The 57,671-nt window shown below is 38.0% G+C and carries 55 protein-coding genes, 8 tRNA genes, 1 other RNA gene, 1 pseudogene and 1 riboswitch (1 of these 66 running past the window's edge); of the genes and pseudogenes, 30 read left to right on the forward strand and 35 right to left on the reverse strand.

Annotated elements, in window-relative coordinates; genetic code table 11:
- Together EXE10_RS07445 and EXE10_RS07450 are read left to right on the forward strand one after the other, a co-directional pair.
- A partial coding sequence (locus tag EXE10_RS07445; protein WP_130112933.1) for an AAA family ATPase occupies positions 1-1,345 on the forward strand: 1,345 nt, incomplete at its 5' end.
- Entirely contained in the window at positions 1,345-2,277 is a 933-nt protein-coding gene (locus EXE10_RS07450; protein ID WP_130112934.1) for an HNH endonuclease, read from the forward strand. The genes EXE10_RS07445 and EXE10_RS07450, both read left to right, overlap by 1 nt.
- A gap of 27 nt (positions 2,278-2,304) precedes the next feature.
- Here the strand turns inward: EXE10_RS07450 and gatB are convergent, their stop codons facing one another.
- The 3 genes from gatB to gatC are packed head-to-tail and all read right to left on the reverse strand — an operon-like array spanning position 2,305 to position 5,631.
- Positions 2,305-3,786: an Asp-tRNA(Asn)/Glu-tRNA(Gln) amidotransferase subunit GatB gene (gatB, locus tag EXE10_RS07455; RefSeq protein ID WP_130112935.1), complete on the reverse strand. Its 1,482-nt coding sequence runs from the start codon at positions 3,784-3,786 to the stop codon at positions 2,305-2,307.
- Positions 3,786-5,264 carry an Asp-tRNA(Asn)/Glu-tRNA(Gln) amidotransferase subunit GatA gene (gene gatA / locus EXE10_RS07460; RefSeq protein WP_130112936.1) on the reverse strand — a complete coding sequence of 493 codons (1,479 nt, stop codon included), beginning with the start codon at positions 5,262-5,264 and terminating at the stop codon, positions 3,786-3,788. Before gatA ends, gatB begins: the two co-directional genes overlap by 1 nt.
- Before the next feature lie 52 nt (positions 5,265-5,316).
- Entirely contained in the window at positions 5,317-5,631 is a 315-nt protein-coding gene (gene gatC / locus EXE10_RS07465) for an Asp-tRNA(Asn)/Glu-tRNA(Gln) amidotransferase subunit GatC (protein WP_087553212.1), read from the reverse strand.
- Positions 5,632-5,766: 135 nt separating this feature from the next.
- Here gatC and EXE10_RS07470 point away from each other — a divergent pair, with 135 nt between their 5' ends.
- From EXE10_RS07470 to EXE10_RS21460, 6 genes are all read left to right on the forward strand, one after another.
- The gene (locus EXE10_RS07470; protein WP_068973438.1) at positions 5,767-6,807 is read left to right on the forward strand and encodes a rod shape-determining protein; all 1,041 of its coding nucleotides are present in this window, start codon (positions 5,767-5,769) and stop codon (positions 6,805-6,807) included.
- Positions 6,808-6,853: 46 nt separating this feature from the next.
- Entirely contained in the window at positions 6,854-7,711 is an 858-nt protein-coding gene (mreC, locus tag EXE10_RS07475) for a rod shape-determining protein MreC (protein WP_068973437.1), read from the forward strand.
- Complete coding sequence (gene mreD, locus EXE10_RS07480) at positions 7,698-8,195, forward strand: rod shape-determining protein MreD (protein WP_068973436.1); 498 nt, start codon at positions 7,698-7,700, stop codon at positions 8,193-8,195. Before mreC ends, mreD begins: the two co-directional genes overlap by 14 nt.
- The gene (locus EXE10_RS07485; RefSeq protein ID WP_130112937.1) at positions 8,183-8,749 is read left to right on the forward strand and encodes a Maf family nucleotide pyrophosphatase; all 567 of its coding nucleotides are present in this window, start codon (positions 8,183-8,185) and stop codon (positions 8,747-8,749) included. The genes mreD and EXE10_RS07485 overlap by 13 nt, the downstream gene beginning before the upstream one ends.
- A gap of 51 nt (positions 8,750-8,800) precedes the next feature.
- Positions 8,801-10,255 (forward strand): ribonuclease G, encoded by a 1,455-nt coding sequence (rng, locus tag EXE10_RS07490; protein ID WP_068973434.1) that lies wholly within the window; start codon positions 8,801-8,803, stop codon positions 10,253-10,255.
- 130 nt (positions 10,256-10,385) lie between these two features.
- Complete coding sequence (locus EXE10_RS21460; protein WP_162994905.1) at positions 10,386-10,559, forward strand: PA1571 family protein; 174 nt, start codon at positions 10,386-10,388, stop codon at positions 10,557-10,559.
- A gap of 125 nt (positions 10,560-10,684) precedes the next feature.
- Here EXE10_RS21460 and EXE10_RS07495 read toward each other — a convergent pair whose 3' ends face one another.
- Complete coding sequence (locus EXE10_RS07495; protein WP_130112938.1) at positions 10,685-12,127, reverse strand: WS/DGAT/MGAT family O-acyltransferase; 1,443 nt, start codon at positions 12,125-12,127, stop codon at positions 10,685-10,687.
- A 192-nt stretch (positions 12,128-12,319) separates the two neighbouring features.
- Positions 12,320-13,054, reverse strand: a complete 735-nt coding sequence (locus EXE10_RS07500) for a phosphoadenylyl-sulfate reductase (RefSeq protein WP_087553215.1) — start codon at positions 13,052-13,054, stop codon at positions 12,320-12,322.
- Between the two features lie 353 nt (positions 13,055-13,407).
- On the opposite strand from EXE10_RS07500, the gene thrH reads away from it, so the two are divergent.
- Positions 13,408-14,025, forward strand: a complete 618-nt coding sequence (thrH, locus tag EXE10_RS07505; RefSeq protein WP_068973431.1) for a bifunctional phosphoserine phosphatase/homoserine phosphotransferase ThrH — start codon at positions 13,408-13,410, stop codon at positions 14,023-14,025.
- Between the two features lie 391 nt (positions 14,026-14,416).
- Here the strand turns inward: thrH and EXE10_RS07510 are convergent, their stop codons facing one another.
- A complete protein-coding gene (locus EXE10_RS07510) occupies positions 14,417-15,031 on the reverse strand; it encodes a GDSL-type esterase/lipase family protein (RefSeq protein ID WP_171478494.1) in 615 nt (204 codons plus the stop codon).
- A gap of 45 nt (positions 15,032-15,076) precedes the next feature.
- On the opposite strand from EXE10_RS07510, the gene EXE10_RS07515 reads away from it, so the two are divergent.
- Positions 15,077-15,823, forward strand: coding sequence for an ABC transporter ATP-binding protein (locus EXE10_RS07515; protein WP_068973429.1), 747 nt, complete (start codon positions 15,077-15,079; stop codon positions 15,821-15,823).
- Positions 15,823-18,360 carry an ABC transporter permease gene (locus EXE10_RS07520; RefSeq protein ID WP_130112940.1) on the forward strand — a complete coding sequence of 846 codons (2,538 nt, stop codon included), beginning with the start codon at positions 15,823-15,825 and terminating at the stop codon, positions 18,358-18,360. Before EXE10_RS07515 ends, EXE10_RS07520 begins: the two co-directional genes overlap by 1 nt.
- A 71-nt stretch (positions 18,361-18,431) precedes the next feature.
- Here EXE10_RS07520 and EXE10_RS07525 read toward each other — a convergent pair whose 3' ends face one another.
- Complete coding sequence (locus EXE10_RS07525) at positions 18,432-19,007, reverse strand: DedA family protein (RefSeq protein WP_130112994.1); 576 nt, start codon at positions 19,005-19,007, stop codon at positions 18,432-18,434.
- Positions 19,008-19,165: 158 nt separating this feature from the next.
- Complete coding sequence (locus EXE10_RS07530; protein ID WP_130112941.1) at positions 19,166-20,098, reverse strand: rhodanese-related sulfurtransferase; 933 nt, start codon at positions 20,096-20,098, stop codon at positions 19,166-19,168.
- A gap of 235 nt (positions 20,099-20,333) precedes the next feature.
- Here EXE10_RS07530 and EXE10_RS07535 point away from each other — a divergent pair, with 235 nt between their 5' ends.
- Positions 20,334-20,819: a DUF1289 domain-containing protein gene (locus tag EXE10_RS07535; protein WP_130112942.1), complete on the forward strand. Its 486-nt coding sequence runs from the start codon at positions 20,334-20,336 to the stop codon at positions 20,817-20,819.
- Between the two features lie 307 nt (positions 20,820-21,126).
- Here the strand turns inward: EXE10_RS07535 and EXE10_RS07540 are convergent, their stop codons facing one another.
- Together EXE10_RS07540 and ribB are read right to left on the reverse strand one after the other, a co-directional pair.
- Positions 21,127-21,543: a hypothetical protein gene (locus EXE10_RS07540; protein WP_228256799.1), complete on the reverse strand. Its 417-nt coding sequence runs from the start codon at positions 21,541-21,543 to the stop codon at positions 21,127-21,129.
- A 247-nt stretch (positions 21,544-21,790) separates the two neighbouring features.
- The gene (gene ribB, locus EXE10_RS07545; RefSeq protein ID WP_130112943.1) at positions 21,791-22,450 is read right to left on the reverse strand and encodes a 3,4-dihydroxy-2-butanone-4-phosphate synthase; all 660 of its coding nucleotides are present in this window, start codon (positions 22,448-22,450) and stop codon (positions 21,791-21,793) included.
- Positions 22,451-22,556: 106 nt separating this feature from the next.
- Positions 22,557-22,717: riboswitch (FMN riboswitch) on the reverse strand.
- A 137-nt stretch (positions 22,718-22,854) separates the two neighbouring features.
- Here ribB and EXE10_RS07550 point away from each other — a divergent pair.
- The 3 genes from EXE10_RS07550 to EXE10_RS07560 all read left to right on the forward strand — a co-directional run bounded on the left by EXE10_RS07550 (position 22,855) and on the right by EXE10_RS07560 (position 25,731).
- The gene (locus EXE10_RS07550) at positions 22,855-24,639 is read left to right on the forward strand and encodes a DUF2157 domain-containing protein (protein WP_130112944.1); all 1,785 of its coding nucleotides are present in this window, start codon (positions 22,855-22,857) and stop codon (positions 24,637-24,639) included.
- Positions 24,636-25,193 carry a GDYXXLXY domain-containing protein gene (locus tag EXE10_RS07555; protein ID WP_130112945.1) on the forward strand — a complete coding sequence of 186 codons (558 nt, stop codon included), beginning with the start codon at positions 24,636-24,638 and terminating at the stop codon, positions 25,191-25,193. The genes EXE10_RS07550 and EXE10_RS07555 overlap by 4 nt, the downstream gene beginning before the upstream one ends.
- A gap of 109 nt (positions 25,194-25,302) precedes the next feature.
- Entirely contained in the window at positions 25,303-25,731 is a 429-nt protein-coding gene (locus EXE10_RS07560; protein ID WP_130112946.1) for a hypothetical protein, read from the forward strand.
- 85 nt (positions 25,732-25,816) lie between these two features.
- On the opposite strand, the gene panD is transcribed toward EXE10_RS07560, so the two are convergent.
- The 11 genes from panD to EXE10_RS07615 form a co-directional block, all read right to left on the reverse strand.
- On the reverse strand, positions 25,817-26,197 hold the full coding sequence (panD, locus tag EXE10_RS07565) for an aspartate 1-decarboxylase (protein ID WP_004722504.1): 381 nt from the start codon (positions 26,195-26,197) through the stop codon (positions 25,817-25,819).
- Between the two features lie 155 nt (positions 26,198-26,352).
- Positions 26,353-26,931 (reverse strand): aminoacyl-tRNA hydrolase, encoded by a 579-nt coding sequence (gene pth, locus EXE10_RS07570; RefSeq protein ID WP_068973419.1) that lies wholly within the window; start codon positions 26,929-26,931, stop codon positions 26,353-26,355.
- Positions 26,932-26,953: 22 nt separating this feature from the next.
- The gene (rplY, locus tag EXE10_RS07575; RefSeq protein WP_068973418.1) at positions 26,954-27,250 is read right to left on the reverse strand and encodes a 50S ribosomal protein L25; all 297 of its coding nucleotides are present in this window, start codon (positions 27,248-27,250) and stop codon (positions 26,954-26,956) included.
- A 99-nt stretch (positions 27,251-27,349) separates the two neighbouring features.
- Positions 27,350-28,303, reverse strand: coding sequence for a ribose-phosphate pyrophosphokinase (locus tag EXE10_RS07580; RefSeq protein ID WP_068973417.1), 954 nt, complete (start codon positions 28,301-28,303; stop codon positions 27,350-27,352).
- A gap of 36 nt (positions 28,304-28,339) precedes the next feature.
- Positions 28,340-28,414 (reverse strand) — tRNA-Gln (locus EXE10_RS07585).
- A 93-nt stretch (positions 28,415-28,507) separates the two neighbouring features.
- Positions 28,508-28,582: transfer RNA gene (locus EXE10_RS07590), tRNA-Gln, on the reverse strand.
- 30 nt (positions 28,583-28,612) lie between these two features.
- Positions 28,613-28,687 (reverse strand) — tRNA-Gln (locus EXE10_RS07595).
- A 38-nt stretch (positions 28,688-28,725) separates the two neighbouring features.
- A tRNA-Gln gene (locus tag EXE10_RS07600) sits at positions 28,726-28,800 on the reverse strand.
- A gap of 4 nt (positions 28,801-28,804) precedes the next feature.
- Complete coding sequence (ispE, locus tag EXE10_RS07605) at positions 28,805-29,632, reverse strand: 4-(cytidine 5'-diphospho)-2-C-methyl-D-erythritol kinase (protein WP_130112947.1); 828 nt, start codon at positions 29,630-29,632, stop codon at positions 28,805-28,807.
- Positions 29,633-29,662: 30 nt separating this feature from the next.
- Positions 29,663-30,286, reverse strand: a complete 624-nt coding sequence (lolB, locus tag EXE10_RS07610; protein ID WP_130112948.1) for a lipoprotein insertase outer membrane protein LolB — start codon at positions 30,284-30,286, stop codon at positions 29,663-29,665.
- Positions 30,287-30,294: 8 nt separating this feature from the next.
- Positions 30,295-32,007 (reverse strand): tetratricopeptide repeat protein, encoded by a 1,713-nt coding sequence (locus tag EXE10_RS07615; protein WP_213073846.1) that lies wholly within the window; start codon positions 32,005-32,007, stop codon positions 30,295-30,297.
- 77 nt (positions 32,008-32,084) lie between these two features.
- On the opposite strand from EXE10_RS07615, the gene hemA reads away from it, so the two are divergent.
- Complete coding sequence (hemA, locus tag EXE10_RS07620; protein ID WP_087553231.1) at positions 32,085-33,371, forward strand: glutamyl-tRNA reductase; 1,287 nt, start codon at positions 32,085-32,087, stop codon at positions 33,369-33,371.
- 6 nt (positions 33,372-33,377) lie between these two features.
- Here hemA and EXE10_RS07625 read toward each other — a convergent pair whose 3' ends face one another.
- From EXE10_RS07625 to EXE10_RS07635, 3 genes are all read right to left on the reverse strand, one after another.
- The gene (locus EXE10_RS07625; protein ID WP_130112949.1) at positions 33,378-33,797 is read right to left on the reverse strand and encodes a hypothetical protein; all 420 of its coding nucleotides are present in this window, start codon (positions 33,795-33,797) and stop codon (positions 33,378-33,380) included.
- A gap of 22 nt (positions 33,798-33,819) precedes the next feature.
- On the reverse strand, positions 33,820-35,727 hold the full coding sequence (locus tag EXE10_RS07630; RefSeq protein ID WP_130112950.1) for a DNA primase: 1,908 nt from the start codon (positions 35,725-35,727) through the stop codon (positions 33,820-33,822).
- 133 nt (positions 35,728-35,860) lie between these two features.
- A complete protein-coding gene (locus EXE10_RS07635; RefSeq protein WP_130112951.1) occupies positions 35,861-36,883 on the reverse strand; it encodes an outer membrane protein assembly factor BamD in 1,023 nt (340 codons plus the stop codon).
- A gap of 71 nt (positions 36,884-36,954) precedes the next feature.
- Here EXE10_RS07635 and rluD point away from each other — a divergent pair, with 71 nt between their 5' ends.
- The 3 genes from rluD to EXE10_RS07650 all read left to right on the forward strand — a co-directional run bounded on the left by rluD (position 36,955) and on the right by EXE10_RS07650 (position 39,465).
- On the forward strand, positions 36,955-38,007 hold the full coding sequence (gene rluD / locus EXE10_RS07640) for a 23S rRNA pseudouridine(1911/1915/1917) synthase RluD (protein ID WP_068973411.1): 1,053 nt from the start codon (positions 36,955-36,957) through the stop codon (positions 38,005-38,007).
- Positions 38,008-38,046: 39 nt separating this feature from the next.
- A complete protein-coding gene (pgeF, locus tag EXE10_RS07645; protein WP_130112952.1) occupies positions 38,047-38,799 on the forward strand; it encodes a peptidoglycan editing factor PgeF in 753 nt (250 codons plus the stop codon).
- Positions 38,800-38,916: 117 nt separating this feature from the next.
- The gene (locus EXE10_RS07650; RefSeq protein ID WP_130112953.1) at positions 38,917-39,465 is read left to right on the forward strand and encodes a flavodoxin family protein; all 549 of its coding nucleotides are present in this window, start codon (positions 38,917-38,919) and stop codon (positions 39,463-39,465) included.
- A gap of 59 nt (positions 39,466-39,524) precedes the next feature.
- Here the strand turns inward: EXE10_RS07650 and smpB are convergent, their stop codons facing one another.
- A complete protein-coding gene (gene smpB / locus EXE10_RS07655) occupies positions 39,525-40,001 on the reverse strand; it encodes an SsrA-binding protein SmpB (protein WP_068975529.1) in 477 nt (158 codons plus the stop codon).
- Positions 40,002-40,161: 160 nt separating this feature from the next.
- Here smpB and coaD point away from each other — a divergent pair, with 160 nt between their 5' ends.
- From coaD to EXE10_RS07675, 4 genes are all read left to right on the forward strand, one after another.
- Positions 40,162-40,653 carry a pantetheine-phosphate adenylyltransferase gene (gene coaD / locus EXE10_RS07660; protein ID WP_068975528.1) on the forward strand — a complete coding sequence of 164 codons (492 nt, stop codon included), beginning with the start codon at positions 40,162-40,164 and terminating at the stop codon, positions 40,651-40,653.
- A gap of 1 nt (position 40,654) precedes the next feature.
- Positions 40,655-40,918, forward strand: coding sequence for a YfhL family 4Fe-4S dicluster ferredoxin (locus tag EXE10_RS07665; protein ID WP_068975527.1), 264 nt, complete (start codon positions 40,655-40,657; stop codon positions 40,916-40,918).
- Between the two features lie 26 nt (positions 40,919-40,944).
- Positions 40,945-41,322: RNase P RNA component class A (gene rnpB, locus EXE10_RS07670), an RNA gene on the forward strand.
- A 64-nt stretch (positions 41,323-41,386) separates the two neighbouring features.
- Positions 41,387-41,463 (forward strand) — tRNA-Met (locus EXE10_RS07675).
- 77 nt (positions 41,464-41,540) lie between these two features.
- Here the strand turns inward: EXE10_RS07675 and EXE10_RS07680 are convergent.
- Positions 41,541-42,500, reverse strand: a complete 960-nt coding sequence (locus EXE10_RS07680; protein ID WP_130112954.1) for an RDD family protein — start codon at positions 42,498-42,500, stop codon at positions 41,541-41,543.
- 233 nt (positions 42,501-42,733) lie between these two features.
- Positions 42,734-42,819, reverse strand: a tRNA-Leu gene (locus EXE10_RS07685).
- A gap of 214 nt (positions 42,820-43,033) precedes the next feature.
- Here EXE10_RS07685 and EXE10_RS07690 point away from each other — a divergent pair.
- Entirely contained in the window at positions 43,034-44,797 is a 1,764-nt protein-coding gene (locus tag EXE10_RS07690; protein ID WP_130112955.1) for an alkaline phosphatase D family protein, read from the forward strand.
- A gap of 128 nt (positions 44,798-44,925) precedes the next feature.
- Here the strand turns inward: EXE10_RS07690 and EXE10_RS07695 are convergent.
- A pseudogene (locus EXE10_RS07695) lies at positions 44,926-45,792 on the reverse strand (metal-dependent hydrolase).
- Between the two features lie 105 nt (positions 45,793-45,897).
- Between EXE10_RS07695 and EXE10_RS07700 the strand changes: the two are divergent.
- Positions 45,898-46,518 (forward strand): TetR/AcrR family transcriptional regulator, encoded by a 621-nt coding sequence (locus EXE10_RS07700; protein WP_130112997.1) that lies wholly within the window; start codon positions 45,898-45,900, stop codon positions 46,516-46,518.
- A gap of 125 nt (positions 46,519-46,643) precedes the next feature.
- Here EXE10_RS07700 and EXE10_RS07705 read toward each other — a convergent pair whose 3' ends face one another.
- The 3 genes from EXE10_RS07705 to EXE10_RS07715 form a co-directional block, all read right to left on the reverse strand.
- Positions 46,644-47,375 carry a hypothetical protein gene (locus EXE10_RS07705; protein WP_130112956.1) on the reverse strand — a complete coding sequence of 244 codons (732 nt, stop codon included), beginning with the start codon at positions 47,373-47,375 and terminating at the stop codon, positions 46,644-46,646.
- A 164-nt stretch (positions 47,376-47,539) separates the two neighbouring features.
- Positions 47,540-47,625 (reverse strand) — tRNA-Leu (locus EXE10_RS07710).
- A 13-nt stretch (positions 47,626-47,638) separates the two neighbouring features.
- A tRNA-Cys gene (locus tag EXE10_RS07715) sits at positions 47,639-47,712 on the reverse strand.
- Between the two features lie 152 nt (positions 47,713-47,864).
- Between EXE10_RS07715 and folD the strand changes: the two genes are divergently transcribed.
- Together folD and EXE10_RS07725 are read left to right on the forward strand one after the other, a co-directional pair.
- Entirely contained in the window at positions 47,865-48,713 is an 849-nt protein-coding gene (gene folD, locus EXE10_RS07720) for a bifunctional methylenetetrahydrofolate dehydrogenase/methenyltetrahydrofolate cyclohydrolase FolD (RefSeq protein ID WP_130112957.1), read from the forward strand.
- Between the two features lie 156 nt (positions 48,714-48,869).
- Complete coding sequence (locus EXE10_RS07725) at positions 48,870-49,538, forward strand: class I SAM-dependent methyltransferase (protein WP_130112958.1); 669 nt, start codon at positions 48,870-48,872, stop codon at positions 49,536-49,538.
- Between the two features lie 42 nt (positions 49,539-49,580).
- Here the strand turns inward: EXE10_RS07725 and EXE10_RS07730 are convergent, their stop codons facing one another.
- Both EXE10_RS07730 and EXE10_RS07735 read right to left on the reverse strand, forming a co-directional pair.
- Positions 49,581-50,006: a hypothetical protein gene (locus EXE10_RS07730; protein ID WP_087553244.1), complete on the reverse strand. Its 426-nt coding sequence runs from the start codon at positions 50,004-50,006 to the stop codon at positions 49,581-49,583.
- A 234-nt stretch (positions 50,007-50,240) separates the two neighbouring features.
- Positions 50,241-51,560, reverse strand: coding sequence for an MFS transporter (locus tag EXE10_RS07735; RefSeq protein ID WP_068975455.1), 1,320 nt, complete (start codon positions 51,558-51,560; stop codon positions 50,241-50,243).
- Positions 51,561-52,014: 454 nt separating this feature from the next.
- On the opposite strand from EXE10_RS07735, the gene EXE10_RS07740 reads away from it, so the two are divergent.
- Both EXE10_RS07740 and glpD read left to right on the forward strand, forming a co-directional pair.
- On the forward strand, positions 52,015-52,770 hold the full coding sequence (locus EXE10_RS07740; RefSeq protein ID WP_130112959.1) for a DeoR/GlpR family DNA-binding transcription regulator: 756 nt from the start codon (positions 52,015-52,017) through the stop codon (positions 52,768-52,770).
- A 176-nt stretch (positions 52,771-52,946) separates the two neighbouring features.
- The gene (glpD, locus tag EXE10_RS07745; RefSeq protein WP_130112960.1) at positions 52,947-54,476 is read left to right on the forward strand and encodes a glycerol-3-phosphate dehydrogenase; all 1,530 of its coding nucleotides are present in this window, start codon (positions 52,947-52,949) and stop codon (positions 54,474-54,476) included.
- A 57-nt stretch (positions 54,477-54,533) separates the two neighbouring features.
- Here the strand turns inward: glpD and EXE10_RS07750 are convergent, their stop codons facing one another.
- Both EXE10_RS07750 and EXE10_RS07755 read right to left on the reverse strand, forming a co-directional pair.
- Entirely contained in the window at positions 54,534-55,268 is a 735-nt protein-coding gene (locus EXE10_RS07750; protein ID WP_130112961.1) for a hypothetical protein, read from the reverse strand.
- Positions 55,269-55,354: 86 nt separating this feature from the next.
- Positions 55,355-57,187, reverse strand: coding sequence for a phosphoenolpyruvate carboxykinase (GTP) (locus tag EXE10_RS07755; protein WP_130112962.1), 1,833 nt, complete (start codon positions 57,185-57,187; stop codon positions 55,355-55,357).
- A 409-nt stretch (positions 57,188-57,596) separates the two neighbouring features.
- Here EXE10_RS07755 and EXE10_RS07760 point away from each other — a divergent pair, with 409 nt between their 5' ends.
- Positions 57,597-57,671, forward strand: partial view of a diacylglycerol/lipid kinase family protein gene (locus EXE10_RS07760; RefSeq protein WP_068975450.1) — the 5' end (the start) only. The gene runs 864 nt beyond the window's last position; only the first 75 of its 939 coding nucleotides appear in the window; the start codon lies at positions 57,597-57,599; its stop codon lies off the right edge, out of view.

Consider the following 57,671-nt stretch of genomic DNA (forward strand, 5'->3'; position numbering starts at 1 on the left):
GTATTTTTATAAAAAACTACAAGAATTTTTTACGAAAGAACAAATGCAGTCAATATTAAACTCTTTAAATGATGTTGCTTGTGATTTAAGTTTGTTTGATGAGATTAAAAAGAAGGATTTAGGGGTATTTAGGACTTCTTTAATAAGAGACTATAAAGAAGAAGAAATAAGAAGTAAATTTCATAGAGTCGCAAATGGTGGAGTTGAATTAACATCGTATAACTTTTATTTTGATTATTTTTTGAATAGCAATAAGTCTAAAAAGTTAGATTTTGAAGTAAAGCCAAACTCATTACCACCAACAAATATTCATGTTGTGATTGGTGGTAATGGTGTTGGGAAAACGACATTTTTAAATACTATTTTGAAAAAATATTTTGAAAATCAGATGGCTTATGAGATTTTTTATCGCTCAGATCTAAGCGTTATATTAAATTTAGTTGTTGTATCATACAGCCCATTTGATAGGCTTTTTAAAGATATTGAATTGGATAGTATAGTTAATAAAAAATATTCATATATAGGATTGCGTGAAGATCCAACAGTTCATAAGACTGAAAATTATAAAAATATATCATCTACTAATAGAGACTTTATTCTTTCATTATTTAGATGTAAGTATTCTGAAGTCTTAAAAGAAAAATGGTTGGGTTTGGTAGCAATTCTTGAAATTGATGGATATTTTAAGAATCGTAATTTATCAAAATTAATAGAAGATGTTGATATTTCGATTGCTAAGAATATTTATTTTGATGTTAATAACTTATCAGAAAGTGATATGGTTATTATTTTAGAAAAAAATAACCACTTAATTGTTAGATTTAATGATTATAGTAGCGGTCATAAAATTATTTTGTTGAGTTTAACAAAATTAGTAGTTGAAGTAATTGAGAAATCTTTAGTAATTTATGATGAACCAGAAACATATTTACACCCTCCCTTAATATCTGCTTATATTCGAGCTTTATCTTGGTTAATGATTGATAGAAATGCTGTTGCGGTTATTGCTACACATTCACCTGTGATTTTACAGGAAGTTCCTAGAAGATCTGTATGGGTTATTTCTAGAGAAGGTGATGAGTTTGGAGCTGATCGTCCTCCGATTGAAACATTTGGTGAAAGTGTTAGTACTCTAACTAAAGAGGTTTTTAATTTAAAAAGTAAGAAAAGTGGTTTCTATACGTTACTCGAAGATACCACAAAAAAAGTCTTTAATGAGTATTCAAGCTTAAGTTTAAATGAGCTTTATGATGTAGTGGTAGAAAAATTTAATGGTGAAGTGGGCGATGAGGCTCAAAGTATAATCATTTCACTTATTAATAAAATGAAAAAAGAGAGAGTTTAATGTTCCGGAAGCCATTACCTAATTTTACTATTCAAGATACTTATCCTGTATGTATCAGCTATATTAGTAATGCAGGTATTAAGCAATACATGGTTGATATGCAAGAGCATGTTTATACTCAAAGTGAAAAATATTTAAAATTAATTAGTCAATCTAAATTGCAAGAATTAGATATACCAACAATTTTTAATATACCTGTTGATACTAATGGTAGAAAAAGTCAAACGCATGAAAATAATTGGTTTGTAAAACTGTATAAGTATTATTTAAGTAAAAATGAACAAAAATATAGTGATGCTAATAAATTTTACAACCGTATAAAGCTTGATGGTGTTATTAATAATAACAGTAAAAGGTGTTGTTATTGTAATAATCATAAAATTGAAGTGGTAGATCATTTTTTACCAGAAAGTAAATATATCTTTTTGGCAGTAAATCCAATTAATTTAGTTCCTGCATGCGAAGAGTGTAATGATAATAAACACGCTTATAGTCCTAGTGCTACGGAGCCAGTATTAGTACATCCATATTTTGATTTTATTGATCATATCAATTGGCTTGATGTGAGACTTGTTGAAAGGGTGGAAGCTAAGGATGAAAATAAATATATCTATTCCTTTGAATATTTTGTTAAGGAGATAAGTGAAAGTTCTGTAAGTATTGATAGAATAAAGAAAACTTTTGAAGAGTTGAAGATTAATAATAATATTACTTTTGATGCACAAAATTTTTTTAATACAGAGCTAATTTATGATCTAAGAGATCCTGAAGAGCTCGGTGGGTTACTCGATACAGACTTGGCATTACATTTCAAGAGAAAATCTGAAAAATTAGTTACACAAGGATATGGTTTAAATCATTGGAAAGTTGCTTTATATCAAATGTTATCAAGTTATTCAGATTTATCATTTTTTAAAGAAAACCCGTCCTAAGACGGGTTTTCCCAAAATCAATCAGCCTTAACCAATCAATTTCTTCATCAATTCATTCACTTGAGCAGGGTTAGCTTTACCCTTAGATGCTTTCATCACTTGACCTACAAGACCATTGAAAGCTTTGTCTTTACCAGATTTATACTCTTCAACCATCTTCTCATTCGCCGCAAGTACTTCTTTAATAATCGCTTCAATCGCACCTGTATCAGTTTCCTGTTTCAAGCCTTTTTCAGCAATAATTACGTCTGCAGTTTTGCCTTCATCCCACATAAAGCCGAATACTTGTTTCGCGATCTTACCGCTAATTGTGTTATCAACAATACGTGCAATCATGCCACCCAGTTTTTCCGCAGAAACAGGAGAGTCAGCAAGTTCTAAGCTGGCTTTGTTTAAAGCACCAGAGAATTCACCCATCACCCAGTTTGCAGAAACTTTACCTTGAGCAGCACCGCCAGCAGCAGTCACTACAGCTTCATAAAAGTCTGCCATTTCACGAGAAAGCGTAAGTACATGCGCATCATATTCAGTCACAGCAAAGTCAGCGATAAAACGTGCACGACGTGCTTTAGGTAACTCTGGAAGATTGGCTTTCGCTTCCTCAATTTGCACATCAGGAATGATCACAGGAAGTAAGTCAGGATCAGGGAAGTAGCGGTAATCGTTCGCTTCTTCTTTTGAACGCATCGAACGCGTTTCCATCTTCACCGTATCAAACAAACGCGTTTCTTGGTCGATTTTACCGCCATCTTCCAAGATTTCCATTTGACGTTGAATTTCAACATTGATCGCTTGTTCGATGAAACGGAAAGAGTTGATGTTTTTCAATTCACAACGCGTACCAAACTCATCACCTGGTTGGCGTAAAGATACGTTACAGTCACAACGGAACGAACCTTCCGCCATGTTACCGTCAGAAATACCCAACCAACGTACCAAAGTATGAATTGCTTTGATATAAGCCAAAGCTTCTTCAACAGAACGCATGTCAGGTTCAGATACGATTTCAAGCAAAGGCGTACCTGCGCGGTTTAAATCAATGCCTGACATACCTTCAAACTGATCGTGAATCGATTTACCCGCATCTTCTTCCAAATGCGCACGTGTCACGCCTATACGCTTCACAGTGCCATCTTCAAGCTGAATATCGATATGACCTAGCCCAACGATTGGATTGTCCATTTGGCTGATTTGGTAGCCTTTTGGAGAGTCTGGGTAAAAATAGTTCTTACGTGCAAATACAGATGCTTGGTCGATATAGGCATCAATCCCCAAACCAAAACGAATCGCAAGATCAACCACTTCCTTGTTTAAAACAGGAAGTACACCTGGCATTGCCAAATCAACAAGGCTAGCCTGAGTATTTGGGTCTTGACCAAACGTGGTTGAAGAACCTGAGAAAATTTTAGAATTGGTCGCAAGTTGCGTATGGATTTCGATACCAATAACGACTTCCCAACCATCTATCAAGTTTGACTTAGGTTTTACTGCTTTTTGAGCTTGAGCCATTATGCATTCTCCTCCGCAATTGCCGCACGTTTGGTATGCCAATCTGTATTCTGTTGATATTGATGCACAATCGACAATAATTGAGATTCTGACCAATAATTACCAATCAACTGTAAACCTACAGGTAAGCTGTTTGCATCGAAACCAACAGGGGCGTTGATTGCAGGCAGACCTGCCAAGTTCACAGCAAGCGTGTAAATGTCACCTAAATACATTTCAGTCGGGCTAAGATTCGCACCGATTTTATAAGCTGTAGTTGGTGCAGATGGAGCAGCAATCACATCGACATTTTCAAAGGCTTTTAAGAAGTCTTGTTGGATTAAACGACGTACTTTTTGCGCTTTCACATAATACGCATCGTAATAACCCGCAGAAAGCGCGTATGTACCAATCAAGATACGACGCTGAACTTCTGCACCAAAACCTTCAGAACGTGAGCGTTTATAAAGATCTAAAATGTCAGTTGGGTTTTCACAACGGTAGCCGTAGCGAACGCCATCAAAACGTGACAAGTTAGAAGAAGCTTCAGCAGGCGCAATCAAATAATAAGTTGGTACATAAGCTTCACTCATGGTGAGATCAATCTCAACCAAGGTCGCGCCCATGTCTTCCAATTTTTTCAATGATTCTTCAACACGTGCTTTAACGTCAGCATCTAAACCTTGAACATTGAAGTATTGTTTAGGAATACCAATACGTAAGCCTTTAACGGCAGTGCCATTCAAGTTTGCAACGTAGTCATCAACTTCTTTATTGATCGACGTTGAGTCTTTTTCATCATGACCCGCCATGACATTCATCAAATAAGCACAGTCTTCCGCAGAACGTGCCATTGGACCACCTTGGTCCATAGATGATGCATAAGCAATCATACCGAAACGTGAAACACGACCATACGTTGGTTTAAGACCTGTTAGACCACAGAATGATGCAGGTTGACGAATTGAACCGCCTGTATCAGTTCCTGTTGCAAAAGGTGCAAGGTCAGCAGCGACAACGGCAGCAGAACCACCTGAAGACCCCCCAGGTACATGTTCTAAATTCCATGGGTTTTTAGTCGCACCAAAAAACGGATTTTCAGAAGTTGATCCCATGGCAAATTCGTCCATGTTCACTTTACCGAGTGTCACAAGTCCAGCTGTTTTACCTTTCGCGACGACTGTTGCATCGTAAGGAGAGACAAAGTTATTCAGCATTTTTGAACCCGCTGTGGTTTTGATACCGTGGGTACAGAAAATATCTTTATGGGCAATCGGTACACCAGTCAATGCAGTCGCATTACCAGTTTTAAGTACAGCATCAGCAGCATCAGCTTGTGCCAATGCTTGCTCAGCAGTTACCGTAATATATGAATTGACACGATCATCAATTTTAGCAATACGGTTTAAATAATGTTGAGTCAATTCGCGTGATGAAAACTGAGCGCTTTTTAAGCCTTCTGCCATTTCACGAATCGATAAACGGTGTAAATCAGTCATGAGTACAATTCTTTACGATTAATTTTTAAAAATAAGTTTAACTGATCAAATATTATTCAATCACACGTGGAACGAGGTACAAACCGTCCTGAATAGCAGGGGCAACGGCTTGATATTCTTCACGATGGTTCTCTTCAGTCACCACATCAGGGCGAAGAGGTTGAGGGTTGTCAAAAGGGCTCTTTAGCGGCTCAACACCATCAGTATTGATCGCTTTTAAGCTCTCCATCATCCCTAAGATTTTATTTAAACTTTGAGCATATTCAGCAGATTGCGTATCATTAAGCGACAATCGAGCAAGATTGGCGATTTGCGATACAGTTTGTGCATTTAATTCTGCAGAATGCTGAGCATCTGAACTTGACATGATGTCTCACCTAATCAGTTTTAAAAAAATTCAAAATATCGTGCGTTATAATAAGCGATTGACTTGTTCAAATCATCACATTTAGTTAAAGTTGCCATCTTGCGTCCATACTAAAGTTTAAACTGAGAACGACCCGTGATTCTAAAACGACTAATTGGCTTGTTTTCGCCAGATCTAGCCATTGATTTAGGTACTGCAAACACACTAATTTATGCACCAGGAAGGGGCATTATATTAAACGAACCGACAGTTGTGGCGATTCGTCACAGTGGTTCGCAGAAAATTGTTGCAGCTGTAGGATTAGATGCTAAGCAAATGCTTGGTCGTACACCTGCAAACATTTCAGCAATTCGTCCGATGAAAGATGGCGTAATTGCAGATTTTGAAGTCACTGAAACCATGTTAAATCAATTTATTGGTAAAGTGCATGAAAAACGTTTATTTCCACCTGCGCCGCGTGTAGTCGTTTGTGTTCCATGTAAATCTACATTGGTCGAACGTCGCGCGATTCGTGAAGCAGTATTCAATGCAGGTGCACGTGATGTACGCTTAATTGAAGAACCTATGGCTGCTGCGATTGGTGCGGGCATGCCTGTAGAACAAGCCTGTGGTTCGATGGTTGTGGACGTTGGCGGTGGTACGACTGAAATCGCGATTATCTCACTACAAGGTTGTGTGTACGCAGATTCTTTACGTATCGGTGGTGATGTATTTGATGAGCAAATCATTAACTACGTACGTAAAGCACATGGTTGCGTGATCGGTGAAACCACTGCTGAAACCATTAAAAAAGAAGTGGGTATGGCAGTTGCAGATGGCACAACTTTAGAAATCGAAGTTCGTGGTCGTAATCTTGCTGAAGGTGTACCACGTGCGATTACTGTGACTTCGGATGAAATCACACAAGCGATTGCAGACCCATTACAAAGTATTGTTTCTGCTGTGAAATCTGCACTTGAACAAACACCGCCTGAATTATCATCAGATATTGCAGAGCGTGGTATTGTGTTGACAGGTGGTGGTGCATTGCTCCGTAATCTGGATAAATTACTTGCACAAGAAACAGGTTTACCTGTTGTTGTTGCTGAAGATCCTTTAACTTGTGTGACTCGTGGTGGCGGTAAAGTCTTAGAATTCTTTGACAATCCAAATCATGATATGCTTTTTGTAGGCTAAACTTTAGTAGATTACGATTTTAGTAGATTAAGTTAAGGACGAGGCGGTGCAACCGAATCTCTTTTCAAGACAACCGCCATCTTTTCGCTCGTTCATCATTGCGGTGATCACTTGTTTTGTTGTGCTGTTTTTTAACTGGCGCATGCCACAAGTGGTTCAACCCGCAAGAGATGTCTTGTATGCGGCATATAATCCGATTTATGCCTTAGCAAGTTATCCTGTATTGTCGAAAGAATGGCTGAATCAACAAACCAAATCTGAAGCTCAATTGCGTCGTGAAAATACCTCGATGCAAGCTGAACTGCTTCAAGCGCAAGTGCGTCTGCAAAAACTCTCAGAACTCTCAGCTGAAAATACCCGACTTCGTGGATTACTCGATACGCCACTGATTATTGACGGACGTATGGAGATTGCTGAAGTCATAGGGACAGATGCCGATCCTTTACGTCATATCATTATCATCAACCGTGGTGCAGCGAGTCAGCTAAAAGTGGGTCAAACTGTTTTAGATGATAAAGGGATCATGGGGCAAGTCATTAATGTATATCCGCACAGTAGTCGTGTGATGTTATTGTCAGATAAAGAACATTCTTTATCTGTACGCTTAGAAAGCTCTGGTATGCGCGCGATTGTGACAGGTACAGGTGATTTGGGGCATTTGAAAATGGAATATGTTCCAACCAGTGCCAATATTAAAGTAGGGGATAAGGTGTATAGTTCTGGTTTAGGACAGCATTTCCCTGCTGGGTACTTAGTCGGTTCGGTTTCAAAAGTGATGCGTCATAATACGGGTGAATTTGCTCAAATTGATGTTGTTCCTGCTGCACAGTTGGCAGGTGGTCATCATGTCGTTGTACTGTTTTCTGATTCACTAGCGATGGAGCAGCCAAATGTTGATCGCTAAGAAATTACCTTCAGAAAAGCAACGCAAAGATCCAATTTTCCTGATTGTGATTTCAGTGATTATTTGTTCTATTCTAGTGGTCTACCCAATGTCCTATGCTTTTGCGGGCTGGCGACCACTGTATATGCTGATGATCATGCTATTTTGGGTGCTCTGCCAACCGACGTGGTGTGGGGTTTGGTTTGCGTTTACCATGGGCTTATTTACGGATTTATTGCTTGATGCCCCATTGGGTATGAATGCATTAAGTTATGTATTGATTGCTTTTTTAACACGGTATTTCATTCGCGAGCGCCGTGTACTGACATTTAGTAATCTATGGATTATTAGTATGTTCGCAATACTGGCGCATTTAGTATTTACTTTTATGGCGCAAGTGATGATCGGTGTACATTTTTCTCTTGCACGACATTGGCAACCTTTGGTTTCTAGTATTTTCTGTTGGCCAATTCTTTACTATTTATTAAAAAGATGGCGCATTTAATTCTTGCTTCGAGTTCGCCTCGGCGTAAAGAACTGTTACAACAAGTTGGGTTGGAGTTTACAGTTCATAGCCCTGATATTGACGAGTCTGTACTTGAAAATGAGCAGATCGAACAATATGTTCAGCGTTTAGCAGAAACTAAAGCGCAAGCAGTGTTAACATTAAAACCACAGGGTACAGTGATTGCTGCAGATACCAGCTTGGTTTTTGCTGATCAGATTATTGGTAAACCTGAATCGAAACAACATGCTTTTGAAATTTGGGCATTATTGTCAGGTCAGACGCATGAAGTACTCACAGGTGTTTGCATTGCAAATGCTCAGCAGTTATTGAGTACTGTGGTTCGTACCGAAGTTGAGTTTCAAATACTCAGTCCTAATGATATGGAAGAATATTGGGCAACGGGCGAACCGATAGGTAAAGCGGGTGCGTATGCAATACAAGGTATTGCAGCAAAATTTGTGACCCGTATGAATGGTAGTTATAGTAATGTGGTAGGGCTACCATTACATGAAACAATACAGTTACTTGATCGTCTAGATCAGCGCAGTTGAGGCACTAAATTAACTGCTGAAAAGAATTTTTATAATGTTTTGAGTTTAGTTATGTCTGACGAGTTATTGATTAATGTCACACCTATGGAGTGTCGTGTGGCGTTAATTCAAAATGGGACGGTCAATGAGTTATTTGTTGAACGGACTGTTAAACGTGGGTTAGTCGGAAATATTTACAAAGGCAAAGTAGTGCGTGTACTTCCTGGTATGCAAGCAGCTTTTGTGGATATTGGTTTGTCTCGTACCGCATTTTTGCATATCAATGATATGGTTTGGCCACGTCACCAACCTACACCGAATGTATTTGAATTATTACAACCGGGTCAAATTCTCACTGTGCAAGTGATGAAAGATATGCTGGGAACCAAAGGTGCTCGCTTAAGTACCGATCTTTCAATTCCATCTCGTTATCTTGTTTTGATGCCGTATGGCAATCATATCGGTGTATCACAACGCATTGAGTCTGAAGAAGAACGTGATCGTTTACGTTCTATGATTGAGCGTATTCAAACTGAGCATAAATTACCAGGTTCAGTGATTGTCCGTACTGCGGCAGATGGTATAGATGAAGCATCGATTGCTCAAGATATGGCGTACCTTGCCAAGCTTTGGGAATATATTCAGAAAAAACAAAAAATTATTGCAGTGCCTTCTTTAATCTTTGAAGAACTTCCATTACCACAACGTGTGATTCGTGATTTGGCAAATGAAGAAACCGCCAATATCTATGTTGATTCACGCGAAATACACGGCAAGCTACAAGAGTTTGTATGTGAATTTGTCCCAAGCATGCAAAGCCGTTTGCAACATTATCCTGGTGAACGCCCGTTATTTGACTTATACAATGTTGAAGAAGATATTCAAAAGGCATTGCAGACTCGCGTAGCGCTTAAGTCAGGTGGTTATTTGATGATTGATCAAACCGAAGCCATGACCACAATTGATGTCAATACGGGTTCATACGTCGGCGGACGTAGCCTAGAAGATACTGTGTTCAAAACCAATATGGAAGCAACACAGGTCATTGCTCGTCAGTTACGTCTACGTAATTTGGGGGGCATTATCATCATTGACTTTATCGATATGCAGGAAGCTGTGCATCGTGAAGAAGTGATGAAACAGTTTGAGAAAAATCTCGAACGTGATCATGCGAAAACCAAGATTACTCAAGTCTCTGAACTTGGTTTGGTTGAAATGACACGTAAACGTACTCGCGAATCACTCGAACATTTATTGTGTGAGTCATGCCCGACATGTCAGGGACGTGGATATGTCAAAACAGCAGAGACAGTATGTTACGAAATCTTTCGTGAAATACTAAGATATACCCGTGCTTATGAATCTCAGAGTGGCTTTACTGTTATTGCACATCCATCTGTGATTGATCGGCTTTTAACGGCAGAAGCCCCAGCTGTGGCGGATTTAGAGCATTTCATTCATCGTGTGATTAAATTCCAAGTGGAAAATTTATATACTCAAGAGCAATACGATATCATTTTAAGCTAAAATTGTAACAGGATGTCGTTAAACAGTTGTTACATCTGAAATTTTACTTTCAGCGTTGATTTGACAATACTAAGACTAAAGGTAGCCAAAGACTTTCTCCCTTTAACAGTCTTAGCAAGTGAGGTCAATAATGAGCGTAAGTGAACAATTAATAACTCGTGGTATCAAACATGTATTGGAAAACCAACCTAAAAATACATGTGTAATGTTGGATGACAATGGTCAAGAAATTAAAATCACCAAAGATATGGTGGTGAATGTTTGTCATCAATTACTGAATAAATGTCGTAATGTTAAAAATTAAGAGGCTAAAATAAGCCTCTTATTTTTTTGTAGAATGTTTTATTTCAAAAGATCAAAAAAAATATAAAAATCTATAAAATAATATGCTCAATATTTAAAATTTAGTAAAATAAAAAACAAAAGCCCTTATGAGGGCTTTTGCGTTTGGATAGATTCTTCAATTACATTGTTGGTTTTCAATGGAATTTCAACTGGAGTTTGTTCAGATACCTGTGTTTTTTGAGGAATTAACTGCTCAAACTTTTGAATTTCATTTTCTAAATGCGTCAATAAATTTTGCAATTTAGGCAATGATTTACGGCAACCCGTCAATCCTACTTCCAATTTATCCAAATAACTGGTCATGGTGATGTTCAGTGCCTGTCCATCCAAAACAATAGATGCAGGGTAGAGTGCATCTAGTTTCGCACCATTCCAGTACAAAGGTTCACGAGGACCTGGTACATTGGAAATGATGACATTGAAAGCTTGGTGTTTTGGTAATAGCCCCGATGCAATATTGACTCCAGCAGCACCATATACAAAAGCACTGTAGTTTAAAATTTGATTTGAGGTCATGCGCTTAAAGCGATTTTTAGAGTTTTGCACACTACGTTGAATGATCTCTAAACGTTCAAGAGGTTGCTCTTTATGAGTTCCTAAATTTGCCAAAATCATGGTGATACGGTTACTCATGTCTGAGTCGTCATCACGTAAGGATGCTGGAACCATTGCAATGAGTGGTTTCTTTGGCAAGGCATTTTGAGTAATTAGATAATCACGGAGTGCACCAGAACAAACAGCCAAAACAACATCGTTAATCGTCACACCCAGCGCTTTAGAAATATCTCTGAAACGATCTAGTTCAAAGGATTGAGCGGCAAAGCGGCGTGAAGAACTGACACGTTGGTTAAACAGACTGCTTGGTGCTTGAAAGGTTGAAACATAGTCTGGATTTTTGCCCATTTCTTTGAAAATGGTCTGACACAATTCCTGAGTCACTTTTGGAGCTGCTTCAACTTGTCCTTTGAGACCTTCAAAAATTTTCTTGATTTTTCCTAATTTGGTTTCTTTTAAACGCTTGGCACGTTTACCTTCTACACACCACGGTGGAATGATGGTTTTAGAATTTGAATCTTTAGAGAATGACTTTTCGAGTAAGCGCATACCCGCAACACCATCAATCATGGCATGATGGATTTTGAAATACATGGCAAAACGATTGCCTTCAATCCCTTCGATGATATGACAAGTCCAAAGTGGTTTCGCACGATCAATCAAAGCACTGTGTTCTTGCGAAATATAGACCAATAATTCACGAATACGCCCTGGGTGTGGTAGGGCAATATGACGGAAGTGGTGGTCAATATCGAACTCTTCATCTTCATCCCAAAAAAAACCATTTAAGCGATTATTAAAAGGTGGAACAGGGATAGATTTCGAATTACGAATATCAGCCACTAGGTCTTGAATAAATGTAGATGGGGCATGGTCTGGAATTTGGAATAAGAATAATCCCCCCACGTGCATTGGCTGTTGGCGTTTTTCTAAATTTAAGAAAATAAAATCGATCGGGTGTAATGGGCGCATAATTTTTGATGCCTCACTGCAAAAACTACAACAACTCATTCTTGAGTGTTGGATTGTTAGAATTATAAAACCTAATTGTAGTATAGATCTTTTTTATAGAGAAAATCCAAGCATTTTGATGAATGAATAGTACAAAAAAAGTCACTAAATTGAGTGACTTTTTTTTACCAAAAAAAAATTTTTATCGGGCTGTTATTTTTTTAGGTTACCTGCATGTAAACCACACTCTTTGTGCGTTGCTTCTTCCCACCACCAGCGACCTTCACGTTCATGTTGGTTAGGTAGAACAGGGCGTGTACATGGTTCACAGCCAATAGAAATATAACCTTTCTCATGCAGTGGGTTATACGGAATTTCCATCATACGAATATAGTTCCAAACATCCGCACTTGACCAATTTGCCAATGGATTATATTTAATCAATTGTTTGCCTTCACCTGAAAAACCAGCATCAGCTTGAACCACTGGAATTTCAGTACGTGTGCCTGGACTTTGATCTTTACGTTGACCCGTAATCCAACCATCTAAAGTGGCTAACTTTTTACGTAAGGGCTGAACTTTACGAATACCACAACATTCTTTATGGTCGTCTTGATAAAAGCTAAACAAGCCTTTTTCATTCACTAACTTTTGTACGGCATCGGGTTCTGGAAAACAGATCTCAATCTGAATACCATAATGTTTACGTACAGTTTCAAGAAACTGATAAGTTTCTGCATGCAAACGCCCTGTATCCAAACTGAATACTCGAAAGGGTTTACCGAGATTGTGTGCCATATCGATCAGCACCACATCTTCTGCACCAGAAAATGAAATCGCAATTTCACCTTGTTGAGAAAGTGCTAGCTCTAAAATTTCAGAAGGGGATTTATCAGCATATTCTGCTGCAAGTGCATCTACTTGATCAATTGTAGGAATAACAGTCATTTGTTGCCTCTGGCTATAGCTTGAAGCTAGGTTTACTTAAAAGTAGTCAACACTTTAAAAAGTATTTAAAAAATTAGTTCTCAAAAGATCTGTAAATTTAAGCATTTTGGCGAAAAATAAGCCAATACGACTTTGTATGTATAAATGCTTTTGAATGTCATGCTATTTTAAAGTAAATAAAATATGCTTCTTAGCAGATTTATGAAAATACTTATGAATTAAAAAGATTTAAGCAGAATCGAAATCTGCATTGATAAGTTTTCATTTGCTGAAGTATCAAAATCTTTCAGCATTTTTTTTAAACTTTAATGCTATGATACGCCAAAATTTACAACTAACATTTGGGAGAACCCATGGAAATCGTATGTCTTGATCTTGAGGGTGTTTTGGTTCCGGAAATCTGGATCAATTTTGCTAAAAAAACAGGGATCAAAGAATTAGAAGCAACAACTCGTGATATTCCAGACTACGATGTGTTGATGACTCAACGTTTAAATATCCTAAAACAACATGGTTTAGGTTTAAACGATATTCAAGCTGTGATTGCAGACATGGGACCTTTTGAAGGTGCAAAAGAGTTTGTGGAATGGGTACGTACGCATTTCCAATTAATCATTCTTTCTGACACTTTCTATGAATTTGCTCATCCTTTGATGCAACAACTGGGTTGGCCAACCATTTTCTGCCATAAATTAGAAACTGATGAAAATGGCATGATTACTGCGTATAAATTGCGTCAGCCTGATCAAAAGCGTGAAGCTGTGAAAGCACTTCATGGTTTGAATTATCGTGTGATTGCAGCGGGTGATTCGTATAACGATACCACGATGCTAGGTGAAGCTGACAAAGGTTTCTTGTTTGATGCGCCTGAAAATGTGATTCGTGAATTTCCACAATTCCCACCGATTCATGGTTATGCAGCGTTGAAAGAGGCGATTCGTAATGCTTCTGTACGTGACATTCCAGCTTAAGCTTGGATGGTGAGAAAAGGCGCTGAGGCGTCTTTTTTTATGCTGTTAATATTTCTGAAACAGTAAATATATTTTAAATTGGCACAACCCCATCTGCCTTTTAAAATTTAGATTCATTTGTGTAGGCGATGCCTCCCTTTTGAGGGATCAAAAGGGACAAAAATCCTTTGTTGGGTAATGAGAAGCAAGGCTTCGCATGTGACCTGAACCCCGACCCAACGGCGACATCCATGTCGCCTGACGCGATAGCACCGCTGGTTTTAAAATTCCTATCAGTAATAGTTTCTTGACAGTTATTCAGCTAGATTTAAAGAATTGACACTTTTGGGCGAAAGAGTATCTGAATTTATTATGTGAAGCCTTGAATGATGAAAATTAGTGAATAATTCTCTTACAACGCTCCTTTAATCAACGGATAAGCATTATTCAATAAAATTTTCTGTGCAGTTGCATTAGGATGAATTAAATCCTTTTGCATCAAATTCGGATGTCCTGCGATGCCATTCATAAAAAATGGATGCATTTTTACTTTATATTGCTGACTTAAAACTTTGTAATTATTTTCAAACGCTGTGCTATAGGCAGTGCCATAATTGGGTGGAATTTTCATTCCCAATAAAATCACAGTGGCTTTACTTTTTTGACTTTGCTGAATCATTAGCGCCAAATTTTTTTGAATCATTTGTGGTGGCTGACCACGTAAGCCATCATTGCCACCAAGTTCGATGACCACTACATTTGGCTTATGGGTCTGCAATAATTTAGGTAAACGTGCCAAAGCACCACTGGTGGTTTCTCCACTCACACTGGAATTCACGACTTTATGTTGTTTGGGAAAGTCTTGATTTAGACGTAATTGTAATAAATTCACCCAACCCTGTTGCGGTGTGATGCCATAACCTGCACTTAAACTATCGCCCACGATCATGATGGTTTTTGCAAAACTACTAATCGGCAATAGACAGATCGTGCTAAAGAATAAACAATGAGGGAGTTTTTTCATCATTTTAAAATTTAACGATTTTTTGATTTGCATATAGGGTACTTTATGATGTCTAAGGTTCAGAATGATTCGGTTTCTCCCATCATGCCACAAGTGATAATTTCTGCACAGCAACTGACACAAAAGATTGAACTCCCACATCAAACACTTACAATTTTTGAAAATCTAAATTTAGAAATTCAGGCAGGGGAACAGGTTGCGATTACAGGACGTTCAGGCTCAGGAAAATCAACATTATTAGGCATTCTCGCGACTTTGGATCAAGCCAGTGCAGGGCAATTAACTGTGTGTGGTGAGTCTGTTGAACATTTAAATGAAGAGCAAAGAGCGTTGGTTCGGTTAAAACATATTGGTTTTGTATTCCAGTCTTTTCAATTATTGACGCATTTATCTGCACTTGAAAATGTCATGCTGCCTCTGCGCTTACAAAAAGATTTTAACTACGCAGCCGCTGAACAAAAAGCATTGGCTCTGCTCGCTAAAGTAGGTCTAGAGCGCCAAAGTCAGCAGACCCCGAAAGTATTATCAGGGGGTGAACAACAACGTGTTGCGATTGCGCGTGCATTGATTTCTGAGCCAAAAATTATTTTTGCTGATGAACCCACAGGGAATTTAGACAGTCATACCGCACATGAAATTGAACAGCTTTTGTTTAGCTTAAATCAAGAAATGGGCACAACACTTGTACTTGTGACACATGATCCTGCTTTGGCAGCACAATGCCAACGCCATTATGAGTTAAAAGAAGGGCAACTCATTGAACATTTACATCAAACTCAGCCAGAGGGTGTGTAATGTTCAATTTATTTAAGCCATTATTGAGGCAAAGTTTTGCCAATTCAGGGATTTATTTACTGATCATTGCAATGTGTTTAGCGATCAGTGCTACGACTGCATTGAAATTTAGCAATGACCACGTGCAGCAAGCAGTGACCTTGCAAGCTGCCAAGATGCAAGCTGCTGATTTAGTTCTGAGTGATACCAATCCTATTGATTCAAAATGGATTCAATCTGCGAATGAATTAAAGCTCAAACAGTCCCATGTCACCATGTTTGGTTCAATGGCATCAACGCATGATCAATTTGTCATGGTGAATGTCAAAGCGATTGATACATCATTTCCACTGCGCGGTGATTTAAAAATTCAGCCTGCACAAAAATTGCAAAGTGGTGGAATTTGGTTAAGCAAACGTGCGCAAGAATTACTCAAATTAAATGTCGGTGACGATGTACAACTGGTTGATGGTCAATTCAAAGTCACTGGAATTATCGAACATGATTCCAATCAAGAATTAGGTTTTTCGGCATTTTCTCCAACCGTCATTATTTCGCAAGCGGATGTGGCTAAAACCAATGCAATTCAAGTGGGAAGTCGTATTGATTACCGCCTGCTTTTGGCGGGAGAGCCTCAATCTATTGAAAAATTTCAGCAAATTTATAAGACAGAGATTGAAACTGAAAAGCAAAAATATGCCAAAGCAAATGACCAAAAATCTGATCAGGATTCAGCTACAGATCAATCTGCTCAAGCCATGTCGAATGAAGAGCAAAGCTTCGATCAACAAAGCAATTTAAAGCTACGCAGTGCCGATGAGGGCAATTCGCGTTTAATTAAACCGATAGAAAATTTAGATACTTTTCTGCAACTCGCCAATATTTTGACGATTTTATTGTGTGGTTTAGCGATAGCCTTGACCAGTCAGCGTTATGTGCAACAAAACCAAGATCATATTGCTTTGATGCGTTGTATGGGGGCAAGTAAGTCTCAGATTCTGCAAACCTATTTAGCACTATTAGCTGTCGTGAGCGTGATTGCGATTGTGATCGGTAGTGGTCTAGGCATGATATTGGGCTATGCGCTTTTGCAACTGATGTTACAGATGATCCCGAATCTAGAACTGCAATTCTCAATGTTTGAAATGTTGCTTGGCCCTTTACCAATTGCCATTTTTACCAGTGCCATTGTTTTGATCGGTTTTATTCTGCCGAGTTTGTGGCAATTGTTAAATACGCCTCCAATTCGTGTGATTCGTCAACAACAGAAATCTGCCCGTTCAATGGTGTGGATGATGTCTTTTGGCATATTAAGTCTGATCATTTTTAGTTTGGTATTGACTGAAAATATTGTACTGACTGGATTGGTCATGGGTGCGGTCATTGTCCTCACGGCAGTGCTTTATGCACTGGTTTGGTTGATTTTGAAATTGCTTAAATCGCTACGTAATCAATTATCTAGTTATGTACGCTCGCCTTCACAAACAGCATTGCAAATTACTGCATTGGCATTGGGTTTAAGTTTGATTACGGTTTTAGCCGTGTTACGTACTGATTTGCTGGAGCGTTGGCAACAGCAATTGCCTGAGGGAACACCAAATCAATTTATTTATGGTTTACCTCCATTTGAGTTAGAAGCTTTTAAGCAACAGTTGGCACAACGACATTGGAAAAGTACGCCTTTATATCCAAATATCAAAGGGCGTTTAATTGCGAAAAATGATCAGCCTTTTTCAGCGCAATTGTTGAAAGAAAATAATTCTTTGCGTCGTGAATTAAATCTCACCCAAACAGATCAATATCCACAAGATAATGTGATTGTATCGGGTCAAGCTAAACTGACTAAAGTTGGACAAGTTTCAGTTGAAGCAAAACTTGCAGATGAATTAGGTATCAAAATTGGTGATCAACTGACGTTTAGTTTGCCAGAGGGACAATTAAAAGCTGAAGTTGTTAATTTACGTACTGTTGAATGGCAAAGTTTTAGTCCGAATTTTTTCTTTATTTTTACCCCAAAGACTTTGGATGAAAATGCAGGGAGTTATCTCGGTAGTTTTTATGTGCCAGCGACTGAAAAAACCAAAATGGTCAGTTTGATTCAGCAATTTTCCAATACTGTATTTATTGATGTGTCTTTGATTTTTGATGAGATTAAACGTCTTGTGAGTGTTCTCGTACAAATTATTACGGTGCTTGCTGTATTAGTGAGTTTGTCTGGTTTTCTTGTGTTGATTGCATGTATCAATTTACTGATGGATGAACGGAAACGTGAAGTGGCGTTATTACGTTCTTTTGGCAGTTCGAAGCGTCAACTCAAAAATATGATGATGCTTGAAATCGGTTTTATTGGATTATTGGCAGGGATTGTGTCATGTATTTTTGCTGAGGTGATTAGTGCGGTTGCGAGTTATCGGATGGATATGTTGGTGCAATTGCATTGGGAGATTTGGTTGATTTTACCACTGGCAATGGCGGTGTTGTGTGCATTGATCGGGCGTTATCGCCTAAGTTATTTATCTGATATTCCACCGTTGCAAAGTTTGAGGGAATTGAGTTAACGAACTGAAATTGATCGTCATACCAGCATACTGATCATCTAAAATTTAAGGTGATCAGTATTCATAATGCTTTAGCTATTTTTTCTTTTTTTAAACCAAAGATAAACTACGAACAAGGCAACAATAGCCACAATCATATAGCCAACATTGCTAAAAATTTGCTGCATTAGTGCAGTATTGTTCCCAAAGTAATACCCGACGGTTGCTAAAAAAGTCGTCCAAATTACTGTGCCGAGCGCACTATAAGTCATGAATTTCCAAAAAGGCATATGACTCATCCCCGCAGGAATACTAATCAATGATCGAACGGCGGGAATCATCCGTCCAAAGAAAACCACACGATGCCCATATTTTTCAAACCAATCTAGGGCTTTTTTAACATCATCTGTTTTGATAAAGAGATATTTTCCGTACTGATTAACCCAATGGAACAAGGCATCATGAGATATTTTACGCCCGATCCAATACAGTGTAGCTGCTGCAATCAAAGAACCAAGACTACCTGCAACGATGACACCGATTAGACTGAGTTGTCCTTGTGCTGCGGTAAAACCAGCAGAGGGCATGATCACTTCTGAGGGAATAGGCGGAAAAACATTATCAAGAAACATGAGTAAGGCAATACCGAGGTACCCCAATTGCTCCATGATGTTAATAATCCATTCACTCATTGCTGTGTCGATATAATTGAAAGAATAAATATTATTTTTTATAGACTTAAAAAGATAGTAGCAATTTGTAGAGTTAAAAAAACCGCAGATTTATTCTACGGTTTTTATGAATATTGAAGATTCAGCGAAACGAATTATAAACGTTTACGTTTTGCAGCCGTAATCTGTGACTGACGCATACGGAAACCTTCTTTTTGTTTTTCAGAAGTTTTATCGATGCAGTACTTACAAGACACGCCATGCTCATAGCTTGGTAAAGCCACTTCTTCAGGAATTAAAGGCCAGCCACATGCGTGACATTTGGTATTTTCACCTTCTTCCATCCCATGAGTCACCGCAGTACGACCATCAAAGACGAAACATTCACCTTCCCACATGCTTTCATCAGCAGGAGTTTCTTCGAGGTATTTTAAAATACCGCCTTTCAAGTGATAAACCTCATTGAAACCTTCTTGAAGAAGTAATGAAGTTGATTTTTCACAACGAATACCACCAGTACAGAACATCGCAATTTTTTTATCTTTATGCTGTTCTAACTCTTTTTTCACATAATCTGGAAATTCACGGAAAGTTTCAGTTTTAGGGTCAATTGCGCCCTTAAACGTACCCGCTTTATATTCATAATCATTACGTGTATCGATCAAGATCACATCATCACGTGCAATCAAGTCATTCCATTCTTTAGGATCAAGATAGTGTCCAACCAAGTCACGTGGTTTAACTTCAACACCTAAAGTGACGATTTCTTTTTTATGTTTAATCTTCATTTTACGGAAAGGTTTCTCTTCACTGTGCGATTCTTTATATTCCATCGCTGTGAAACCTTCATCTAAAAGGAATTGATGAATCACATCAATCGCTTTACGATCACCTGCAACTGTTCCATTAATACCTTCATCTGCAACAATTAGAGTACCACATAGGTTGATGGTTTTTACCAAGTCTAAAAGACGTTGTTGAAGATCGGCAGAATCTTGAACTTCTTTGAATTGATAAAGCGCGGCAACAACCCAACCAGAGGTCGCTTGCTGTTCTACAGGTGCAAGCTGTTCTACAGTAGCGTTCATGGAGTACTCCAAATGTGTAAATATAGGATAAAATTTAAGGCGCATATTTTAACGTGATTTAGTTGAATAAGCGAGAAATCCATACGCCGTGTAGTGTTTTTTTATTCCATGTGAAAATTATGGATTTTTATACTAAATATAGTGCTTTTAAATATCATACATACAATATATAGTGTGATACACACATCACGATGCCATAGAAAATGGTAAAATTTGTTTATTTAAGGAGTTTATTTTGAGCAACGAACGTCGAATACCTACGTTAACACCATGCGCTGGTCGTTGTTCAACGGTATTTGGTGATGCTGTATGTCGTGGTTGTCGTCGTTTTAACCATGAAGTGATTCAATGGAATACCTATAATGCGGAGCAGCGACTAGCTGTTTGGAAGCGTTTGGATGCACAACTTGATCAAATCTTAGTGCCATTATTACCATTTGCAGATTTAAAACATATCGAAGGTTTTATTCAAGGTAAACGTGTTCGTGTTTTAGATACAGCCTCGAAAGGACGTAAGTTGTATCATGCTTTAAAAATTTGTGAAAAGAATAAAAATTTAGCAGATGAAAGTGGTTTAGGCATTCAGTCGAAGCAAGTTAAACCCTTGTGGGATGAGTTTGAACGTCGTGTATTAGCGCTTGCCAAAGCGAGCTATGATTTTGCTTGGTTACGTGCCGATGGTATTCGCCAAAGTATTTTACATTTGGAAGATGTTGAATAGGGGATTATTCCTATTCATCTCACTCAAGGCTTCGAATAATAAATGCACGTTGTTGGGATGCAATGTCTGGGTTAAATCTCTCAACCAAGAATCGGCTGATTAATCCTTCAATAAGGGTGTAAATCATTTCACCCAAGATCGGTTTTTGTGTGATTGAAAGTGTATATTGAAGAATAAAATTGCGTAGCCAAATTTTATGTTCAATCGTGAATTTTGGTAAGGATGTTTAGCCGCTTAGTGAATTTATAAAGCTAACTTTGTGTAGGCAATAAAAAACTGTCTTTTGGCTGTATTCCTAAATTTGAGATTAATTACATTTATTTTCAGGATTATCTATTTTTTCATTTAAATGTTTTAAATTGTCTAGCCACTCATCTTTACTAGCATCAATGAAAAAGGGTTTCCCTTTACTCGCTTCATACGCTTTAAAATTCTTAACAATATGTAAATCAAAATTTCTTTCAGCTATCCATGTTAAACAATCTCTTGAAGCTTGAATTTTAATTTTATCTTCAACCTTAGTAACTGTACTTCCATCAGGATACTTATAAATATCATGACTATTGGTTTGAGCTTCAATAAATTTAGTTTGCAGTCTATAGTATTCATCTTCAAATGACTGAGTTGAACTTGCAAAACAGTTGGTAATAAATAAAAATCCTAAAAAAGCAATTATTAATTTCAATTTGAGTTTCATCCATTTTTTTAAAATATTTAGTATCATTATACTTAAAACCCATGCTCTCAAATACCTTTTTCATTCGTATCTCTAAATTGCTTCAGCTTGTAAATAATTTTAAATCTACGCAAAAATGGCCGAGTTATGGTTTGGCTCTTTTTAAGAGTAAGTATTGAAGGTTGTATTGGATTAAAAATTTCCCTCATCCTAACCTTCTCCCAAAGGGAGAAGGGACTTCCGAGATGTAAACTAAGTTGTAACGATTCAAAACATTGATTTTAAAATTATGATTTTAAACATTATGTTTTAAACGGTACTGAACCAGTTCTTCAATGGTAATTAGAGTCAAATTATGAGTTTGTGCATAAGAAAGGACTTGAATACCTGAAGCCATTGTACCATCTGGATTTGTTACTTCACACAACACACCAGCGGGTTTTAAACCTGCTAAACGTGCAAGATCAATCGAACCTTCAGTATGACCACGGCGAGTGAGCACACCGCCACGACGACCAAGTAAAGGGAACACATGTCCTGGACGATTTAGATCACTAGCAACAGCGCCATCTTTGATTGCAGCATGAATCGTTGTAGTACGGTCTTTGGCTGAAACACCAGTGGTTACACCTTCAGCTGCTTCAATGGTGATGGTAAATGCGGTTTTAAATTGACTTGAGTTATCTTGAACCATCGGAGGTAATTCAAGGTGATCAGCAAGCTCGTCAGTCAGTGTTAAACACACAATCCCAGAACCGTCACGGATCATACGTGCCATGGTTTCGACATTGAGGGTTTCTGCTGCAACGATCAAATCTGCTTCATTTTCACGATCAAAATCGTCCATGACCAAGACAGGTTTGCCTTGGCGCATATCTTCTAAAGCTTGTTGAATACGTTGTTCAGCAGGGGAAAGTGCGGAAAAGAAAATTTCTGGTTGAATTAAACTAGACATTGAAACGCTCTCGTAAAAATTAAATACGGTTGAACATTTCAGGACATGTGAAATAGTGGCGTTACAAAACATGTTCCAATACATAGCATTGGAATTTTTACTGTGACGTCGTCTTCTTTCATCCGGACTATACCGTCGGCTTTGGAATCTCACCAAATCTGCGAATCACTGTAGCAGTGATAGGCTCGTGGGCTATTGAAAGACCAAGGTTGAATGATCATTTCAAATTACCACCGGTGGGGAATTGCACCCCGCCCTGAAGCGATGTAGGATCATTATAGACACATTTTTTAAAAATAATGCATTTTTATTTAGAATGATCAGTACTATAGATAGAACAATCTATGCTAAAGCGCAGTGTATAAAAATGTTGAATAATCAAGAATAAAGGTGAGGTATTTGTATTGATCAGGATTCAACAAGAAGTATTCTCATGGCAGGATCAAAAATTTGTTCAGCATTTACAAATCTTTGGTTTTAGTTTAATTGCAATTAGCATTTTATATCTGGTTGCTGCAAATTGGTTTATGTTACCGCAGTCCATGCAGTTGGCGACTCCGCAACTTTTATTACTATTGAGCGCGCTATCAAGTGTTTTTCTAGTCAAAAATAATTCATTAATCCAGTGCTTACATGCGATTTGTGGCTTGATGATCGGGCTAAGTTTGGCGGTGATTGGACAAATTTATCAAACAGGTGCAGACAGTTATTTATTGTTCTTGATTTGGTCGGTCTTACTGCTGCCTTGGTTGTATCGCGCCAATATTGGCATCTTTTTGATGCTGTGTATTGTGAGTCAGATTGCTTTATTTTTGTTTTTTAAACAAACCTTTTGGGGAGATGAATATCCTACAGTCTTTTTGTTGTGTATTCACTTCTATGCCTTATTACAGTTTTTATTCTGTATTCGATATTATCCAAAATTAAAATATTTATTTATCACGTATTTTGCCGTACTTTCCGTGTGGAGCATGCTGACGTTCTTATATATGGATAAAGGCTGGGTCTACTTTATTTGCTCATTGAGCTTACTCAGTATCGCATTCGTTTATTTTTATAAGAAAAATGATCAATTGTGCAGTGTGTTATCCGCTGTTTCTTTGGGGATTACATTCACCTTAATCATTGTGAAATGGCTCGATGCGTTGTTTAGACAATCTGAAATTATGGGCTTGTTGATCATTGCTGTGATTATTTTTGCTTGGTTTGCATTGATCACATTTTTACTGATTAAGTTTATTCCGAACAGCCGATTCAATAATATTCCTTTGGCTGTTGGTGCGTGGATTTCTGGGCTTGTACTGTCTTCATTGATGCTGACATTTTGGGGTAATTTCTCCTTAATTATGGGTATTGTTTTTGTTGCTTTTGCTGCCTATATATTGAAAATAAAGCAAAATCTCTTTTTAAGACAACTGGCTTACTGTCTATTTGTTGCAGGGCAGGTCGCGATCCTGTTTCATACTTATGATTTAATAGAAGAAGTCTATCCACTGTTATTGATTCAAATTATTGCTTTAGTTTTGGCATATTGGGTCAGAACTCACTGGTTCTTTGTTTTTGTTCAGTTATTGGCACTCTATGCTTTAGGTGCTGCGATGATCTGGCAAGACAACGCAGTACATTTCTGGGTGGGAAATGTTGAAAATTTTGCTTATCTGACGCTGCTGACGTATGTTTTTTATATGGCACTGTTGTGGATCCAAAAGATTCAACCGCAACAATATCAAAGAAGTTTAATGCTTTCGAATTTGGCAATGACCATTTTCGTTGTCGGTTTTTATGCTTTTTTAGGGAAAAGTGAATTAGGTGATATTCATCCCATTCCTGTATTCACGTATGGTCTGCCGATTGTATGGTGTGTCTGCTTTATATTTCTACATATTCACAATCAATTTAATCTTTTAGCGCAAGGCGTTCTGGCAGTTTTCGGTGCTGTACTGATTTATTATGGTTATTTTGAAATATTTATCGTGTTAGCCGTACTTTCATGGGCTTTGATGAAAAAGGATAAAGTGACTTATGCTTTTGCTTTATTGGCATTCATCATCATTTTGTGGTGTTTATATTATTCATTAGACCTTACATTCCTCGTTAAAAGCCTAAGTATTTTTATTTCGGGTACAAGCTTACTGTTGCTGAGTCTGTGTTTAATGCGTTTTAAAAATAAAGTGGGGATAGCACAATGAAAAAAAATATCCCTATCGTACTCGCTGTGTTGAGTGTGGTATTTTTTATTGGATTGATCCTGAAAAATGAGCAACATTTAAGACACAGTGACAGTATTTTTATTCGACTTGCACCTGTAGATCCACGTTCTCTGATTCAAGGGGATTATATGGTACTCAATTACGATTTAAGTTTTGCTGGGCTTCCTGTGCAAAATAGTCAGATTGATATTCCCACGAGCGTTACAGTGATTCAAAATAAGCCTAAGTTGATGGCTTATGTAGTATTGGATGATCAGCGACGTGTGGTGAAAACTGGCTTTGATCCACGTTTATTGGACATGTATCCCAAGTTTAGTCATCGTATCGTGCTAAAAAATCCGGATAATCGTTTAAATGCTTTGTATCCTGCATCGAATAGCTTTTTATTCGCCGAGGGATTGGCTGAGTGCTATCAAGCTGCGCAATATGCAGAATTTAAAGTTGATGAAAAGGGCAATCCTTTACTTGCTTCATTGCGGGGTGAAGATTTAAAAGATCTAGCCTGTGAAGATCGCAAAAAATGGTGGCGTTGAGTTTTAATTTTTTAAATGAGCCCCTATTATTTAAAAAATGATATAAATTTTTTAACCCCGTAATTCAAAGCAGTATTGCACAGTTATTCTTTTATAAAAATGAGCCTACATGAGAAAAAATATTAAATATTTTATTTTTACATTGCTTTTAGTTGGGGTGGGGGCAAGTGCTCATCCTGTTCTTGCTGCGACAGACTCCGATCTTAATGGTTTATGGGAGGAAACAGTACTTGATCATGAGTATGATGAGGATACAAAAGATATTTTTTATATTTCAAAATTTAGAGATAAATTGTTGATTAATGCCGTGAATTACCCTGATTTTGCTGTTGGACAAGTAAAACGAAATGACAGTAAATTAACTTTTACAATGGCAAATTTTACTGATCGAAATGAAACTTATGTGCTGAATTATGAGTGTCAAGAAATTGTGCGGGGAAAACAGTTAAAATGTAAGTTCACTAATCAAAATCAAGAGGTTGAACCAGAAATTATTTGGAAAAAACAGAATATTGATCGTGAAATTCAAATGAAGTAAACATGAGAGATATCAGTTTTAGAGCGAATTTAAATAAAAAACCCGCATGAAGCGGGTTTTTTTAGAATCTTTGCGTACTGTATTATTAAGCCACTTGAACAGGAATACAGTTTGCAGTGTGATTCACAGTATTGTCTGGATTTGCATACACAAGACGCGGTTTATGTGCATCTGCTTCAGCATTGGTAAAGTCACCAAATGTTGCAATAATCATGAGATCACCAACATCCGCTTGAAGTGCAGCGCCACCATTGACAGAAATGATACCTGAACCTTCTTCACCACGAATCGCATAAGTTGTGAAACGCTTGCCATTGGTCACATTCCACATGTGAATTTCTTCGTATTCGCGGATACCTGCTAAATCTAAAAGGATACCGTCGATTGCACAAGAACCTTCATAATGGAGTTCTGCTTGTGTAACCACACAACGGTGGATTTTTGCTTTTAATAAACGAGATAGCATGATTTGCGTCTCCAGAAATAGCCCTTACGATTGTTATCTTGTGATGAATCAACAATTTTCAATAGGCGGGATACATTTGAAAGCGCATTTTGCTCTTAAAAATGAATCATGGCAAGAAAAATTGTTTAACAAGGAATATAAATTATTATTGGAAATTATGGTTTATAAGCATTGATTTGATTCATCGCTTGTTGAATCTCACCATTAACCAATAATTTAGTTCGCCCTAAAGCATGATGAATTGCATCATCCATCAAAGTCTGTTCACTGCTTGGCGCTTTGCCCAAAACATGTCCAGAAACTTTTTCTTTAGAACCAGGATGACCAATACCAATGCGTAAACGATGAAAATTAGCGCCGATATGTGGAACAATGTCGCGTAGACCGTTGTGACCACCATGACCACCGCCTGTTTTTAAACGAATGACGCCAGGATCCATATCCAGTTCATCATGAGCAATCAGAATTTCTTCAGGCTTAATTTGATAGAATTTTGCGAAAGGAACAACACTTTGACCAGAAAGGTTCATAAAGGTTGTCGGTAATAAAAGACGAACGTCTTGACCTTCGATATTACCACGACCACTAATTCCTTTGTATTTAGAATCAGTTTTTAAATGGATGCCATATTGTTCTGCAAGGCGTTCAACGAACCAGAAGCCTGCATTATGGCGGGTTTGGGCATATTCAGAACCTGGATTACCCAAACCTACAATCAGTGAAAGTTTACTCACACTCATTTACACCATTGAACACTTATGCGCGTTTGAAGTCAGCGTGCATAGGTGTGTTTTTAGAAGGGTGACGTTGTAAAGCTTGGATTTTAACGCTTTCAACTTTGCCTTCGATGTTGATTTCAACAACTTCTTCAAAGAAAGCATTGCTTTCTAAAGCTTTAACAAGCTCACGAAGTTCTAAAGTTACAGCAACAGGAGCAGCTTCGCCACCGTAGATGATCGCTGGTACTTTGTTTTGAAGACGAAGGCGGCGGCTCGAACCTTTCCCTTGAACTGCTTCTTCACGTGCTACTGCATTTAATACGAAGTTTGCCATGATAGACATTCCTAATTTAAGTTTAATTGACTAGACCTTCGACCAGTCTAGTGATAGAAAGCCCCACCAAAAGGCAGGGCTTTGAAATTCAGCGCTATATTATAGATAAGAATCGAACATTGCGCTAATAGATTCTTCGTTGTTAATACGACGAATTGTTTCAGCAACCATACTTGCTACTGAAACTTGGCGAATCTTACCAAGTTTTAATGCTTCATCTGAAAGTGGAATGGTGTCAGTAACAACCAATTCATCAATCACAGAGTTGCTTAAATTCTCTAGTGCTTTACCTGAAAGTACAGGGTGTGTTGCATAAGCGACTACTTTACGCGCACCGAATTTTTTCAATGCATCAGCAGCTTTACACAATGTACCAGCTGTATCAACCATATCATCGACGATGACACAATCACGATCTTTCACATCACCAATCAAATGCATCACTTGTGATTCATTCGCTTTTTGACGACGTTTATCAATGATTGCAAGGTCAATATCACCCATTTGTTTAGCAACAGCACGTGCACGAACTACACCACCAACGTCAGGTGAAACCACCATTAAGTTGTCATGTGATTGTTGACGTAAGTCAGCAAGTAATGCAGGAGTACCGTAGATGTTGTCTACAGGGATATCGAAGAAACCTTGGATTTGGTCAGCGTGCAAGTCGATCATCACAACACGGTCAATCCCTACAGTTGTTAGCATATCTGCAACAACTTTAGCAGTAATTGGAACACGAGTTGAACGAGGACGACGGTCTTGACGTGCATAACCGAAGTAAGGAATCACAGCAGTAATACGACCAGCACTTGCACGACGCAAAGCGTCAGCCATTACTAAGATTTCCATGAGGTTATCATTGGTAGGGGCACAAGTAGGTTGTACGATAAATACGTCTTTACCACGTACGTTTTCAGTAATTTCAACAGTGATTTCACCGTCAGAAAATTTACCTACAGCGGCAGCACCCAGAGGGATATGCAAATGGCTAACGACTTTTTGGGCGAATTGTGGATGCGCAGTTCCACTAAAAACGACAAGATTGGGCATGAAGCACCCTTGGCGGTTGGCAGATTTAAAAATAGATGGCAGGGGCGGCTGGATTCGAACCAACGGATGCCGAGATCAAAACCCGGTGCCTTACCACTTGGCGACGCCCCTAATGCGGCAGAATTTTAGTATTTTTACATGTTTATGTCAAGGTAAATTGACTGAAAATGTAAATTACCATGTTCTGTCTTTTTTGAAAATAGATGGCAGGGGCGGCTGGATTCGAACCAACGGATGCCGAGATCAAAACCCGGTGCCTTACCACTTGGCGACGCCCCTAAAACGATGTGTTGTTCGATGTATAAGTAATGGCAGGGGCGGCTGGATTCGAACCAACGGATGCCGAGATCAAAACCCGGTGCCTTACCACTTGGCGACGCTCCTATTACTTAGATGAACAAACATCTTACAGATGAAAATGATGGCAGGGGCGGCTGGATTCGAACCAACGGATGCCGAGATCAAAACCCGGTGCCTTACCACTTGGCGACGCCCCTATCATTACACTTTAAAATGAACTAAAGGTGATTCATTTAAACTGTTCACAATGTAAGCTTTACACGGTGAATGTTTTAAAATTTCATCTACATTCATTTGTTCAGTGATTTCAACAAAAACACAAGCACCTGTACCTGTAAGCTTTGCTGTACCGAACTGATCTAAATACTGCATGGCTTCATCGACTTCAGGATATAGACTTCTTGCCAAAGGCTCAAAGTTATTTCCAAAATCAGATGGCTTTAGCTGATAGGCGCAAAATTTAGTAGGCTTCGTATCTCTTGTCAATGTTTTTTGTGAAAATAGTAGCTGAGTGCTGATAAAACAGTCAGGTTTTAACACAATGTATTGTTTTTGATCTAAGTCTATGAATGTTAAGTGTTCGCCAATGCCTTCCGCCCAAGCATTTCGTCCATGCACAAAGATTGGTACATCTGCACCTAATTGAACACCGAGTTCTGCCAATTGATCAATTGTTAAACCACACTGCCAAAGTTGATTGACCACGATCAGCGTGGTCGCAGCATTGGATGAGCCACCGCCTAAACCTGCACCCATTGGAATGGTTTTTTCGATTCTAATTTTTAAGCCCGTTATTGCTTTGGCAAAAGGTTTTAAAATTTGTGTGGCTTTATAGATTAAGTTTTGTTCAATATCGACACTATTCAATCCATCAATTGAAAACTGATGATCTTCTGTTTGCGTAAACTCCAACCAATCATACAAATCGATCAGTTGGAAAATGCTTTGCAACTCGTGATAACCATTGTCACGACGACCAGTAATGTGCAAAAACAGATTAAGTTTTGCAGGCGAGGGTACACGAATCATAGCTTTCATTGTCTAAATTGAATTCAATACTTAACGATTTTGAATCACCATTGTAATACGATTTTCTTGATCATTTTCCAGTGTTTGTTTCAAAATCAATTTATTGGGGAGTGTTGCCTTATCGTTATAGCTGAAATCTACCACCCAACCGTCTTCAACCAATTGTGCAATCCGTTGAGAAGTATCACGTTGAATTTGAGCATTTTCAGTTGCAGGAAATGCCTGTACCCAATTGATAATATGAGTAATAGGTGCAACCCAACCAGTGGCTTTTTTAAGCAATTCTTCCGGATTTTCAGCGCTAATTAAACCTGTTTTGGTGCTATTTAGCGTGACCTCACCAGATTTCCCTTCGATGATGGTTTTTCCAATTCCGAGGATACCGTTCAGTTGAATATTGAAATTCTCTTGGTCTTGAGACCATGTATAGAATGCGCTGCCCGATTGTTTGGGGGTTTTCACTCCAATTTTACCTTGTAAATCAAATTGATTACTTGGCTTTTGAAGTGATGGTGTGCTTTCTGTTGAGGTTGCTTCTGTTGGTACTTCAACAGTCGTTGTCGTTTGAGTAGGTTTAACAACTTGTTGGCAGCCTGCGAAACTCAGTGTTGCTGTCGCTGTCAGGGTGAAAATAAGCTTTTGAATATGACGCATACCCGTAATTAACTCTTTTTAATCTGTGGCGGTAATATTAATGAATCTAATTGATTTAATTGCGGATCATTTGGATGATTTTGTTTGAGTTGTTGTAACACTTCATTAAATTCTGGCAATGCACCTTGCATATACAGTGCTTTTGCATAGCGCACGCCAATATTAACGCTGTGACTCAAGCTGTAAGCTTTACTCAGAATATTTGATGCTGCATCAAAGTCATTTTGTAAGAAGGTAATATAACCAAGCGTATCTAAGATCGAAGCTTGGTCTGGTGCGTACTCTAAAGCATGTTCTGCATAGCTTCGTGCCTCACCTAAACGTCTGTTTTGTAACGCCAATGTATAGGCGTAGGCATTGAGGTAAGCAGGATTGTTTGGCTCAATATTTAATAGCTGTTTCAATGCTTTATCGAGTTGATCACGATCTTCAAAAGGATCAAGTAATAATACTTCTGAGTAAAGTAGTTCTGGATCATCGGGAAGATTTTTAACCGCTTCTTTGAGTAGACGCAATGCTGCTTTTTTATTGCCCATGCGCTTTAAAATTTCAGCCTGAGCTTGGTATAAAAAACTCGCATGTTGCGGATAATTCACACGTTCTTGAGTGAGAAAACGCAAAGCATCATTCATTTTGTTTTGGCGATCATAAATTGAAATTAGGTTACGCCTAGAAACTGTATATAAGTTTCCATCGACCAAACGATAATAAGCTTTGGCTGTTTCATCATTTTGCTTACGTTCAGCATTGACTGCTAAATAATAATAGGCTTCATTTTGGTAGCGTGATGAGTAACGAAGTTCGACTAAATATTGTTCAGCTTGATCCAGTTTTTTTAAATCAATCGCAGTTAAACCCGCAATAAATAAAGCTTCTTCTGCATCTGGCCAAGTTTTTATCATCTTTTCTAACTTTTCAAGTGCTTGCTCAGATTGATGAATCTTAATCAGATATTTAACTTCAGCAAGTCGAATATCATAGTTAAATTTATTCTTTCGGCTACTACGATCATACCAGTCCGCAGTTGCTTCTTGGTCACCTAAAGCTTCCAGTAGATTGGCTTTCATCAAAATAAAACCAGTGACTTTCGGACGCTTTTTGAGTGCTTTGTTGACGGTTACTAAAGCTTGTTCAATATTGTCATTTTGGGCTTCTAAGCCTGCAATCAAAATGAGTACCGAGGGATTATTCTTTTCTTTACTGGCATTGAGCGTATTGAGTAAGTCAATTCGATCGGTTTCGGAGTCAGGTGCAATCCCTTCTAGGATTCTTTCTAAATCCGCATTGGAATCAATATTTAAAATACTATCCAATGTTTGTGCAGCAAGCTCATACTCATGAGATTTCAAGGCAATATGTGCTAAATAAAATTTTGCAGGAACGTCATCAGGTTCTTGTACAACCCAATGCGTTGCAATGTCTAAAGCCGCTTGTAAATCATTTTGCTCAATGGCAATGTTTAAAGCACGTTGTTTGATTGTCGTCGAGTTACTGCGAATCGCAAGTACAGTATAGTTGTGTAGTGCTGTTGCTGTATCGTGATAAGCCAACGAAAATTCGGCAATAATGCTTTGCTTTAATGCATCAGTATTATATTTTGCATGATAAAATTCTCCAGATGCTCTAATATGAGCACTAGAAGCCATGCTACCAACCAGTAAGAATGTGGTAGAATATTGCTTAATTGTCATGCCGTTGAAACGGCTGTTTGTTTGACGCAATTTTTTCGAATCCAAGTATGCTTTTTATGACACCGTTATTGCACAATAACATAAATTTAGCGAAATGATGATCTGATATGTCTTTCTTTGCATTGGGTGTCAACCATCAAACTGCTTCTGTTGAGCTACGTGAACAAATCGCTTTTAATCCAGAACGATTAAAAGATCTACTTGTTACGCAAAGTCACCAATCAAATTTAAATGATATGGTCGTGGTTTCAACATGTAACCGTACCGAAGTCTATGCCATGGCTGAAAATGCCGATATGGTATTGAGTTGGCTCGCCCAAACCAATGGTATTGATGTAAAGCAATTGTCAAATCATGTATATCGTTATGAAAATACTGATGCGGTTTCTCATTTGATGCGCGTTGCAAGTGGTTTAGACTCTTTGATGCTCGGTGAACCTCAAATTCTCGGTCAAGTCAAAACTGCATTATCTTTAGCCAAAGATGCTGAAATTGTGTCGCAAAACCTCAATCAAATTTTTGAATATGCTTTCTATGCAGCAAAACGTGTACGTTCTGAAACTGCTGTAGGAAGTCATGCTGTTTCAATGGGTTATGCTGTAGCTCAGTTAGCATTGCAAGTCTTTAGTAAGCCCGAAAAATTGACGATTATGGTGGTCGCTGCAGGGGAAATGAATAGCCTAGTGGCAAAACACTTAGCTGAAATGGGCGTAGCTAAAATTTTGATTTGTAACCGTAGTCGTGAGCGCGCTGAAAAACTAGCACAAGAAATAGCGCATCGTGTTGAAGTTGAAATTATTCCTTTTGATGAATTGGCTGAAAATTTATATCGTGCCGATGTTATTTCAAGCTGTACGGGGAGCCTGCATCAAGTGATTGCATTTGCAGATGTGAAAGCGGCGCTGAAAAAACGTCGTTATAAGCAAATGCTCATGGTCGATTTAGCTGTTCCTCGTGATATAGATCCAAAAGTTGAAAGTTTGGATGGGGTGTATCTATACGGTGTAGATGACTTACAGACTGTGATTGACGAGAACCTTGCGCAACGTCGCCAAGCCGCTGTTGAGGCAGAAGTGATGGTCAATCAGCTGGTTACGCAGATGATCACGCAACAGAAAGTCAAAGAAGCAGGGAGTACTATTCAACTGTTTCGTGAGCATGGTGAAGATCAAAGTCAGATTGAATTAGCAAGCGCGATGGAGCGGATTCAGTCAGGGGAAGATACTCAGCATGTGATGGCGGATTTTGCACATCGTTTAACGCAAAAGTTACTTCATCCGACTTCGATTTTATTGCGTGAAGCAGCTCAACATGAAGATCCATCACATTTTGAATGGATGAAAGAAAATATTCAGGATATTTTTGAGCAAGAAAGAAAGCCAAAGGCAAAATAAAGAGTATCACTCATCTCTTGAATACGTTTCGTGAATTGCAAATTGCTTCTGTGCAATAAACTCACAGAAGCAATGTTGCCCGATGATTAAAAAACGAGTGAGATCAAGGCGGTTGAGTGGGTCATAATCTTTCATTTTATCGAGATCACTCTGATCGCATCTAAAAATTCCACGATAGCCATTTTCGATGACAGTTAATAAATCATATTTTTGCTCAAGTGCTTCTGCCCACATCTCATTATTTTCATAATAAAAACATGCGACATGTTTAAAATTCAGCTCAAAATAGACAATATTTTCTGAACCTTGATAACCACCATCCAGTGTGATTTTTAAATGTTCTTGCTGTTGTGAAATATCAATTTTAAAATCACAGCCTTCAAGAAAAACATCGTCTAAATCAATTGAAATAAGCGGTTGGGGCATTTTAAATTTACATCCTTTGTATCTAGCTATGTACTAATTTTAAACTAATTTTCTTGGTCAATTCGTTCAATTGTTTTCGCAGATTACGTGATTCACTCAAAGACGTTGGGGCTTTGAGTTTTTGTTTTAAATACTTTTCTTGAAGTGAGAGAGAGTATTCTGAAGCCAATTTATCCGCCAGTTCTGGTGCTTCTGTTAAAGCTTGAATATTTGTACGTTGCATGATTTCAGCAAGTTCCAAATGATATGCACCACAAGCGCCTAAAATATAATAAGTTGCTAAGTCTTGATCATCAGGTAATTCGTCAAAAACAGCATCAAATACCGCTAAAATCTGTGCCAATAATTCATCATTGGGAATGATTGCGCGCAAAACTTCAAAGTGAATATAGAGAAATGGATGTTGCATCAAAATCGCAACAGCAAAGTCTTCATCTTTGGTACGAATATTAAAAGACAGCGAGGCATCTACACTGACTTGAGGTTGCCATTTACGGTTAAAGCCGAGTTTTTCTTTAAAGAATTGACGAAGCAAATAACGATAAGAACCTTGTTTCGGTAACAGTTCAGTCAGTTGATTGAGTTCAGCCATGACCTGACTTTTTCCTTCAGGTGTAGTCACATCATAGTTTTGACTGAGTAAGGCAAAGACAAAATCTGACAGTAAAGGCGATTGTTGCCAAATTCGATGGAAAGTTTCTAAACCTTCTTTACGAATCAATGAGTCAGGATCGTGTTCTTTGGGTAAGACAAAGAATTTCAGCTCACGACCATCATTGAGTAAGGGGAGAGCAATTTCTAAAGTACGTCTTGCAGCTTTTTGACCTGCGGCATCACCATCAAATGCGATGGTAATTTGGCTATTTTGCTTAAATAGAATATTGAGATGGTCAGCATTACTGGCTGTACCGAGAGTTGCAGTCGCACCTGAAATGCCATTTTGCTGTAGCGCAATGACATCCATATAACCTTCAACCATGAGCCAATTTTGCGCACGGTCTTTACGACCCTCATATAAACCATACAGCAGTTGGTTTTTATGAAACACTTCGGAGTCAGGCGAGTTGATGTATTTGGGCTTAATTTCATCATTTAGCGCACGACCACCAAAACCAACCACACGACCTTTGCTGTCTCGAATTGGGAAAATGACTCGATCACGCAGTAAGTCAAAGTCACGACCACTATCACTGGTACGAATTAACCCAAGAAGTTTTAAACCTTCAATATCTTGAGGAAAAGCCTTTTCTAAATGTTGCCAATCTTCAGGTGCATAACCTAAACGCCAATATTGGATGGTGTCAGCACTTAAGCCACGATGTTTAAAATAGTTCTGCGCAACTTTACTGCTTGGTAGTTGCTTTTCATAAAATTGGGCAATGTTTTCAAGTAGATCATACAGGTTGCCATCTTGAGGAATTTGCTCAAAGGCTTGATTAAATTGCGTAGGATCAAAGTCCTCTGGATCAGGATATTGGCTAAATGCTTCAAATGGGTCAATTTCAAAAGATTGGTTATTTATCTGCTCTTTAGTTTGTTCAACGTCTTTTGGCTTTTGTTCAACAGACTTAGTTTCCGCTTTAGGTTGCGGTTTAACTGCTTCACGCTTATAAGAAATTTTTTTATTATCAAAATTATCTTTAGGAAGTTCTACACCTGCATGACTCGAAAGCTCTTTCATGACATCGATAAAATTACGATTATCAATGTCCATCAAGAAGCGAATCGCATTTCCGTTCGCTTGGCAACCAAAGCAGTGATAATACTGTTTGTCACGATAAACGTGAAAAGAGGGCGATTTTTCCTGATGAAAAGGACAGCAACCTGAGTAGGTGCGACCTGTCTTTTTCAATTTCACACGTTGACCGATTAGATCGACGATATCGGTACGATCTAAGATTTGATCAATAGTGTGCTGAGGAATTGCCATAGAAAAGCCAAACAGTATTCTGTATTACGAGTAAGGCAAAGTGTACCTTAGTTTGAAATTTAAAAATATCTAAGCATAAAAAAGACGGGTAAAAACCCGTCTGATGATGTCGCATAAAATATCTTAAAGAAGCTTATTTACGTTGACCATCATATAAGCTTTCATCTGCACGTGCAGGTTCAGCCGATACTTCACGATTTGGACGATCTAATAAACCAAAAGTCATTTTGTTTAATAGACTTGATTTTTCTTCGGTATTTTTTGGTGTTTCAGCACTTTCTTCTTTAGAAACTTCGGCTTTATCACCACGTCCTAAAATACCCAGCGTAGCTCGGTTCCACCAACTTCCTTCTTTACGGGCAGCACGTAGATTCACCTCACCATTAGATTTGACCAAGTTTGGATAATTCAGTTTTAAAACTTCGACATATTGTTGAGCTGTCGCTTTATCCCCAAGTTTGTTGTAACCATACGCCATAGTTGCTAAAGCTTCAGGTACTTGAGGAGTCTGCGGATAATGCTCAACCACCCATTGTGAACGTTCAACAGCAGCAAGATAAGCTTTACGTTGAATATTAAAACGAGCCGCATTCATTTCACTTTCAGCCAACTCTTGACCAATGAATTTCATCCGTTGCGCTGCATCAACTGAGTATTGGCTAGATGGATAACGACGAATCAAATCGACAAAGTTTTGATAAGCAACTTTTAAGTAGCCTAAGTCACGGTGCGCTTGCTTAAGTGAAGTATAACGAAGCAAGCTGTCATAGTTTTGCTCCATATTTGCCACGCCACGTACATAATATGCATAGTCTAAATTCGGATGTTGAGGATTCAAGCGAATAAAGCGATCTGCAAGTGCGATTGTGCCTTCATAATCTTTTTGCTTAAATTTTGTATAAAGCAATTCTAATTGAGCTTGTTGTGCATATTGTCCTGTTGGGAAATAAGTATCCATTGCCTCTAAGGCTTTTGCAGCATCGCCATATTGTCCTTTATCGAGGGACTTCATCGCATTATTGAAATAAGTCTGCTCATTTGATTTAGGACCCGTATCAACAACATCCTTCTTCGGATTGCTGCTACAGCCTACAAATGCAGTTGCTAAGCCTACAGTTAAAGCAAGCATTGTGACTTTATAACGTGGTAGCGACATAAAAATTCCTCTGTTTATACGGGCAATAGGCTACAATTGCGCTATTAAACCACTTTTGTCCGAATGAGCAAATGACTTCAGCACACTCTTCTAATTCTAATTTCTCAGAAAATGATTTCAATCTACTTGAAGATTCTGAGGATGCAGATAATCATAATTCTGCGCCGACTGCAACACGTTTATCGTTGCAATTTCAACTGGATGAAAGCTATTTAGGGCTACGTATCGACCAAGTAGCAGCAACCGTTTGGAGTGAATTTTCACGTGAAAAACTCAAGCAATGGTTGAAAGAAGGTCATTTGTTGGTAAATGGTAACATTGTTAAACCTAAGTATAAATGCGAAGGAAATGAGCTACTTACTTTAGAGGTTGAGCTAGAAGCACAAACTTCTGCACAGCCTGAAAATATTCCGTTAAATATTGTTTATGAAGACGATGACATTATCGTGATCAATAAACCTGTTGGGATGGTCGTTCATCCGGGGGCAGGAAATCCAAATGGTACATTGGTGAATGCATTACTTTACCATTTCCCAAAATCTGCGGAATTAACACGTGCAGGCTTAGTTCATCGTATCGATAAAGATACCAGTGGTCTATTGGTGGTTGCGAAAAATCTTGAAGCACAATTTTCTTTGAGTAAGCAACTTGCCAAAAAATCGGTCTATCGTGTTTATGATCTGATTTGCTATGGCAATATCATTGCAGGCGGAACAATTGATGAACCGATTAAACGCCATCCAGTCGATCGTGTCAAAATGGCGATTCTTCCAGGTGGGCGTGATGCAGTGACACATTATAATGTCAAAGAACGCTTTCAGCATTTCACTCGTGTTCAGGCTCAACTGGAAACAGGGCGTACTCATCAGATTCGTATCCATTTCACTTATATCGGTTATCCATTGGTGGGTGATCCTGTGTATATGAGTCGTGTTAAAGTGCCTGCGGGTGCATCTGAAAAGTTAACAACAACTTTAAGAGCATTTAAACGTCAGGCTTTACATGCATCTAAATTGGGCTTGATTCATCCTCGTACGAAAGAAGAAATGATGTTTGAAGCACCATGGGCGGAAGATTTTACTGCATTGGTTGAAGTACTACGTTCTGAAAATAAAGCGTATTAATCATTTAAATGAGTTTGAAATAAGGGACTGGAGATTGACATGCAATTTGTTCAAGGATTACCTGATGGTGTGTACGTGGGACAAACCCATATTCAACATGATCAAGCTTTGCCCTCGGCACAGCCTGAACTTGAAGGTTTTAATTTGGCGTTGCATGTCAATGATGATCCGAAACGTGTGCAACAGCATCGTATGATTTTATTGGATGAATTTGCCGAATTTGGTGTTAACAAAATCACTTGGATGACGCAAACCCACAGCACCATTTGTCATACCATTAACGATGAAATGACCTTTGAAGCATTAGAGGGTGATGGCTTGGTCACGCAAACTCGAGGTCATGCCTTGATGATGATGACGGCCGATTGTTTACCAATCGTGCTTGGAAATGCAGATGGTACAGAAATTGCCAATTTACATGCGGGTTGGCGCGGTCTTGCTGGCGGTATTGTTGAAAATACTATTACCGAAATGAAGAGCGCACCGACTTGGGCATGGTTAGGCGCTGCCGTCAGCCAACCATGTTTTGAAATTGGTGCAGAAGTGAAACAAGCTTTTTGTGAAAAATATCCTGAACTTGAAACTGCATTTAAAGCAGGGGAAAAGTCAGGTAAATATTTTGCAGACTTATATGCGATTGCACGTTTTATTCTCAAATTACATGGTGTGGAAAATGTAATGGGTGGTGATCAGTGTTCGTATTTACAAGAACAGGATTTTTATTCTTATCGACGTCATGCCAAAACAGGACGTATGGCAACATTTGTATTTATGAAAAATGCAAATGCGTGATTTAAAATGCTTATATTCATTTTAAATTGTCTTGTATCGAATTTTATCAATTTTACAAGAATTGTTTAAAACTGAATTAATGCTAAACTTGACTAAATCTGTTTGTTTTTAATTAATATGTCTTTGTCCAAATCTATTGCGATTGTTTATCACAGCCCTTATGGGCATACGGCAAAAGTTGCTAACTGTATTGCTCAAGGTGCAATGAAAGTAGGCGCGCACGTATCTGAAATGGATATTGAACATATTGATTGGGATGTTTTAGATCAAGCCGATGCAATTGTTTTTGGCTGTCCAACCTACATGGGCAATTTAACCTCTGGATTGAAATTGTTTATGGAGCAGTCATCGAAGCGTTGGCTGGCGCGAGCATGGCAGGGCAAACTTGCAGCAGGTTTTACCAATGGTGGTGGGTTGAGTGGTGATAAACTGGCTGTTTTACAACAAATCAATTTATTCGCGATGCAACATGGCATGCTTTGGACAGGTTTACCCTTGATGCCGACAGGGCGTAGTACTCATGATTTAAATCGTATGTCGAGCTTTCTAGGTTTAATGACTCAATCTGATAATGCACCAGTAGAAGTTACTCCACCAGCAGGTGATCTTGAAACCGCAGTATGGTTTGGTGAGTACATTGGGTTGATGTTGAATCGTTTGACATAGTATTGACAAATATGTCCTTTTTGAAAAAACCTCCAAATTTGGAGGTTTTTTATTGCGGATTACTTATGCATAATTCGTGCTTTATCACGTTGCCAATCACGGTCTTTTTCAGTGGCACGTTTATCATGCAATTGCTTACCTTTTACTAAAGCAATTTCAAGTTTTGCCAAATGACCTTTCCAGTAACACGCAAGTGGTACACAGGTATAACCTTTTTGATTAACCGCGCCCATAAGCTTTTCAAGCTCGCGACGTGACAATAACAATTTACGCGTACGAGTTGCTTCAGGTACGACATGAGTAGATGCTGAAAGGAGCGGTTGAATTTGAGCACCAAACAGGAAAGCTTCATTATTCTTAAACGTAATATAGCTTTCAGTAATGGTCATACGTCCAGCACGCAATGACTTTACTTCCCAGCCTTGTAAGGAAAGTCCAGCTTCAAATTTTTCTTCAATAAAATAATCGTGGCGCGCACGTTTATTTTGCGCAATCGTACCACCATTATTTTTTTTAACGACAATCTTATTCGACATAATACAAATATTCCAAGAATAGCCTTATTTTGCCTCAAACTTGGCTTAAGGTGAAGTCATTTCACAATTAAAACCTACCTGTAAATTGCTTGAGGTTATTCGCTAATAATTGAGTTTTTGTTAAACTATAGCTCTTCATAACAAACTTGAGTACAAATGGATGTCTAAAACTCGTGTCATTTATCCGGGGACTTTCGATCCAATTACCAATGGGCATGTTGATTTAGTTGCACGCGCTTCACGTATGTTCGATGAGGTTGTGGTCGCGATTGCAATTGGACATCATAAAAACCCAGTATTCAGTTTGGAAGAACGTGTTGAGTTAGCCAAAGAATCACTTAAACATTTACCTAATGTTGAATTTGTAGGCTTTGATGGTTTGTTGGTAAATTTCTCTCGTGAACAAAATGCGACTGCAGTATTGCGTGGCTTACGTGCAGTTTCAGACTTTGAATATGAGTTTCAGCTTGCCAATATGAACCGTCAGCTTGATCATCATTTCGAAACGGTATTTTTAACGCCGTCAGAACAATTTTCTTTTATTTCTTCGACCATGGTTCGAGAAATTGCACGATTAAAAGGTGATGTGACTAAGTTTGTACCACAATGTGTCGTAGAAGCTTTTAATCGTAAACATCAACAAGGTTGGTAGTGTGTCTTTAATTATCACAGATGAATGCATCAATTGTGATGTGTGTGAACCTGTATGTCCAAATGAAGCAATTTTCATGGGTGAATTGATTTATGAAATCAATCCAAACCTATGTACAGAATGTGTTGGGCATCATGACAAACCGCAGTGTGCTTTGTTCTGTCCAGTCGATTGTATTCCGCTTGATCCAAATCATGTCGAAAGTCAAGATGACTTGATGGAAAAGTATAAAAAACTGATTGCTCAAAAAAGCGCAAGCAATTAAGTCTAAAATTTGTTAGGATACGCCCCGAAGTGAGCCAGACGATCGCTGCTGTGGAGATCTCCGTGATTGAAGCAGGGGAGGAAAGTCCGGGCTTCATAGGGCAAGGTGCCAGGTAACGCCTGGGCGGTGTGAACCGACGGAAAGTGCAGCAGAGAGTAGACCGCCTTCATTATCGTTTCTCTTCGGAGAAATGGAAGGTAAGGGTGAAAGGGTGCGGTAAGAGCGCACCGCATGGCTGGTAACAGTTCATGGCATGGTAAACCCCACCGGAAGCAAGACCAAATAGGGATCCTATAGGCATGGCCCATGCTGGATCCGGGTAGGTCGCTTGAGCGTATGAGTGATTGTACGCCTAGAGGAATGATCGTTCTCGACAGAACCCGGCTTATCGGCTCACTTCAATGAATTTTATTATAATTAATGCTTGACGTATGCGTGTTTACAGCAGATAATGCGCGCACAGTTTTAGGCTATGTAGCTCAGTTGGTTAGAGCACCGCACTCATAATGCGGGGGTCACAGGTTCAAGTCCCGTCATAGCCACCATTTTTATAGACCATGCTTCCAAAAGCATGGTCTTTTTTTATCTGTAGATTTTGTTTAATGAGTTGGTTGTTGAAAAATTAGAATCCAAACGAAGTTGCAGAATTTTCACCACTAAATTCGAGTTGAGGGTGATTTTGGTTGAAGCGAAGATCATAGGTTTTTGAGCGTGAAATCTTTGTCGCACCAAATTGATAAGCAAAATTTAAATTTACTTTGTTGATTTTATAAGAGGAAAATAAATCTGGATGTTGTTCATGAATATCTTGTAGTAATGTTTCAGCAGTTTCTTGTTGATTTAAATATTTAGGTGTAGATAAATTTAAAAAAAGGATTTGATTATTCGACACAGCTTCACCGATAAAGGTGCTTTGGTTCACGACTTGGATATTGGTAATATCACCTGAAAATTGATTTTTTAGGTCATTTGAAAGTGGTGCATTTTGTTGGTAAGTCCATATGTTCATCGCAAAGATAATCACAGTTAAAATACTAATGATGTAAAAGTGAGCTTTCCATACAAAATGATATGGAATATTTGATTGCGAATTTCTAAGTATTTGCGTTTTACTGATTAAATCATGAAAGGATTGTTGGGTACTTCTATTAAAAATAGCCAAGTAGAAACAAGCAAATACAATACTTTGAAAAAGAGCCACTAGTAATGTTAGGCTGAGTTGATTACTCGATTTTTGTTGTAAATATCCGATAAAACAAAGTGGAATAATAACAATGCTTGATCGAAATAATGAATGCAGTGGTTGAATTGATTTGTCTGTAAGATCAGAAACTCTAATTCGGCAGATCATTTTCCCAATCGTTTTGCCTTGACCAATACTACTATTCAATGCAGCGAAATAAAATAAGCAAATCAATGTGCCGATACATTGAAAAATAAAAGGTGAATTTTCAAGATAAGGGTATAGAGATTTACCAACGACCATGCCCGTCACGCCGAGGGCAATACAATCAATGATAAACGCAAAAATTCGTGGAAATCTTGGAATGCTTACTTTTGAATTGGATATTAAATCAGTCATTGTTGTTCATTCTAATTAAGTTTATGAAAATTTATATAATAATTTAGTTCTTCTATTCTAAATATTTTAATAAGAAATTGCTAGAAAATGAGCTAATTTTAAAGATCGTTCAAAAATGCATATACTGTGAATGATTGAAAACTCTAATTCTTCTTATTACACATCAGTTTCAGACATAAAAAAACCTGCATATCGCAGGATTCTTTATTGCACCATTTCAAGAAGTATTAAAATGGTGCCCGAGGCCAGACTCGAACTGGCACGCTTTGTGGGCGGGGGATTTTAAATCCCCTGTGTCTACCGATTTCACCACTCGGGCATGTGCGCAATAATATAGGACAGTTTTTTACTTGGCAAGCGTATTTGAAGCGATTTGCTTTCTTTTCAATCAATTCATGTGTTTATGTTTGAAAATAAAACAATTTAAGTAGAACTTATCATGATTTGTCATGTTTTCTTCATGTTTTTGAGATTAAAACGAAATATTCCCCAACTACATTGATTGAGAAAAAACCTTGGGGAAATCTTAGATCATGCCAAATTCAATATCGCGCCGTGAATTAATTCAAAAATCATTAGCCAGTTTCGGTGCTTTATCTTTACCTGTTTCATTAACTGCTTGTGGTAGTGATGACGATTCGACATCTGAAACAAAAGTGGAATTTTTACATGGGGTTGCCAGTGGAGACCCACTCAAAGATCGCGTGATTCTATGGACACGTATTACACCACAAGACACATCTTTACGTTTAGAAGTGGTTTGGGAAATTGCGACTGATGATAAATTTAACCAAATCATCAATACTGGCAAAGTTCAAACAGCAAAAGCGCAAGATTTTACAGTCAAAGTGGATGCCGACAAGCTTAAATCTGGGCAAGCTTATTATTATCGTTTTAAATTCGGTTCAGTGATTTCAACAGTTGGACGGACTAAAACCTTGCCTGAAATGACTAATTCGGTGCAATTTGCGGTATGTTCATGTTCGAATTATCCAGCCGGCTATTTCTATGTTTATAGAGAAATGGCAAAGCAAGAAGTGGATGCCATCATTCATTTGGGTGACTATATTTATGAATATGGCAAAGATGGTTATGCCACAGAAGATGCAGCCAAATTAGGACGTACATTAGCTGCTGATAATGATAAAGAAATTATTAAATTAGACGATTATCGTAAACGCTATGCTTTATATCATACCGATTTAGATTTACAGGCAGCGCATGCACGTCACCCGTTAATCGTGATTTGGGATGATCATGAGTTGGCAAATGATGCATGGAAAGAAGGTGCTGAAAATCATCAGCCTGCAACCGAAGGAAGTTTCTTAGATCGAAAATTAGCAGCGTTACAGGCTTATTTTGAGTGGATGCCGATTCGTCCAGTTTCAGCCACTGATCACTTAAATATTTATCGTCAATTTGATTATGGCACATTGGTTCAGCTCACCATGCTTGATACGCGTATTTTAGCGCGTGATCAACAGTTGGAATACGCCAACTATATGACAGCGACTGGCTTAGATATTGCAAAATTTCAAGCAGATTTGACCAGTACCACTCGTACACTCATGGGGTATACACAACGTGAATGGTTGCAAAAGAAATTAGCGCAATCTACTGCAACTTGGAATGTGTTGGGTCAGCAAGTGTTGATGTCAAAAATGTTGATTCCTGCTGAATTGCTCATGTCTTTAGCTGCAATTACCAGTGGAAATGTCACGACTGAAACATTAACAAAAATGAATCAGCAAATTACTGAATTGGTGACATTAAAAGTGCGGATGCAAAAGGGTGATCCTACTTTAACTGCAACTGAGAAAGCACGTATTACGACGGTAGCACCTTATAATTTAGATGCGTGGGATGGTTATTATGCGGAGCGTGAAATTTTGTATGGCACGCTTAAGACCTTGAACAAAAAAGTGGTCGTTTTAGCAGGGGATACTCATAATGCATGGGCTTCTAATTTGCATACGCAAACAGGGGATTTTGTTGGTGTAGAGTTGGCAACCAGTTCGGTGTCTTCACCTGGGATGGAAAAGTATCTTAATATTCCTTTGGCACAGCTACAGCAGTTTGAGTTTGCATTCACAACTTTGATTGATGAATTAAATTATACCAATTTAAATCAACGCGGTTATTTGAAAGTAGGTTTTACGGCACAACAGGTTCAAGCTGATTGGATTTTTGTGGACAGTATTAAAGAAAAAACCTATACCATCGACGCTAATCGTAAACATCAAGTGATATTGAATAATGTTTTGCAGGATGTAAGTACTGTTCAAAAGAGTGCTTAGTCAATTTTTATAGCACAATAATTTATAACACAAGCAATCATTACACAGCCAAGATTTAATTTAAATCTTGGCTTTTTCGTTTACGCTATTTTGTTTTGCGCTTTGATAGGAATACATTATTTTAGCGACTAAGTTTTTAAATGCTGTGCTAAAGAGCCATTATCACCAAATAATTTTTTACGATACTCAGCTTCAAGTTGTTCTGTTTGCATATTACGCGGATTAAAATCGTATTGTGTTACTTCAAACATACCTAAGGCTGCTTGAGTCAAAATTCCTAGTCGATTAACACCACCAAAACCTAGATAAAAACAATCATTTAAATCGCGTAAAGAGAACTTAATATCTTTACGTTTTAAAATTTTATACCAGTGTCCAAATAGAACAGGGGTAAGATGCTTCGTAATCCGTAATAGGGCAATACTTCTATTCCGTGGCGTATTACCACCCACTGCGGTTAAAACATCATAAGCCACAGATTTATGCTCAAGCTCTTCTAGTGCATGCCACTCCCAAAGATCACGCTTTGCTTGCGTGGTTTTTTACTGAATTAAACCATCTGTTAATAATAATCGCGCAAGGGTTGCAGTAAAGTGCTCCATGACTACTGTCGCAGCCAACTGGTCTATTTTATTTAACTTTCTAAATTGATCGAGGACACGTTTAGTTTGAGCTTCAATCTCTAAAACTTCGGAAAATTGTGAATCTAATAAATGCTTGTTTAAAGACTGATGTTCTCGACTATGAAACGCTTCTTGTGCAATAAATGTTTGAATATCTTTGCATAGTTGCTCATCGGAAATTTGATGACGCACATTACGTATACTTTCGATAAAGAACATTTCACTAGGTGGAAACATTGCAGATAAAATAACGAATAATGAGGAAACAACGGTATTATCTTCATAATAAAAAGAAAATCTTTCTTCTTTTCGATGAGAAAGAATGACATTCCTTCTTACCATTTTCTCTATAGGATTATAAATTGTATTCATTGTTTTGACCTTTATCGGCTATATTTGTAAAAATGAAAACCATAACTACAATCTATCAATGAATTTAAACGGAAAAAATACGGATTATAAGAGGGAGTTGTGGTGATGGTAACTATAAGAAAACCAAAACAAAATAGATCAAAGAACACCTATAATTCTATCCTTGGTGCAGGATTTATATCGGTAAAAAAATTTGGAATTGATGATGTAAGTGTACTTAAAGTTTGTGAAATTGCAGGAGTAGGTTCTGGTAGTTTTTATGAGTATTTTAAAAACAAAGACGCTCTATTTATTGAAATGCATCAATATTTTATTTCGGAAATGTCTGATTTATTATTCAGAATTGGACCTGAAATATTTAATTTGGACATTCCTGATGCGATCAGAATGATCTTTGTTCGCATAGGTGAGTTTTTAGCGCAAAATGAGAATTTATATTTTTATTGGTTGAGTGTATGCGGTAAATACAATACTGAGGAAAGCCAAGTTAAAGCTGTAAAAACGGTGAATATTATGGCAATAGAATATGCAGTAAAACATCCAGAGGTATTACGTATAAAAAATCTCAAATTGATGGTTTATATTTTGATTACATCGAGTATTGCGTTAACTATGAATTTCTTCTCAAGTAAAAATACAGGTTTTACTTATGAGGAATTAATTGATTGTTTAATTGACATCACGATGTCTTATATAGAAGATGATCGGAATAAGCTTAAGATTTAATGAACTATAATTAAAACTCAATCAATATAAAAGCATCAATGTTAAGAATAATCTCCAATGAAAGTGTCTTGAGGGGGTGGGATAAGTGATTGAAAAGTAAATTGATAATTTTTCATCATGGCGCATTATGTAATGCTGTCCATATATTCGTCTAAGTCGATAAATTTATAAGACTTAGACATTTCATTTTCATACTTTAAAAGTTGTAAATGCAGTTCTAAATAAGTCGCCAATTGTTTTTGTAAGACTTGGTATTTATCAGAATCCTTTTTTACCCGGTACATTTTAAATTTTGTTTTCTTGGCTTGTTTATACGCCCAAAAACATGACCGACGAATCTGTTGTAATTGATAATATTCTGTATCTTTGGTGCTATCCCGAAATAAATTTTCTTTATAAAACTGAACAAAACCAAAGTTCATGGCGAAGAAAAATAAAACACCTTGTAAAAGTATGCTCTCAAAAAAATAAATATTGAGCGCTTGGACAATAATGAGCACAGCGAGTTTGAATGGGGTGTTGTTAAGTTGATGATAAAGATGAGTAGAACTATGTTTTATTTGATTGATAATTAACGGCACAATGATCATAAAAAACAGCATGATGCTTAATGCTGAAATACTATTGGCTTGAAATTCATTAAATTGATGAAAATGACTCGCAATATATTTGCCTAAGCTAAAATAAATACTGCAAAAAATCATGACAGCAAGCACCCAAGGAATAAACTCCTTCGCTTCATCCAAGATGCCTTTAGTTTTAATTTGGCTATAAAATAAAAAGTTACGCTTAAAGGCTTGTGGATATTGTTGTTGAAGTTGATTTAAATAGAGAGAAACTTGCTTGTTTTGAATCATATTGGCTTCGCTTATCTAAATTTTAACTTGAGTTGTCACATCGTTGTAATATTAACATAAAAAACCGATATGGAAGCTTTATAGGCTTAAGCATAAAAGTCTAGACATAAAAAAACCTGCATTTAGCAGGATTCTTTATTGCACCACTTTAAGAAGTATTAAAGTGGTGCCCGAGGCCAGACTCGAACTGGCACGCTTTGTGGGCGGGGGATTTTAAATCCCCTGTGTCTACCGATTTCACCACTCGGGCATTTTTAACAAGATGGAGGCGGAGGTCGGAATCGAACCGGCGTCCACGGAGTTGCAGTCCGCTGCATGACCACTCTGCCACCCCGCCGCGTCTTGTTGATGCGTATATTAGCAACCTTTGAAAAAAAAACAATACTAGTTTTCATACGGATGCACATAAATTCGGCATACAGAAGAAAATTGTCTAAATAATCATGTATTATTTGCAAAATTGATTCATATCTACTTTGGAGATGTGCCGTGGCATTGGTATTAGATGGTCGCGCATTAGCGAAACAAATTGAAGCAGACTTGTTGACTCGTGTTGAAGCTTTAAAAGCAAAAACAGGTCGTACCCCAATTTTAGCGACTATTTTGGTCGGTGATGATGGTGCATCTGCGACTTATGTACGTATGAAAGGCAATGCTTGCCGTCGTGTTGGGATGGATTCTTTAAAAGTAGAATTACCAACTGAAACGACAACTGAACAGTTATTGGCTGAAATTGAAAAATTAAATGCCAATCCTGATGTTCACGGTATTCTTTTACAACATCCAGTTCCTGCGCAAATTGATGAACGTGCTTGTTTTGATGCGATTTCATTGGCTAAAGACGTAGATGGCGTGACTTGTCTTGGTTTTGGTCGTATGGCGATGGGCGAAGCTGCTTATGGTTCAGCAACTCCAGCAGGTATCATGACCATTCTAAAAGAAAATAACATTGAAATTGTAGGTAAGCATGCTGTTGTTGTTGGTCGTTCTGCGATTTTGGGTAAACCAATGGCGGCAATGTTACTTGAAGCGAATGCAACGGTAACGATTTGCCACAGCCGTACTCAAGATTTAGCAAGCTTTGTCAAACAAGCAGACATCATTGTTGGCGCAGTAGGTAAAGCTGAGCTCATCCAAAAAGATTGGATTAAACAAGGTGCAGTAGTTGTAGATGCTGGTTTCCATCCTCGTGATGGCGGTGGTGTGGGTGATATTCAATTGGTTGGTATTGAAGACATCGCTTCTGCTTATACTCCTGTTCCAGGTGGTGTAGGCCCAATGACCATTACCACTTTGATTCGTCAGACTGTAGAAGCAGCTGAGAAAGAATTGGGTTAATAGAATCCTCCCCAACCCTCCTTTTTTAAAGGAGGGGGCTTTCATTACTAAAAAAATATTTGAGTTCTCGTGAGTTCCCTCTCTTTTTAAAGATGAGCAGCATTGCTGCGTAAGAGGGGTGACTATGAATATTCCACAATTAAATAAACAGAAAATATGAGCTGTACATTTCAATTGCAAAAAGCCCCGCAACATTTACTCGATGCTTTGCATGATGTTATTCCGCATTGCGAACTGATGGCACAACAATTGCCAGAAACGCCGATTTCTTTATGGCTCATTCCACCTATATTTCCAACTGATCGCTTAGACGATGAAGTGATTCGTCGTATTTGGAATGATACGCCGTATTGGATTTTCTGTTGGGCTTCTGGTTTGGCGATGGCGCAGTGGTTATTGGCTGAACCCCATCATGTCAAAGATAAGGTGGTGTTGGACTTTGGTGCAGGTTCAGGTGTGGTTGCAATTGCCGCGAAAATGGCTGGTGCGAAGCGTGTCATTTGTTGTGATATAGATCAAGTCAGCTTAGATGCATGTCGTGAAAATGCCTTGCTGAATGATGTTGAACTTGAATATCTGGATGATCTGTATAAGGCAGAACAGGTTGATGTCCTGCTTGCTGCCGATGTGCTCTATGATCAATGCAATCGTTTCTTCTTAGATGAATTTTTAAAATTTGCCCCAGAAGTCTGGGTAGCAGATAGTCGTGTGAAAAACTTTAGCCATCCACATTATCAAAAATTAGATGAGCGTAGTGCAACGACATGGCCAGATTTGGATGAAGCCAAAGAGTTTAGAAATGTGAGTTTTTATAAGACGCTATGATCGCGTCTTATTTATTGGGCTAATCAACGATTTATTCAAAAATTAAGAACAAGTATAACGTACAACATGCAAAGTGCTTGGACGAGTATCTAAAGCTTGACGAGTCGCATAGTTTTCACTGCTATTTGCAGTTTGAGTATTTGAAAGTCCAAATGAAGTACGGCTATGTCCAAGTTGCACACCAGTTTTACTCTCAGCAACCTGAGGGTTAATAATCTCGTTTACACTCAGTACATTAAGTTTATAAGTTTTAGTTTCACCGAGTACTTTTTTACACGCGCGCTGTAACTTATTGACATCTAAATCAGAATTGGCGCGACCGGATAAAGTATACGCAAGCGTTGCACTATCGGTTGTTTGATTTTCTATTTGATAACCCGTTACACCGTTATATTGGCGAGGTGTTGTTTGACATGCTGAAAGTGCTAAAACAACTAAACTAAAGCTTGCTAATGTGATCTTTTTCATCTTTTAAAGTCCTCGCTTTTTGAATACTTTTTAGTATGCCACAGCTTTGAGTTTTAAACGATGCTTGAATTGTTCAATAAAAAAAGGCTTTTTCTAAACCTGTAGAAAAAGCCGTTTCATGAATGAGACTAGGGGCTGTTGATAATTCGTCTATGTTTGCGACTTTGTGTATTTTTTAGCTGATACTAGGCGTGAAATACGAAACTTAGTCATTCTAAGTGAGTTTTAACACACTTAATTATCAGTGATTAAACTATGCTTCTTCGTGTCTTTCATAAATACATAAGTAATCAGTGAAAGACCAATCATAAAGGTGATGTAGTAGAAAAAGTAATTTTCATGACCTGCATTTTTAAAACTTAATGCTACAAGTTCAGCAGTCCCACCAAATAAAGTATTTGCGATTGCATAAGGTAATGCGACACCTAAGGCACGAATATGTGGCGGGAATAATTCAGCTTTTACTACAGCATTAATTGCAGTATAACCAGTTACAATGACCATTCCACTCATACATAACATGAATGCTGTGGTTGGGCTAGTCGTTGAACCAAGTCCATTAAAAATTGGAATGGTGAAAAGAACGCCCAAAATACCAAAGGTAATCATGATTGGTTTACGACCAATTTTATCAGAAAGCGCACCAACAGCTGGCTGCAATAACATGAATACGAAAATTGCAGCAGTGGTAATCTCAGTCGCTGTCGTTTTCTCAAATCCTGAGGTATTCACCAAATATTTTTGTAAATAAGTGGTAAATGTATTGAAGGCTAAAGTACCACCCGCAGTCAGCATAATGACTGTGAAAGCTTGCTTAGGATATTTGGTAAATAAAGCCAAAGCACCTGATTTTTCACCACCATTCTTTACTTGTTCTTGTGCTTGTTTTGAAGACTCAGTTTCAACCAAACCGCGACGAATCCAGAACACGACTACTGCTAATAATGCACCAATGAAGAATGGTACACGCCATCCCCATTCAGAAAGCTGACCTTCGCTTAAAGTACGCTGCAAAATAATTAGTACACACAGTGCAAGTAACTGACCTGAAATCAAGGTCACATATTGGAAGCTAGAGAAGAAACCACGATGGTTTTTACCCGCCATTTCAGTTAGGTAAGTCGCACTTGCGCCATACTCACCACCAACACTTAAACCTTGCAGTAAACGTGCAAATAAAAGCAATGCGGGTGCAAGCATACCAACACTTGCATAAGTTGGCGCACAGGCAATAATGAGCGAACCTGCACACATGAGTGAAACAGAGAGGGTTAAGCCTGATTTACGACCTTTACGGTCTGCGTATATCCCCATGACCCATGCGCCAATCGGGCGCATTAAGAAACCTAAAGCAAACACAGCAGCAGCTTGGAGGAGTTTTACAGTGTCATCACCATCTGGGAAGAATTGTGGTGCAAAATAAAGCGTGAAAGCCGCGTAGACATACCAGTCGTACCATTCGACTAAGTTACCCGCAGAGCCACCAAGAATAGATTTGAAACGAGTTTTTCTATCAAGTTGCGACGGCGCAGCCTGAGGAGATGAATTGGACAAGACAATTCTCCAAAAGAATATGCAAATACGGTCTATTTAATTTTCATTTTTGATGAAAATCTAAGCAGAAAAATCAAACAGAGAGAATTTCAGCAAGTGCTGTGGGGAGATACAAATAATTACGGAGACCGTTATACACTTGTCGAAGTGCTGAACTTATTAGACTTTGGTCGTAATACTAGGTTGTGTGTTTTTCATCACATTAAGCCAAGTTTTATGATAAATATAATAATTTTTTTAAAACAATAGTTTAATTTAAACTTAATGATATTTTCTAATGTAGATATTCAATTTTACGAACGATTGAAAATGTTTGAATGTGTGAAAATTACACAAATTTATTCCTTGGATTGATTGAGTATCACAAATTAATTTTGTTGAATGATCATGAGTCATGATATTAATATTGGACAAATGTTCATTTTCGAAAATAAAACAATAAGGATCAACATTGATGAGTCTAGTGATTCGACAGCAACAAATTCTAGAATTGGTCAAAGAGCGAGGCTATATCAGTATTGATGAAATTGCACAGACCTTTTCCGTCACTCCGCAAACGGTTCGCCGTGACATAAACCAATTGGCAGATGCAGGATTATTGCGCCGTTATCATGGGGGCGCTGCAGTTGATTCGAGTGTAGCAAATACCGAATATAGTATGCGTGTTAGCCATAATTCTGAAGCAAAACAAAAAATTGCAACAGCTATTGCTCAAGATATTCCAGATCATGCATCTATCTTTATCAATATCGGGACGACCACAGAGGCAATTGCACATGCATTATTGAATCATCATGGTCTTAAGGTGATTACCAATAACTTGAATGTTGCTAAAATTTTGAGTGTTAAAAATGATTTTGAAGTATTGATTGCAAGTGGAAAAGTTCGTCCCGATGGTGGGGTGATAGGGCAAGCGACTTCTGATTTTTTTAAACAGTTTAAAGTCGATTATGCCTTGATTGGAATTAGTGGCATTGATGAAGAAGGCATACTTTTAGATTTTGATTTTCAGGAAGTTGCGGTTTCTCAAGAAATTATGGAAGGTGCAAGACACATATATTTGGCAGCAGATGCCAGTAAATTTGGTCGTCATGCCATGATGCGCTTAGGTCATTTGAATGAAATACACCGACTTTATACTGATCAAAAGCCAGCTGATCAATATTTAAAGCAAATCCAAGAGTCGGAATTGAAGTTAGTTGTTGTTTAAGTTAGAAAGATGACTAAATGCTGATAGGGATGCTTTTCTGAAAATGTAAAATTGATCACTTTTTAATAGACTTTGTCTAAAATACACTCTATTATTTTTCTAAATTGAAAATAAACGAAAATATATTTTCATACTTTAGATCATTCTCGGCTGAATAATAGAACATGGTGATGTTTATGACACAAAATAATGAACAACAAAACTGTTATGACATTGCTGTAATTGGCGGTGGAATTAATGGTGTAGGCATTGCAAATGATGCAGTGGGACGTGGTTTGTCTGTGTTTCTTTGTGAAAAAGATGATTTAGCCAGTCATACATCTTCTGCCAGTAGTAAGTTAATTCATGGTGGTTTACGTTATTTAGAACATAAAGAATTTCGTTTGGTTCGAGAAGCCTTAGCAGAGCGTGAAGTATTATTGTCAAAAGCGCCACATATCATACGCCCAATGCGTTTTATCATGCCACATCAGCCACATTTACGACCTGCATGGCTCATTCGAACAGGTTTGTTCTTTTATGATCATTTGGGAAAACGAGAGAAGCTTGCGGGTTCGAATTTGGTTCAATTTGTACCTGAAACAAGTCCATTAAAAGATGAAATTACCCGTGGTTTTGAATATTCAGACTGTGCTGTGGATGATTCTCGACTGGTTATTCTCAATGCGATGCAAGCACGTGAGCAAGGTGCCCAAATCGTAACGCAAACACGTTGTATTTCTGCACAGCGTGAAAATGGTGTATGGACTGTTCAGCTTGAAAATGAACATGGTCAATATCAAATTCAAGCCAAGGTTTTAGTGAATGCCGCAGGACCATGGGTTGCTAAATTTATTAAGCAAGATTTGCAGTTGAAATCACAATATGGCATCCGTTTGATTCAAGGTAGTCATATCATCGTGCCGAAAATTTATGAAGGTGATAAAGCCTTTATTATGCAAAATGATGATCAGCGTATTATTTTTGCAATTCCTTATCTAAATCAATACACCATGATTGGTACGACAGATCGTGAATACACAGGTGATCCAAATCAAGTTGAAATTAGCCAAGATGAAATTGATTATTTATTGGATGTGTCAAATGATCATTTTAAAGTGCAATTGAAGCAAGAGGATATTATCAGTACTTTCTCAGGTGTACGTCCTTTATGTGATGATGAGTCGGATAATCCTGCAGCAATTACCCGTGATTATACTTTGGCACTTTCTCAAGATTATGAAAATGAAGCACCACTGTTGTCAGTTTTCGGTGGAAAATTAACGACCTATCGAAAGTTGGCTGAATCTACACTCGATCAGATTAAAAAGTTTTTCCCAGAGCTTGGAAAGCCTTGGACAGAAAAAGCATTATTACCTGGTGCTGAAAATTTAGAGTCAGTTGAAAGTCTTATCGTCGAAATTGAGAATAAAATTAAAGGGATTGATACTGAAACAGCGCAACGCTGGGCGCATGCTTTTGGCACGAGAGTTTGGAAGTTTTTAGGTCATACAACTTCGATCCATGAATTGGGTCAAGATTTTGGACATGGTTTGTATGCGCAAGAAGTGGACTATTTAGTCGATCAAGAATGGGCGATGAACAGTCTAGATATTTTAAAACGTCGAACAAAACTTTATTTAAAATTTGATGAAAATACTGTTCAAGCGTTGGATGAATATTTGGTCAGTTTGCATGAGAGAAGATTACAGAAGGATGTGGCGTAGTTGTTATCACAAGGGAAAAGGTCAGTATTTAAGCTGACCTTTTTTATAATGAACGTATTAAGTCCAATCAAAAGTGAATAAAACTCTTTTCGTTTCAGGTTGGTAATACATCAAAATATCATCTGCACCACTTGTGCAGTATTGCCATCCTGATGCGCAAGCTATGAAATAGTAACGTCTATCTTGTTTATCATAGACATGTACTTCTTCATCATCGGTACGGCGGTTGATAAATTGAAGATTAAAGTACTGATCAAGCGGCGAAATATAATTACTTACGCTAAATTCGCCACCAATCCAATTTAACAGGATATTGGGATGTTGTTTACGAAATTCTAGGTCAAATTTTAAATGTGATGAAGAAATCATTTCACCAGTTTCTTTAAATCGCGCTTTGACTTTCAGATAATCTTTATGCATTGCATCACTATGTGGTTGCATTTGCCCAAAACAAATTTCCTGATGGTTTTCATTTTCTAAAATAAAATATCTACGTTGTCCTAACCATTGATAATGATTATTTTCATCGAGTTGCAAAATAAACCAATTTTGTCCTGCAAATTCATTGTGATATTCAGGAGTGTAGTCGCCTATATACGAATCGGCGGGTTCGACTGGATTTACTAGGTGAATCAACCCTTGCCATTTCGGGTTAACTGCAGAGAGGTTAATTGAGACCAGTGGCAACATATGTTTTGTAAGAAACATATCAGAGCTTGCAAAGACTTCTTCGTTATCAGGCAAAATGGTTAAATAAGGCTGTGCTGTAGTAATGTTTTGAGTTTGTTTCATTTCATTGGCTTTTATTTTTAGTAATAATGATTAAAACATAAAAAAGACCGCTGTTCAGCGGTCTTTTTAAACTTAATTAATTAAAATTAAGCAGATTTTTTAACAGCTTCTAAAAGCTCATCTTGACGAGTTTTAAGCGCTTTAGGTAAACGATCACCTAATTTGTTGAACAATTCAGTATGGCTTTCAAGCTCTTTGATCCACTGATCTTTGTCTTGTGAAGTTACAAGATCAAACTGTTCTTTAGTGAAATCAGAACCAGTCCAGTTCAATTGTTCAAATGTAGGAACACGACCAATTGGCGTATCTACAGCAGTTGCACGACCTTCACAACGATCGATGATCCACTCAAGAACACGCATGTTTTGACCGAAACCAGGCCATACAAAGTTACCTTCAGCATCACGACGGAACCAGTTCACGTTGTAGATACCAGGAAGTTTGTTACCAGCAGCTTTTGCTTTTTCAGCAACTTCTTCACCTAGCTCTAACCAGTGAGAGAAGTAGTCAGCCATGTTGTAACCAGCAAATGGAAGCATCGCAAATGGATCACGACGAACAACACCTTGTTGACCAACAGCTGCAGCAGTTGTTTCAGAACCCATAGTTGCAGCTTTGTACACGCCATCAACCCAGTCAAATGCTTCTGAGATTAAAGGTACTGTGTCCGCGCGACGACCACCGAAGATGAACGCAGAAATTGGAACACCTGCTGGATTTTCCCAGTCAGCATCAATAGAAGGACATTGACCTGCTGAAACAGTGAAACGTGCATTTGGATGTGCAGCTTTTTCTTCACCAGTGTGTGGTTGACCTTTCCAGTTTGTAAGGTTAGCAGGTACTTCTTTAGAAAGACCTTCCCACCAAACTTCACCATTGTCAGTTACAGCAACGTTTGTATAGATCACGTCTTTATGAAGTGTCGCCATACAGTTTGGATTTGTTTTGGTATTTGTACCCGGTGCTACACCAAAGAAACCAGCTTCTGGGTTGATTGCATATAAGCGACCATCTTCACCTGGTTTGATCCAAGCAATGTCATCACCTACAGTTTCGATTTTCCAACCTTCATAACCTGCTGGTGGAATCAACATTGCAAAGTTAGTTTTACCACAAGCAGAAGGGAATGCAGCTGCGATGTAGTGTTTTTCGCCTTGTGGATTAGTCACACCAAGGATAAGCATGTGTTCAGCTAACCAACCTTGTTGACGACCCATAGAAGAAGCAATACGTAATGCTAGGCATTTTTTACCTAACAAAGCGTTACCGCCGTAACCTGAACCATAAGACCAGATTTCACGAGTTTCTGGATAATGAACGATATATTTTTCAGGGTTACACGGCCAAGCTACATCTTTTTGACCCGCTGCAAGTGGAGCACCTACAGTGTGTACACAAGGGATATAATCGCCATCTGTACCAAGTACGTCATAAACGGCTTTACCCATACGAGCCATTTTACGCATGCTTACAGCAACATACGGAGAATCTGTTAATTCGATACCGATGTGAGCAATATGAGAACCTAAAGGACCCATAGAGAAAGGAACAACGTACATTGTACGACCTTCCATTGTGCCATCAAACAAACCGTTAAGGCGAGTACGCATTTCAGCAGGAGCTTCCCAGTTGTTAGTCGCACCAGCATCTTCTTGCTTTTCAGAACAGATGTATGTACGACCTTCAACACGAGCAACGTCAGACGGATCAGAATTCGCTAAATATGAACCAGGGTGTTTTTCTTGGTTCAAAGCTTGCATAGTGCCGTTCGCGATCATCAAGTCGATATAACGTTGATTTTCTTCTTCGCTTCCGTCACACCATTCAATTTTTGCAGGTTTAGTTAATTTAGCAATTTCTTCAACCCATGCAATGAGCTTGGGATGACGAACGAATTCTGGTGCGTTCACTTGGGTCATGGTGAGGCCTATCTTAAAATATGTACTATTTTGTGTACAAATAACAATCTGAATGAAGTGGTACTCCATCCAAATATAAATATGAAAAAAAAGTGGCTGTATTAAACCATATATTCATGGAAAAAATAAGACTAAAGCCGTAAAAGATACCAAACGCAATAAAAAGGATAAGTTATTGTTTTTAAATTATTATATGGATAATTTGTCGAATATTTGGCACTATTCACCATAGTTATGTGTGATATTTTAATTGAGAATAATATTTATTAACAGATATTTATAAATCCATTAAGTGTTTGCTTTATCATTGATTAAATAAATGGTATTAATTCGAATTTTACATAAAGGTGCTTTTATTTGCCTATAAAATCAACGAAATTAGAGTGAATACTTCAAAATAATCAAGATTATGCGCCCAGATCTTAAACCATTATCGATGATTTACAATGAAAAATCAGGGTTTCATGCAAATGAAAAAGACGAT

Source organism: Acinetobacter sp. WCHAc060033, from assembly GCF_004209125.1.
GTDB lineage: Bacteria > Pseudomonadota > Gammaproteobacteria > Pseudomonadales > Moraxellaceae > Acinetobacter > Acinetobacter wuhouensis.

Excerpts from the sequence above, each read along its gene's own strand:
- EXE10_RS07450 (WP_130112934.1), top strand. The coding sequence starts at position 1,345 with ATGTTCCGGAAGCCATTACCTAATTTTACTATTCAAGATACTTATCCT.
- gatB (WP_130112935.1), bottom strand. The coding sequence starts at position 3,786 with ATGGCTCAAGCTCAAAAAGCAGTAAAACCTAAGTCAAACTTGATAGAT.
- gatA (WP_130112936.1), bottom strand. The coding sequence starts at position 5,264 with ATGACTGATTTACACCGTTTATCGATTCGTGAAATGGCAGAAGGCTTA.
- gatC (WP_087553212.1), bottom strand. The coding sequence starts at position 5,631 with ATGTCAAGTTCAGATGCTCAGCATTCTGCAGAATTAAATGCACAAACT.
- mreD (WP_068973436.1), top strand. The coding sequence starts at position 7,698 with ATGTTGATCGCTAAGAAATTACCTTCAGAAAAGCAACGCAAAGATCCA.
- EXE10_RS07485 (WP_130112937.1), top strand. The coding sequence starts at position 8,183 with ATGGCGCATTTAATTCTTGCTTCGAGTTCGCCTCGGCGTAAAGAACTG.
- rng (WP_068973434.1), top strand. The coding sequence starts at position 8,801 with ATGTCTGACGAGTTATTGATTAATGTCACACCTATGGAGTGTCGTGTG.
- EXE10_RS21460 (WP_162994905.1), top strand. The coding sequence starts at position 10,386 with ATGAGCGTAAGTGAACAATTAATAACTCGTGGTATCAAACATGTATTG.
- EXE10_RS07495 (WP_130112938.1), bottom strand. The coding sequence starts at position 12,127 with ATGCGCCCATTACACCCGATCGATTTTATTTTCTTAAATTTAGAAAAA.
- EXE10_RS07500 (WP_087553215.1), bottom strand. The coding sequence starts at position 13,054 with ATGACTGTTATTCCTACAATTGATCAAGTAGATGCACTTGCAGCAGAA.
- thrH (WP_068973431.1), top strand. The coding sequence starts at position 13,408 with ATGGAAATCGTATGTCTTGATCTTGAGGGTGTTTTGGTTCCGGAAATC.
- EXE10_RS07510 (WP_171478494.1), bottom strand. The coding sequence starts at position 15,031 with ATGATGAAAAAACTCCCTCATTGTTTATTCTTTAGCACGATCTGTCTA.
- EXE10_RS07515 (WP_068973429.1), top strand. The coding sequence starts at position 15,077 with ATGTCTAAGGTTCAGAATGATTCGGTTTCTCCCATCATGCCACAAGTG.
- EXE10_RS07520 (WP_130112940.1), top strand. The coding sequence starts at position 15,823 with ATGTTCAATTTATTTAAGCCATTATTGAGGCAAAGTTTTGCCAATTCA.
- EXE10_RS07525 (WP_130112994.1), bottom strand. The coding sequence starts at position 19,007 with ATGGAGCAATTGGGGTACCTCGGTATTGCCTTACTCATGTTTCTTGAT.
- EXE10_RS07530 (WP_130112941.1), bottom strand. The coding sequence starts at position 20,098 with ATGAACGCTACTGTAGAACAGCTTGCACCTGTAGAACAGCAAGCGACC.
- EXE10_RS07540 (WP_228256799.1), bottom strand. The coding sequence starts at position 21,543 with ATGATACTAAATATTTTAAAAAAATGGATGAAACTCAAATTGAAATTA.
- ribB (WP_130112943.1), bottom strand. The coding sequence starts at position 22,450 with ATGTCTAGTTTAATTCAACCAGAAATTTTCTTTTCCGCACTTTCCCCT.
- EXE10_RS07555 (WP_130112945.1), top strand. The coding sequence starts at position 24,636 with ATGAAAAAAAATATCCCTATCGTACTCGCTGTGTTGAGTGTGGTATTT.
- EXE10_RS07560 (WP_130112946.1), top strand. The coding sequence starts at position 25,303 with ATGAGAAAAAATATTAAATATTTTATTTTTACATTGCTTTTAGTTGGG.
- panD (WP_004722504.1), bottom strand. The coding sequence starts at position 26,197 with ATGCTATCTCGTTTATTAAAAGCAAAAATCCACCGTTGTGTGGTTACA.
- rplY (WP_068973418.1), bottom strand. The coding sequence starts at position 27,250 with ATGGCAAACTTCGTATTAAATGCAGTAGCACGTGAAGAAGCAGTTCAA.
- EXE10_RS07580 (WP_068973417.1), bottom strand. The coding sequence starts at position 28,303 with ATGCCCAATCTTGTCGTTTTTAGTGGAACTGCGCATCCACAATTCGCC.
- ispE (WP_130112947.1), bottom strand. The coding sequence starts at position 29,632 with ATGATTCGTGTACCCTCGCCTGCAAAACTTAATCTGTTTTTGCACATT.
- lolB (WP_130112948.1), bottom strand. The coding sequence starts at position 30,286 with ATGCGTCATATTCAAAAGCTTATTTTCACCCTGACAGCGACAGCAACA.
- hemA (WP_087553231.1), top strand. The coding sequence starts at position 32,085 with ATGTCTTTCTTTGCATTGGGTGTCAACCATCAAACTGCTTCTGTTGAG.
- EXE10_RS07625 (WP_130112949.1), bottom strand. The coding sequence starts at position 33,797 with ATGCCCCAACCGCTTATTTCAATTGATTTAGACGATGTTTTTCTTGAA.
- EXE10_RS07630 (WP_130112950.1), bottom strand. The coding sequence starts at position 35,727 with ATGGCAATTCCTCAGCACACTATTGATCAAATCTTAGATCGTACCGAT.
- EXE10_RS07635 (WP_130112951.1), bottom strand. The coding sequence starts at position 36,883 with ATGTCGCTACCACGTTATAAAGTCACAATGCTTGCTTTAACTGTAGGC.
- rluD (WP_068973411.1), top strand. The coding sequence starts at position 36,955 with ATGACTTCAGCACACTCTTCTAATTCTAATTTCTCAGAAAATGATTTC.
- pgeF (WP_130112952.1), top strand. The coding sequence starts at position 38,047 with ATGCAATTTGTTCAAGGATTACCTGATGGTGTGTACGTGGGACAAACC.
- EXE10_RS07650 (WP_130112953.1), top strand. The coding sequence starts at position 38,917 with ATGTCTTTGTCCAAATCTATTGCGATTGTTTATCACAGCCCTTATGGG.
- smpB (WP_068975529.1), bottom strand. The coding sequence starts at position 40,001 with ATGTCGAATAAGATTGTCGTTAAAAAAAATAATGGTGGTACGATTGCG.
- coaD (WP_068975528.1), top strand. The coding sequence starts at position 40,162 with ATGTCTAAAACTCGTGTCATTTATCCGGGGACTTTCGATCCAATTACC.
- EXE10_RS07680 (WP_130112954.1), bottom strand. The coding sequence starts at position 42,500 with ATGACTGATTTAATATCCAATTCAAAAGTAAGCATTCCAAGATTTCCA.
- EXE10_RS07690 (WP_130112955.1), top strand. The coding sequence starts at position 43,034 with ATGCCAAATTCAATATCGCGCCGTGAATTAATTCAAAAATCATTAGCC.
- EXE10_RS07700 (WP_130112997.1), top strand. The coding sequence starts at position 45,898 with ATGGTAACTATAAGAAAACCAAAACAAAATAGATCAAAGAACACCTAT.
- EXE10_RS07705 (WP_130112956.1), bottom strand. The coding sequence starts at position 47,375 with ATGATTCAAAACAAGCAAGTTTCTCTCTATTTAAATCAACTTCAACAA.
- EXE10_RS07725 (WP_130112958.1), top strand. The coding sequence starts at position 48,870 with ATGAGCTGTACATTTCAATTGCAAAAAGCCCCGCAACATTTACTCGAT.
- EXE10_RS07730 (WP_087553244.1), bottom strand. The coding sequence starts at position 50,006 with ATGAAAAAGATCACATTAGCAAGCTTTAGTTTAGTTGTTTTAGCACTT.
- EXE10_RS07740 (WP_130112959.1), top strand. The coding sequence starts at position 52,015 with ATGAGTCTAGTGATTCGACAGCAACAAATTCTAGAATTGGTCAAAGAG.
- glpD (WP_130112960.1), top strand. The coding sequence starts at position 52,947 with ATGACACAAAATAATGAACAACAAAACTGTTATGACATTGCTGTAATT.
- EXE10_RS07750 (WP_130112961.1), bottom strand. The coding sequence starts at position 55,268 with ATGAAACAAACTCAAAACATTACTACAGCACAGCCTTATTTAACCATT.
- EXE10_RS07755 (WP_130112962.1), bottom strand. The coding sequence starts at position 57,187 with ATGACCCAAGTGAACGCACCAGAATTCGTTCGTCATCCCAAGCTCATT.